This is a genomic window from Cryobacterium sp. Y29, assembly GCF_002929825.1.
Lineage (GTDB): Bacteria > Actinomycetota > Actinomycetes > Actinomycetales > Microbacteriaceae > Cryobacterium.
In genome coordinates, this window is record NZ_PJJN01000029.1 from 114,068 (window position 1) to 171,738 (window position 57,671).

The window sequence follows — 57,671 nt, forward strand, 5'->3', positions numbered from 1 at the left end:
ACTCGCCGATCAGCCGTAGTCCGTTGTACCAGCAGACGGCGCGCAGCCAGTCGTCGTCGAGTCGCGGCTCCCGGTCGCGCAGGCGTTCGAGCGACTCCAGCTGGTGCGCATACGGGTATGGGATGTTGGGAAAATCGCTGCCGAGCACCACGCGGTCGGGCAGGTCCGCCAGTCGCGACAGCAAGGCGGGGTCGAACGGTGCGAGCCGCTCGAAGAACTCGGTGAACGCCATTGTGGTGTCGAGGTGCACCCAGGGATACTGTTCGGCGAGATCGAGAAACTCCCCGTATTCCGGGGCGCCCAAATGGGCGACGACGGCCGTCAACAGCGGATGCCGCGCCAAGACCCCCGCAAGCTTGTCCGGACCGGTGATCCCCGGCCGCGACACCGGCCCGCTGCCGACATGGATCACGACCGGAATCCCGGCGTCTGCGAGCAACCCCCAGACCGGATCGAGCAGGGGTTCGCGCAGGTCGAACGCGCCGATCTGCGCGTGAATCTTAAACACCCGCGCGCCTCGGTCGAGGGCGGATTGAACCTGCTCGAGCACGCCCTCTTCCGGGTAAAAAGTGGCACTTGGCACGCAATCGGCGTTTTCGGCGGCCAGACCGAGCGAGAAATCGGTCAGGGAAGCCGCCATGCCCGGTCGATGCGCATAGGACAGCGCGGTGAATCGGCGCACGCCCAGCCGGCGCATCGTCACCAGCCGCGACTGTTGATCGTCTCGGTACTGGATCGGCCACTCGTGACCGATCAATGGTTCGATCTCGTCGAAGTGGGCCCACACGCGCCGCAGCATCCGTTCGGGTAAAAAGTGGGTGTGCAGGTCGATTAGTCCGGGCAGGCCGAGGCGACGCCACCAGGCTGGGACATCTTGGTCGGTGAGCATCATTTCATCCAGTCTGTCAGAACGCCTCATGACGAGCGGATGCCCGCGGCTATCTTCCCGCGCCACTCGATCTTTTTGGGCCTGGGGCAGAGGCATGCGACCGGCTCGATGCGGGACTCGCCCAACTCCTGGTGACCCGCTAGCTCAGGGCGGGCATGACCTCCCGCTCGAACAATTCAATCCCCGACCGGTCGTAGGCGGCCTCCGGAAAGTAGTGGATCGCGTAACCGAGGCCACGCTTCTTCATCGCGGTCAGGCGCTCTACGATCTGTTCCGGGGTGCCAACACCCTGTGCGTCACCGTCACGATACTCGGCCATGAACGCGGCGGCCCCCTCAGCCCCGAGATAAGGGGTCACCCGGGCCTCAATGGCGTCGAGCCGCTCGGCAACCTCGGCCTCGGTCGAACCGATCACCGTGTTGTAGTTCGCCGAGCGCACAATGCGACCGAAGTCGGTGCCCTGGGCCGAGCAGTGCTCGGCCAACAGCGCACTCTTGTGCGAGAAGCCCTCGGGTGAGCCGTCAAAGTTGGTGTAGTCGGCGTATTGCGCGGCAATGCGCAGGGTGACCTTTTCGCCGCCGCCGGCGATCCAGATGGGAATGCCACCCTCTTGCAATGGGAGCGGCTGAAAGATGGCGCCGTCCATCTGGTAGTGCGCACCGTCGAGGGTAGCTGTGCCCGTGGTCCAGGCCTGTTTCATGATTTGCACGCCCTCGTCGAGGCGGGCCAGGCGCTCGCCGGCACGGGGATAACCATAGCCATAGGCGCGCCACTCGTGCTCGTACCAACCGGCGCCGATGCCCATCTCGATGCGCCCGCCCGAGATGATGTCGGCGGTTGTGGCGACCTTCGCCAGATATCCCGGGTTGCGGTAGCTCATACAGGTGCACATCTGTCCGAGGCGCACCCGTTTCGTCGTCGCCGCGAAAGCGGACATGAGCGACCAGGCCTCGTGGGTGGCCTGCTCGCTCGGCACCGGAACGGTGTGAAAGTGGTCGTAGACCCAGATCGATTCCCACGCACCGGCATCAGCGTGGGCGGCCAGGCCACTCATTGTCGCCCACTGCGCGGCCGGTTCGATTCCGACCAGATCGTGTCGCCAGCCCTGAGGTACAAAAAGTCCAAATCGCATGGATTCAGCCTAGAGGCCCGCCGGTGCGAAGCTAAACGATACGCTTTAGCCATCGGGGTAAGCGCCGCGAGCAGACGATAGACAACGGACGGCGGTGGCAGTGCACGCTCTCGACTTCGCCGGTATTATGAGCGAGATTCTCACTTTCGTCGGCCTCATCATCGGAGCGCTCCTTTATATGGTCGGCCTGTCCGTGCGCGGCATCAGTGGCCGCTGGACTCGCTCGACCGCCGTGATTGCCGCGTCGAGAACGGCCGCATCGAGTACGGCCGCATCGAGTATGGCCGCATCGGGGCCCGCCACGGTCATCCGCTGGTTTGATAGCGACGGCGATGTGCACGAGTGCCCGGCCGACACCCACGAGACGCAGCATCTGGTGGCGGGCGATGACGTGCGCGTCTGGTTTCGCAATCGCCGGCCGGAGAAGTGCCGCACGCACGACCCCGACCTCGATGGCAAGGGACTGCGCCTGATCGGCCTGGTACTGCTGGGCATTGGCGTTCTCGCCGGTGTGGCCGGCATCGTGCTCATGTTTCTCTAGCCGCCCGTCGGCCCAGAAACGGATGCCACGCGCGGCTTGGCCCATCCGCTCGCCACCGCGGTCACCGCGATGGTCACGAGCGCTCCGAGGAGCAGGGCCGCTGCCTCCCCGGGGGCGAGCACCTGCAGCTTGGTGCCGATGGTCGCGGCCGCTATCGGAATGCCAAGCTGGGCGGCGGAGAGCATTCCCAACGACAGCGGGAGGCCCAGCACGCGCGTGGTCGCGTGGGTGAGCAGGGTGGCGACGCCGAGCACGAGGCCGAGGCTGATCATCTGCGGGTGGTCGGCGAGGTCGCCCAGGGCAAGGGAGGCGCCCAACCAGACGAAGAAAAGGGGTCCGAAGAATCCGTCGGCGAGGGCGAAGAGCTGCCGGGCGAGGCGGCGCGGTTCGCCGACGGCCGCGACGGCGAGGCCGAAAGCGAACCCGGCGAGCATGACCGAAACGCGGCTGAACACGGCGACCGCTGACAGGGCGAACAGAATGGCCAGCTGGATGCGCAGCTCGAGCGCGAATTTGCGGTTCGCCGACAACTTGTGCAGCCGCAGGCGGTAGCCGTTTCGTTCCAACCAGGCCAGCACAACGTAGAGCGCCACGGCCAGCAGCGCGACGAGCGCGGCCCCGAGCGCGGCGCGGCCGGCATTCGGCGGGTCAATGGCCAGCGGCAGCGCCACGATCGCAGCAATATCGGCGATCGCGACCTGCGCGGTGAGCTCGAGCATCGATCGGCCACGCAAGCCCAGCGAATGAATAAGAGGCAGCACGAGCGCGGCCGACGAGGAGGCGAGCAAGACCATATATAGGAGTGCATGATTTGTGCCAAAGATCAACGCGATGGCCACGCCGAGGGCGATCGCCGAGAGGGTCACCAGAATTGCCCGCACCAGGCCGGTCGCCAGTGCTGCGCGAATTGCGCCGGAGCGAACAGGCACGTGCGTGCCGGCCACGAACATGATCAACGCGAAGCCGATATCCGCTAGAAGGGTCAGTGTGGGGTCGCTTGCGTCGACAAAGCCGAAACCGGTGCGGCCGACGATCACGCCGGCGCCGAGCTGACCGATCACGACGGGAATGTTCCACCGGCGCGGTGTCGCCAGCAGCGGCCCGAGCAGTGCGATCACGGAGATGATCGCGAGGGTCTGAAAGTCCATAGGCACCTCACCGATTCTGCTGCTAGCCCGAGCGTAGTCCCGCAAGAGAAGGCGCAGGCGGCATGATGGAGGTATGAGTCGAACCGTAGCCGGAGCCCGCGTGCTGATTACCGGAGCCGCCAGGGGAATGGGCCGCTTGTATGCCGAACGCTGCGTCGCCGAGGGGGCGAAAACCGTCATCTTGTGGGACCGCGACGGTTCCGCGCTCGCCGCGACCGCCGCCATCCTGACTGAACGTTCCCACGGACGCACGCGGGTCGCCCCCTACGTCGTCGATATCGCCGACCTCGGCGCCATCGCGCAGACCGCGCAGCGGGTGCGTACGGAGATCGGCGATCCCGACGTGGTCATCAACAACGCCGGCATCGTGCGTGGCAAGTATTTCTGGGAGCACGACAACGGTGCAGACACCCGCCCGACCATGCAGATCAATGCGCTTGCGCCTATGTACATCGCGCGCGAGTTTCTGCCGGCGATGATTGCGAGCGGATGGCGCGAGTCACGTATCGTGAACATCGCGTCGGCCGCCGGCACCCTCAGCACCCCGCGTATGAGCGTCTATGCCGCCTCGAAAGCGGCCATGATCGGCTGGAGCGATTCGCTGCGGCTCGAACTGGTGCAGCAGGGACACGGCTATGTCAAGGTGACCACGGTGTGCCCGAGCTACATCGACACCGGCATGTTCACGGGGGCCAGCGGGCCGCTGCTCACCCCGCTGATGACGCCGGAATACGTCGTTGATCGGGTCTGGCGGGCGATGCTCGCCGGCAAGCCGCAACTGCTGTTGCCGTGGACGGTGAACCTGTCGAAGGTGCTTCGCGGCGTACTGCCGTTGGCCGCCTGGGACGCCGTGGCGGCCCGCGTTTTCGGTGTCTACCGGTCAATGGACCGCTGGGTCGGTCGCGGGTAGCTGCCGAGTTTCGGTGAGGGTGACAGGCTCCAGGTGGACCAGCACCGGTGCCGAACCGATTTGTTCGTCGCCGACGCATCGTCCGGCGTCGCTTCAGCGTTGACGCAAGCCGAAACAAATGGGGACTTTGAGTTGACCGCCGTCGGCCTGCGCCAGTCGGCCCGCTCGAGTCGGCCTGCTCGAGTCTGCGGTTGCCGCCGTCGGTCGAGTCTGTCGAGGCACCGTCAACGAAGGCGAAACGGTCTCAAAACGCGAATGATGTCCCGAATATAACTTCGCACTGAAATCTAAAGAATACTGAGACTTCCTCGACTTACAGCCTTGATTTTGGTAGAATTCAAGCATGAGCCAGAGCGGCGAGACCCCCCAAGCGGGCTCAGTCGATTCCGATTCCAACTTCGACGGCGTGTCCGAGGGAGAATTCGCCGAGTGGTCGTTCTCGGCTGAAGACCGCGCATTCTTCGACGCGTTTCGGCTGCAGTGCCGGTCCGAATGGCAGGCCGAAGACGAAGTCGAGGCACAAGCCGGCGCGACAGTTGCGGTAAAGATCCGGCAGGACTTGCAGCTCGCCGATGGTCCGACCATCCCAGCCGACCTCGACCTGGCTGAAGTGTTCGCCGCCGTCCCGCCCGAGCAGCTGTTCGACGAGAACCTCCGCGAGGAGTTTCTTTACGCCGAGTACACCGCTCACCAGCTTTGCGCTGACCCGCCCGCGCAGGACTTCTCCGCGCAGGACTTGCCCGCGCAGGACTTGCCAGAGCAGGACTTGCCAGAGCAGGACTTACCCACGCAGGACTTGCCCAGTGACGTGAACCCGTTCCAGCGCCGGCAGGCGAAGTTCGTCGACCGGGTGCTCTATCTCGAGAGGGTCATCGCCTGGGCGCAAGCAAGCAAGGCAGAGGTTCTTACCGAGGCGTGGGATTACACCACCAATAGCGCCGAGACCGGCCGACCGCAGCCTGGGCTGCAACACGAGCACGACTGGGACGCCACCTTCGCCGCCCAGCAGGGCTTGGTCGCGGAGATGGCGTGTGCGCTGCGCATCCCGGCCGGCACAGCGTCCGGTCTTTTGCACGAGAGCCGGGTGTTGGTCGAATCGCGTCCGCAGACCCTTGACGCGCTCCGCGCGGGGAAAATCTCCCTGCGCCATGCGCGGCGGGTGCTCGACCAACTCGACTCCGTGCCACAGCCCGCCCGGACCGAACTGGAGGCGGTGTTACTGCCGCACGCCTGCACGCTCACTCCGGCACAGTTCGACGGTAAGGCCCGAAAACTGCGTGAACGGTTTCACCCCGACAGCATCACCGTTCGCCGGACCAAGTGCCTGGCCGACCGCAAAGTCATGTTCTTTCCGGACAAAGACGGCATGGCCACGCTCTGGCTGCGCGCCGCCGGTGAAGACCTCCACGGCATCTACACCCGCGTCACCGACGCCGCCATCAGCTTGCAGGGCCCCGACGAGCCCCGCACGCTCAGCCAACTCCGCGCCGATGTCGCCGTCGACCTGCTCACCCAAGGGGTCACCAGCACCGGCCTCGGCGCCGGCCTGACGGCCAACGTCAACATCACCGTACCGGTCCTCACACTGATGGGAAAGAGCGAAGAGCCGGGCGAACTCGAAGGGTACGGGCCGATCGAACCGGAGACCGCCCGCCGGCTGGCGGGAACCGCGACAAGCTTTCTGCGCATCCTCACGCATCCGCACACCGGCATCGTGCTCGACGTCAGCGCAGAACCGTTCCGAGTGCCAGCCAGCCTGAAGAAATACCTGCGCCTGCGTGATGGAACGTGCCGGTTTCCCGGCTGCAACCGCTCCGCCGCGCATAGCGACCTCGACCACACCCGCGACAAACAATTCGGCGGCCCCACCACCGCCACCAACCTGCACTTCCTCTCTCCCGCCCACCACAACCTCAAGCACTACTCCGCGTGGACCGTCATCGCCGACCCCGACGGCACCCTGAATTGGACCAGTCCGGCTGGCAAGCACTACGCCACCGATCCCGCCACCCGCATCAGTCCACCGCGACAACAGACCGACACATCACCACCGCGACCCGGGCCCACCACACCCGGCCCGAACGCACACGGCCCGACCCCGCCCGAGTCGACCCCGCCCAATTCGACAGCCTCTGCTTGGGACATAGTCGACCCCGACCCGCAGCCGTTCTAGGCGCGGGGTTCGTGGCCCCCGCCCGTTTGGAAGACCGGTCCGATCGTGAACCACGTGCTGGGCGCAATCGCTCGGCACCATGCGGCATCACTCCGCACCGAAGGTGCACGGTCCGACAGGGCGCTGCGCAGCACAACAGCACAACAGCACAGCACGGCACTGCCCGGCACAGTACCGCCCGGCACAGCATTGCGCTGCGCATCCGCCCGGCTACCGCAGCGCACTGATGCGCAGGGCAACCGACTTGAGGTTCGCGATGCGCTGTTCGTAGCGTGCAGCGAGCACGATGAGCAGAATACCGCCACCACCGAGCCAGAGGAACCACGGAATCACACTGTAGGCGAGGGCGATCCACGGCCAGAGCTGGGCGACACCGTGGATGAGCAGCACGACAGTACCGATCACGAACGGCGCTTGCAGTTTTCGCGTGCTACCGATCACAAGCACAATGATCGCTGCAATTCCGAGGCTGACGATTCGCCACAGGTCGTTGTACGTGAGATCGAGCAGCAGCGACGGCACCAGTAGCAACGACAGTCCCGGACCAAACCAGGGCCAACTGCGCGCTCGTGGATCGCCGTGCAGGCGCAGCCAGCCCGACCCGATCAGCGCCAACGCTACCGGTACAGTGACGAGTTCAAACGGGTCGACCTTGCCAGAGCTGGCCACCGTGATAGCGGTCAAGCCGGCCAGCCCGAGTAAGCTCCAGGCGGTGATTGCCCCCAACGGCGCTCGCGGCTGCGCGAGGGCAATCACATGCACCGCAGAGAGAGCGAGCACGAGCAGAACGGCCCGGGGCGTTGACAGCCCGGCATCGGCGGGGGCGCTGACAACGGTGAGTTCGACCCAGGTCAGAACGGATGCCCACACCAGCACAAGCGCGATGCCCGTGCCGCGTCGAAGCGCCGTGGTGTCAGCATCCGTTTGGCGCACCAGTAAAACCGCGGTCATGCTCGCCGCCATGGTGGGAAGTACCAGCCAGAGCTCGAGTCGCCCATCGGGGGCGCCGGGCGCCCCGACCAGACGCTGCGTCTGTGCGAAGGCTGTGACGACGAGGGATATCGCGCCGGCCAGACCGGCCGCAGCCAGATAGGTTGACGACGGCGGAGCCCATCGCACCAGTGCGGCGCCGATCATGAGGGTCACAGACACGAGGGCCAGCACGATGGGGCGCACCAGCGACCCCGACTCGGACGACACGGCGAGCGGTACCAGGGCAATGAGCAGCCCGGCGAAAGTCAGCACGCCGGCTACCGGACTTGCTTCGCTCGAGCGATCGGTTGTGCCATAGCGGCGAATCAGTGCGGCCGTGGTGAGCACGATACCGGCGACCGGCAGCACATACGGTTCGAGTGCCACGATACCTGCATGATCGAGGCCGAGCCAGAGGCCAACCGTGCCAAGCAACAGGGCAAGCCAGCCAAAGTGGCGGCGATTCGACCGGGAGCCGAACAGCCCGTCGGCCGCGATCGCCATGATGAGCGCCACGATGCCGGCGAACACGATCACGAGCCAGCCGAGAGAGCGGAGCGTGCCTGCGGTGCCTAACGTGCCTGCCGTGCCTACCGCGGCGAACACGCCAGGCACGAGCACAATCGCAGCGCCGATTTCGAGGGCAATCCGGTCGCGGCGGGCCGTCGAATCCACATCCAGGGAGCCGGTTGCACCGCTGGCCGCGGCGCTGGCCGTGACGCGGCCAGCGCCGCCGTTACGGTTTGTACCGCGCAACAGCGCGAGTGAGCAGACTACGAGGGCGACAGCCGGTGCGGCGAGTGTGAAAACGGATGTGACGGCAGCCGTTATGAATAGAACCTCGCGTAGCAGTAAATACACCGCCGGGGCCAAGGCGATGGCAGCGATTGCACGTTCCAAGTGCAGCCCGCCATGGTTGGCGCGCAGAAAGACCCACGAAGCGCACGCGGCGACCAGAATACTGGCGCGCAGGATGGATCCGAGAGGTTCGGGCTGTAGCAGGGATTCGCCGGCGGCAAGCGACCACGTTCGCATCGGAAGGACGAAGACAACCACGCTCGGAACGAGGAGAGTGAAGAATGCCCAGCGCCGATCGAGAAGAGAGAGCACCGTTGGCCGAAGTGCTGCCGCAGCGACGAGCAGGTGCAGGAGGGCCGTTGCGAGGGCGATGGCTGCCGTGACGTTGGCCAGATTGATCGCGTCAAACCACTGCTGTTCCGGCGCGAGGGCCAGAGGAACGTGACCAACCCCGACCAAGGTGATCACGATCGCCGCGGCCAACAGTGCTTCGCGGGTGTGAGCGTGGGAGGCGCCCGCGAGTGCTGGGCTGGTGAGCGCGGGGCTTGCAGCCCTGTGCGTGACCAATAGGCGGGCAAACCAGAGCGCGAGTACGAGCGATACCGTGCCGAACCACCAAGTTGTGGGGTGTGCCCAACTGATGACATAGCCCAACGTCTCGCCGGCGATCAGGAACACGATGGTGGCCGGTGCCAGAAAGCCGAGCGAGAACCGACCGGCGTCATTCACTGTGGGCGGCACCGAAGTTGGCTCAGGCGATCGAGCGAGGAGCAGGCTGATGAGTGCGCCGGCGCCCAGCAGCAGGTAGAGCGCGACGATAACCCCGATGGAGGGGGAGAGCGGCACAGCGAGAATGACGACGGCCAGTGCGAGCGCAGTCACGATCTGGCGCCGGGCGCGCAGCAAACCGCCCAAGGCCCAGCCGATGAGCAGTATTGCGCCGACTCCGGCCAGCGCGAGTAATGCCCAGACGTTGTCGGCGTTGGCAAGGTCACGGACGACCTCATGGCCGCGTAGTCCGCTTGTTATGGCTTGGATGAGTGGCCAGGCCGCATACCCGGCAGTGAGGAGCAGCGGAATGGCCGCGACGGTGGTGGCCGAAAGGGCTGCCACCAACCCGGCCGTGCGTGCGGCTGAGGACGCAGCAAGGTGACGTGCGAACAGTTCGAGTGCCACGGCCAAAGCGGTGGCGACGAGCAGGGGCACGGTGAGTGAAAATGGCAGACTGTCGGAGCGACCGGCAACGACCGGCGCGATGCCAGCCGCCGCGAACGCGGCCAGAGACGCCGCCAGATAGGCGAAAGCTCGGTATTCCCCCATGAGTCGGGCCGGCTGCGCCACGTCGACGCTCTCAACGATCAGCGCGGACCGCGGCGCACGCAGTACGAGCACGGCGTGGGCCGTGGCAACAAGCGCGACCGCGCCGAGGCACCAGACCGGCGCGATCAGGCTGTCGGACTCTACGAAGACCGCGACGACGGCCGCCGTGACCAGGGCCAGCGCGCCCAGCGCGAGCAGCAGTATCCGCTCGGGGAATCGATCGAAGGCCGGCCACCGGCGTCCATCCGCGGGCCGGGACAACGTTGCACGATGCAGCAGGGCTGCGATGGCGGCACCGAGAAAGCCGACGAAAACGCGAGTGAGCGTGTTCTGGCCCTGCAAGAGACCGGCCGCGAAGAGCCCGACACCGGGAACCGCGACGACGAAACCGGCGATACTGCCCACGCGCAGGTTCGATCGGTTGTGCCAGCCGAGAAAGAGCGTCGCGCAGACTGTCAGGGCGACTCCCCAGTAGAGCGCCCCATCTCCGGCGGCGAGGCCGAAGAGGTTGTTCTGCCGCATGCCCCAGACGTCGAGAAGCACAAGCACCACTGCGAAGCTTCCGATTCCCTCGGCGGTGGACGTCAGCCGCGAACGACGCATCCGTGCGGCGACTACGAGAGCCGCCACGGTCAGCAGCGCGACGACAACAAAGCGGAACCCCAGCCCAGCGACGATCCACGCAACGGTGAGAAAGAAGATCGCAGCAACCGAGACCAACAGCACACCGATGGACAAAAGCACGACCTGCACGCTGGGACGCCGGGGCTTTGTGGGCAGGGCCGGCAGAACCGGTGACGCCAACGTCGTGGCGACCGTATTGATGGAGCTCGAATTTGCAGTGACCGAATCAGCAGTGACCGAATATGTACTGAAAGGACGGGGTACGGCGACCCGGCCGGTCTTCGTTTCGTAGCGGATGCGCCCGATCAGCTCGGCGCGACGCTGCAGCGCTGCTGCGGCATCCGCTGAACTGGCCAGTAACTCGGTTGCGGCCCCGTGCTGCAGGTCGAGTCGGCAACTGGAACAGACCGGCGACCTCAGCGGTGTGTGGCAGGCCGGGCACAGCGCCGAGTCGATAAGGTCCCTGGCATTGCGCGGCCAAATAATGCGACCGGCATGCCGGAGGTAGAATTCTCCGCTCTGGACTGGCTCGTGCTCTGACATCGATCTCCCCGCGGTCGGTCACTCTGCCCACAGGCTACCGGGCATAGAAAACCTGGGCAGACCCCACCGCAGGGTGTGGACAATTGTCGCAGGGGAAGGCGGGGGAGGAGACGGAAGGATCAGAGGCTGTTGGTCGCGAGCCAGCTGACCAGCACGCGCTGGAATTCCAGCGGATGCTCGACGCTCGGCAGGTGAGCGGTGTCGCGGAACGTGCAGCCGCTGGCCTGCGGCAGCATCTCCAACAAAAATTCGTAGTGGGCCAGCGACGACGTGACGTCGAGCTCGCCCACGGTCACCAGCGCCGGAACGTCGATGTCACTGACCCGGTCGAGCGCGGCTGGCTCGAGCGGAATCGGTATCGGCGCTTCCGTGGCGTGGATGACGTTGCGCAAATTGAGCTCCTGCGCGAGGGCCAGAAAAGCGGGGTCGACGTCGGCTGCCTTGCGGGTCGGCCCGACCGCCCACAGTGCAACCTCGAGCCGCGCCAGCCGCGGCCATTGGCGGCCGGTGAAGGCCGCATCCAGCTTGTCGAACAGTGCGTCTTCACGTTCGGTGAGCTCCACATCGGGAAATCCGCTGGGTCCTGACCCGATCGTGACCAGTCCCGCGACGCGCTCGGGGCTTTCCACGGCAAGATCGATCGCAATCGTGCCTCCGCGCGAGCACCCGATCAGGGTGGCCCGGGCTACGCCGAGATGGTCGAGCAATGCCGTGGCATCTGCTCGGTTGGAGAATTCAACATTCTTGGTCGTTGTCTGGCCAAAACCACGGGTATCGAAGCGGATGACGTAGTGGTGGGCCGAGAGGGCGGCGATCTGTGGGTCCCACATGCGCAGGGTCGCGATGCCCGAGTGGAACAGGAGCAGGGCTGGCGAGTCGGGGTCTCCGTGGGTCTCGTAGTAGAGGGAAGCGCCAGGAACGTCGAGTCGGGGCATGCGTTGAGCGTAGCAACGTCGATCGCGCGGCCGAAAGGGCCGCGCCGATTATCGGCTGCGCAAAAACACAGGCTCAACTACATGGACGATGTTTGGTCGGGCTTGCGATTACCGGAATTGTGATCTCGGTTGGGTGCTTCGTCGAGCGGTTCGGCTTCGAGGGTGTCTGGCGAGTCGACGACAGGATTTTGCAGAATGCCAATCCCGGGGATGCGGCATTCCGCAACATCTCCGGGTCGGATGTGAACCGCTCCGGGCGTTCCGGTAGAAATGATATCGCCGGGAAAGAGCGGCATGACCTTACTGTGAAAGCTGATGAGGAAAGCCGGGTCGTAGCGCATGTTGGAGACGGTGTTGCTGCGATGAACGTCTCCGTTGATGACTGTTGAGACCGTGACGTCGGCCAAAGAATCGTAGGACTCGTACACCTCCGACAACGGCACAATGCTCGGACCGAAAGCGAAGAATCCGGGAAAATTCTTCGACCTAGTCAGAAACCGCGGATTTCTCTGAAGGATATCTTCGGCGGTCTGGTCGAGGAGCGGAACAACGCCAGCCACATAGGACAATGCGTCTTCCGGTTCAACGTTGCGGCAGTATTGCCCAATCACAATTCCCAATTCGGCCTCAGCGGTCGTTCGGGTGCTCTGCCACGGGATCGGGATATTTTCGCCCGGGCCGATGATGGTGTGGTCGCCCTTGATGAACGATGCCGGCTCGTCAGGAACGCCCTCGGCGAGATCCGAAGCATGTTCCACATAGTTCAAGCCAATGCCCCACAGCATGCGTGGATGCCGATAGGGCGCACCGAACGTCACCGAATCTGCCGGGCGGAAGACCGCCGCTGGAGCAGCGAGGGCGACCGCCTCAATCGCATCGACTGTGCCCTCGGTGAGCACCTCGAGTACATCACCGGTGAAACCGGGAACGAGATCGCGAATGAGGGCGACGCCGCGATCACCGACGATGACAGCTGCGAATTCAAACGAGTCTTCGCGGACAGAACACAAACGCATGGGAAGCCTTTCAAGGGGCGTGACTGGGTTTATCCAGAGAGGGATGGACGGGACAGCCGGGGCGGCGGAGCGCGCGAATTGGCGCGAGTGTCGAATCATTCGTCGACCGATTCGGAAGGTGAGAGCTGCTGCGATGGCGACGACGCCGGCGGCGAGCCACGCGGTCTGGTAGGACGTCGCTTCGACCAGAATCCCAAACGAGAAAGGTCCTAGTGCTGAACCCAGCGACAGGCCGGTTTGAACAATTCCGGTAGCGGATGCCGCGTCTCGCCGGTTGTCGCGCACCACGGCGAAATGCAGCAGACCGGGCCAGGTCCACCCACCGGTATAGGCGAGCAGCGCCCCCACGACGAAAACGGCAGGGGCGCCGACAGCCAGCAAGGTGTAGCCTACGGTGCCGACCAGCAGCAGGTTGGAAATCAGGACGTACGGGCTCCGCGTGGGAAAGGCGTCCATCGCGGCACCGAGAGCCACCCGAATTACCAGCCCGATGAGAGCAGCCCCGGCAAAGAGGAGACCGGCAGCACCGGGACTCGTACCGGATTGAACCGCCGAATCGACGAGGAATACTCCGATTGACGTTGCCGCGGCGGAAGCGAGCCCGGCGCCGAGCGTGAGAACCCAGAGACCGCCACGCGGTGTACCGCGATCCGGTGCATTCCCGCTCGCGCGGGCCGGCGTCGTCTCCCGCGCGTTGCTGCGCAGAGCCCAAATGGCCAGGGCGACGGCGGCCAGTGCGCCGATCAGGAATGCCCAGCGCCAACCGTAGACCAGGGCGATGGCTGGCACGGCGAGACCACCGAACAGGCTCGCCGCCGGAATCGATGACTGTTTTATGCCGAAGGCCAACCCGAGCCTGTTCGTGCTGATACCGCGGGAGATACTCAGATTTGCTGAGGGCTGAGCCATAGCATTTGCAACGCCGCCGACTGCGAGCGAGAGCACGAGTGTCATAAATGATCCGGCGCTTCCGACACCGACGAGCGCAATCGCTGCGAGCAGAGCCGACAGAACCATGCCGCGCCGGGCACCGATTCGCTGAACCACTCGGCTCAACGGTCGCGCCAACACCCCGGCGACCGCAAACAGAGTTGCCGCCGCCATCCCGATTTCGGCGGGACCGAGTCCGAGGTCGGCGCGAATCTGCACGGCCAGCGCTCCGAGCAGGAACGTCGGCAGCACGCCGGTCGTGGTGACGGAGACGGCTTTCACCATCGTCGCTGCAACCTGCCCGGAGGGTGCCCGCATCATGCTGCCGGAACGCTCACCTTCGGCTGTTTTCTGTCTGCTCTACGTCGACGATCCACGAGGTGCACGGCGATTCCCAACAGAATCATCCCGATTCCAACTGCCATCGACACGGGAGAAAGCGTCACAAGTGGGAGTGCGCCGCACCCAATCAATATCCGTTCCGGCAATCGAGCCGGACCCCAGAGCCACCCTCCGGTTGCGACGGCAAGAGCGGCTACGGCGATAGCGGAAGCCACTAAGGCGAGCAGGATAGACCAGAAGCCGCCTTGGAGAAGTAGCCCGATCCCCGCTTCGGAGAGTACGAAAACGAACGGCACCAGGAATGCAGTCAGAGTGTACTTCCAGGTCAGCCACATCGTCGTGATGGGTTTTCCGCCGGTAATAGCGGATGCGGCGAATGGTGACAGCGCCGTCGGTGGGGACACCTCACTGAGCACGGAATAGTAGAAGATGAACATCGCCGCGGCGAACGCTGGAACACCGACGTCCTGAAGAGCCGGACCGATGATCACCCAGGAAATGATGAAGCTGGCCGTGACCGGAACCGCGAGCCCGAGCAGAGTCACGGCGATAGCCGAGAGGATGGCCGTCAGCAGCAGGTTGCCCCCGGCGGCGGACACGATGATAGTGGCCAGCTTGAGACCGAGACCGGTGAGGGTCAGAACCCCGACGATGAGGCCGGCTGCGGCCATCACGGGAATGATCGACATGGCGCCGGCCGCTCCCGCAGCCAGTGCATCCCAGATACGACGCGGCGTCATCCACGATTCACGGTCGAGGAAACTCAGCACGAGAGCGAGTACCGTCGCATAAACGACGGCACGAAACGGTGTCATTCCCAGCGACATGAAGACAACGATGGCCGCCAGGGAACTGAAATGGTAACCAAAACGCAGCAGTAGCTTGCCGATCGGCTTGACGTCCATTTTCACGTCCGTGGTTTTGAACCGGCGCGAATCCATTTCAATCGACAGGATGAGTCCGAAGTAGTACAGAATCGTCGGAATGATCGCCCATATGAGAACCTGCAGGTAGGAGACGCCGAGCAGGGCGGCGATGATGAAAGCCGCCGCTCCCATCATGGGCGGTGCCATGATGGCGCCGATACCGGCAGCCGCGAGCAGGGCGCCGCCGTGTTCCTTCGGGTAGCCGGCCCGGCGCAGGAGTGGCCAGGAGATTCCACCGAGGGTCACGGTCGTCGCCACGCCGGAGCCGGACACCGTGCCGAGCAGGAATCCCGCCAGCGTCACGGTACGCCCGGGGCCGGCAGCGGATCTGCCAAACGCGGCGAACGACAGATCGATGAAGAATTTGCTCGCACCAGAGCCGGTCAAGACGGCCCCGTAAAGTGTGAACAGAATGACGAAGGTGGCCGCGACATTCGTGGGAACGCCGAATAGACCCTGAGTGCCCATGATGTTGTGACCGACGAGGCGGGACCAATCGAACGAGGACGTTCCGAACACTCCCGGAATGTAGGAACCCCAGTGGGCGTAAGCAAAGAATACGACTACGGCGATGGGGATCATCAGGCCTACGGTGCGCCGCGCAGCTTCGAGCGTCACGAGAATGGCGAGCGTGCCCATGATGACGTCGAGGTCGGTGGGAATGATCGCCCGGCGAAAGTACGCGTCCCAATCCGAGATGATGTACGCGAACGGCACCACGGCGACGACGGCGAGCAGCCAGTCGGCGATACGAGGATTATCCTTCGCTCCGGCGATTTTGCCCTTCTTCTTGCTGCCCCAGCCGCGGTAGGCGAGGAACGTCGCCGAGAGCGCGAGCATCAGGAAGGCGGGAAGGTAGAACTGTGAGGCCATCGGGTTGAAGACCCAGTACACGCCAAAGAGGGAGAGGGCTACGCCCATGATCTTGACCACGAGCTGGGGAATACCGCTGAGCTTACGGGCGGGAATTTCGGCGTCGAACTCGGCGAGGAGGGCTTCCTCGTCAATCTTCGGGTCCAGGTCGAGCGATTCCGATCCGGCGTCGCTCGGGGGTGACTTCGTTCCGACGGCTGCGCTGCCGCCCGATTTCTGGGTCATGGTATCTCCTTGATCTCGAGTACTAGATAGGGGGTGGCATCGTCAACGAGCTGCCAGAGTGCGAAGGGGGCTGACCCGGGAATATGAATGGTTCGTTCGCCCAGGTCTGTTGCCGCGATCGACAGTGCATCGAACACGGCGGGATGGTTCGGGTCTGGCGGCACAACATAGGCGCGGCGATCCCCGGCCGGAGCGGGGGAGGGCGCGCCGGGCACGGCGTAATACTCTTCGATGACGGCCAGCTGGTCGGCCGCTATTTCGACCAATTGGTAGCTTTCGTCGGCGCCAACGAGATAGCGTTCCTCGGCCAGGGTCTGGTAAATCGAATTGCGGTAGCTCACCGAGAACGTGTCACCGTTCAGCGGCAGGCTGGCCAGCTCGTCGCCAGCGCGGTCTCTGACCACGATCATCCGTTCGGCACCGGCACCGGCACCGGTACCGGCCTCGCCCGGACCGAAGGCGGTGGCGGTGGCGAAGCCGAGAATTCCGGCGGTGAGCGTGATCAGCACCACCGCGATGGCAACGGCTGGCTTGCGCATGGCGGCTTAGTTGGCCTGATCGAAGTACGTCTGGGCGCCGGCGCAGGTCGTGATGTACGGCACGTTTCCGGCCGTTGCTGCATCGAGTTCCTCGGCGGCCGGGTGCACCTGGATCAGGGCGTCCTTGTTATCGAAGATTGCGGCCGTGATCTGCTCCTGCAGGGTCTCGTCCATGGAGTTGCTGGCGACGAGCAGGTTCGGCGAGACGATCACCGAAACGGCTTCGGACTGACCTTCATAGGTGTTGGCGGCAATTTCCTGCTCTACGTAGTACTCACCGAATTCGGTCGCGAGCGCTTCGGCGTACTCTCCGAAGTTCACCAGCACCATGTCGCCGGTGCTGGCGTAGTCGACCAGCGCGCCGGTCGGAAGCCCACCGGACCAGAAGCCAGCGTCAATGGTGCCATCGCGCAGGGCGTCGGCTGTCTCGGCGGCGCCGAGCTGACGGCGATCGATGTCAGTCTCGACATTGATGCCGGCACTCTCGAGAATACGAACTGCTCCCACTTCGGTCGCCGACGAGGGGGACCCGACCGAGACCCGCATGCCCTTCATGTCCTCAACACTTTCGATGCCGGAACCGGCCGAGGTGACCAGCTGCATATAGTTGTTGTAGAGGTTTCCAAGAGAGCAGATGTCGACCGGGTTGTCGGCGAAGGAGCCGGCCCCCTCCACCGCGTCGGACACGACGTCGCCGACCACGAGCGCGAGGTCGGCCGCCTTCGTCTGGATCAGCAAGAGATTATCTACCGATGCGTTCGTCTCCTGAACGGTGGCGCTGTAGCCCTCGATGTCGTTGCTGATCATGGTGGCGATACCGCCCCCGAGTGGATAGTAGACCCCGCCGGTGCCGCCCGTGGCAATGGACAGGGCTGTTGAGCCGCCAGCCGCAGCGCCTCCGCCACCCTCGCTGCAGGCAGTCAGGAACAGTGCGGGTACAGCGAGGGCAGCAATGGCGATGCGCACGGTGCGGCGTTGTGCGGTCGAACGAGAGCGGATGGTCATGGGCGGTTTCCCTTGCAGATTGCGGTGTGTCGTGCGTGAGTTGCAGGATTCGACGTGGCTGTAGCCGAGTTCATGCGCTTAGCCCCCGAGAATGGGGTGCATCCCAGTGGGTGCTAGCTGCCGGCCGATGAATTACCGGGGCTGCCCGAAAAACCGGGTCAGGGCGAAGAACGGCGCCGACAGCGGGGATGGTGAAACGTCACACTGTGCTCCAAACTTCATTGGTTCGAGCGTCAGAAGCCGGGTTCAAAAAACAAACCGTTGGCTTGGGGAAGGTGAGTGTCCTTCCCTACATTTATACATTCCTTGTACCATCCGCGTCAACCAACCCGAATTATTGGCACGAATTGGCGCATTCTTGACACGATTGTATAAATTTCGTACAGTCAGGTCGTGCGGTCAATTCGACTGATAGGAAACCAATGAAGCTTGCCATTATCGGTTGCGGCGAGGTGGGGCGGCTCTATGCGGCGGCCGCTGCGTCGGCCTTCGACGTGATTATGTGCGATACCTTTCCTTCGCAGCCGGCCCGCGATTGCGCCCGAAGCCTCACCGTTGAGCTGAAGGAAGACATCGGTGAGTGGCTCAGCGAGATGGACCGGATCTGGGCGTGTGTGCCCGGCGAGGCAGCAGACGCGGCCACTGAGGCGGCTCTGCCGTTTTTGCGCCGAGATGCGGTTTATGTGGACCTGAGCACCGCCACCGCCGCGGGCAAGAAGGTGATGGGGGAGCGGATGTCCGCGCGCGGTGTTGCCTATGTCGACGCAGCCATCATGGGTGCTGTCGCGCTCACGGGGTTGCAGACCCCGATTCTGTTGTCCGGCCGCGAAGCGGAGGCCGCCGTGGCTGACTTCGCGAACATCACGGCCCGGGCGCGCGCCCTCAGTGACGGAGAACCCGGTGATGCCATGACGCTCAAGTTGCTGCGCACACTTCTCACCAAGGGGATCGAGGCTCTCGGCGTGGAATGCCTGATTGCGGCGGAGAGCCAGGGGGTGCGGGACGAGTTGTATCTCGTGCTCGACGACATCAACCAGGCCGGATTTACGCAATTTCTCAATGCCGTCGTGCGCACACACGTGGTGCACGCCGAGCGACGCTCGCACGAGGTGCAGCGCGCCGTGGCCCAGCTGACTCAGATCGGACTGCCCGGAACGGTGCTGGCTGGCACGTCTGCCCGCTATGAGCAGACCGTGCAAGCCCTGCGGGAGAGCCCGCCAGCTCCAGGCGCGGCAGATCACATTGATTCTGCCGTCGATTGGCTGCTGAAGACAACGCTGCAGACTCCGCTCCCGGCACCGCTGTCAGCTTTGCCCGCCAACTGAGCAGGACCCGCGGGTCACCACGCTTCATCGAAAGGATCGCCATGGACTTGGGAATCGGAACGAAAACCGCACTCGTGTTGGGTGCGGGCGGTGGCCTGGGAGGAGCCATCGCCCGAGTGCTGGCAGCCGAGGGAGCCGCCGTCGCTGTCGTGAGCAGAACCCTGGTCGGGGCCACTCTGACGTCGACCGAAATCGTCGAGGCGGGAGGCCGATCCGAGGCATTCGCCTGGGATCTCGCTGATCTCGCTGAAATGAACCGGCAGGTCGACCTGATCGAGGCGCGCCTGGGTTCGATCGACATCCTGATCAATGTCACTGGCGGACCCAAACCCACGCTCGTGTCCGGGCTCCCGGCCACGGAGTGGACCAGGTATTTCCAATCGATGGTGCTCCCGGTCATCGCCCTCACCGATCGGGTGCTTCCCGGAATGCGCGAACGCCAATGGGGTCGGATCATCACGAGCACAAGCTCGGGGGTGATCGCTCCGATTCCCAATCTGGGACTGTCGAATGCCCTGCGGTCGACCCTGGTCGGCTGGTCGAAGACGCTGGCGCGCGAGGTCGGCGGCGACGGCATCACCTCGAATATCGTGCTGCCTGGTCGCATTGCCACCCCACGCATCGCCTTTCTGGACGAGGCGAAAGCCAAGCGTGAGAATCGCCCGCTGTCAGACGTGTCGGCCGAAAGCGCTGCAGCCATTCCGCTCGGCCGGTACGGCAATCCGAGTGAGTACGGCCAAGCAGTGGCCTTCCTTGCAAGCACGGCGGCGTCGTACATCACCGGTTCCATTCTCCGGGTCGACGGGGGGCTGATCGCCAATGTCTGAGCTGTTCTCGCGATCGACGGCCGGTGTCTACGCCATCGCTCCGACCCCCTTTCTGGCCGACGGGGCGGTGGACTACGTCTCGCTCGACCGACTCATCGAGTTCTACAACGAGTCGGGAGTTGACGGGCTGACCGTGCTGGGCCAGCTTGGGGAGGCGCCGAAATTGTCGTCCGAAGAAGCGGTGCGCATTGCCACGCGTTTCGTGAAGCGCACCACCTTTCCTATTATTGTCGGCGCTTCGTCATCCGGGTTTGCGGGGATGCGCGCCCTGACTGCAGCGGTGATGGATGCCGGAGCGGCCGGAGTGATGATTGCCCCGCCTGTGTCGCTGCGCACCGACGATCAGGTTGTCGGTTACTACGCGGGGGCCAGTGCCGCCATCGGCAGCAAAACACCCTTCGTCATTCAGGATTACCCTCTCACCTTCTCGGTCGTAATGACGCCGCAGGTGATTCGGCGCATTGCCCTCGAGAATGACAACGCCCTTATGCTCAAGCACGAGGATTGGCCAGGGCTGGACAAGATCACGACCCTGCGGGAATACGAGGCTGACGGCAGTATGCCGCGGCTGTCGATCCTGTGCGGCAATGGTGGCCTCTTTCTGGACTTCGAAATCGAACGCGGCGCCGACGGCGCCATGACGGGATACTGCTTTCCGGAAATGCTCGTCGACACGGTCGCCCTGGCCGCCGCTGGGTCACGGGACGCGGCCCACGACCTCTTCGATGCCCACCTGCCGCTGATTCGCTATGAGCAGCAGCCCGGAATCGGGCTGGGAGTGCGCAAGTACGTCTTGCAGCGACGCGGTGTCCTTGCTTCGGCCACCCAACGGTCGCCGGCCGGCCGGATGACCGAGGCTACCAGGGCCGAGGTCGACTATCTGCTGGAACGTTTATCGCACCACGACTCGCGAGCCGCAGTACTGCGCAAGCAGCAACGCTAGGCTACAGCTGCTGCACAGGCAGACGTTCAACTGAGAGCAGGAACAGCAATGGCAGGTGCAGACGATAGCGTGTACGCCGTCGTGCGCAGTCGCATCGTATCCGGGGCCTACCCGCCGGGCTACCACCTGTTGGAGTCGGTGCTCACCGCCGAACTCGGGGTGAGCCGTTCTCCTGTGCGGGCGGCATTGCGCAGACTGACCGAGGAAAGTCTGGTGATCACGGAGCCTCACCGCGGCGCCTTTGTGGCTGAGCTAACCCGCTCGGACATCGACGAAGTCTTCGATCTGCGTCAAACCCTGGAACCCAAGGCTGCGGGGCTCGCGGCGTTGACCCGGTCGGATGATGAAGCTGACGCGCTGTTCGAATCCGTGCGGCTGATGGAGGCGATCATCGAGTCGCGTTCATCGCTCTATCGTGCGGAACTCCTGCTCAACAATCAGGAGTTCCACGATCTTATTCTGGCGGCGGCCAGGGCGCCCCGCCTGCTCCAGATCGTGAAGACGCTCACGGCTTCGTCATTGACGCTGGGCACTTTCCACTACTACTCCGACGCGGATATCGCCCGCAGCGTGATTTTTCATCGAGATCTCGCCGTTGCCATCCTCAAACAGCAGCCCGAGGTGGCGGCGGCCCTCATGGCCGCCCACCTCGGTATCGCCCATCACGCCTTCGTGGACCGTAGGTTCGGCGACTCACGCGGGTGAGGCACAAAAAGAGGTTCGTGGGTGTCAACGGCGGTGTTCTCCGTCGATGCGGCCGGTGACGCCCGTTGCCACGATGGTTCGGGTCGCGTCGACGGATCCGTAGGTCCAGAGGATACGCATCGGGTCGACCGCCGATGCGTTGCGAAAATGATGCGGAATATCGGCGGGAACAAACGTGGTGTCGAAGGTCGACAACGGTGTTTCCACGCCGTCGATGTTGACGATGGCGTCGCCCTGCACGACGACGACGCTCTCGATGCAGTTATGGGTGTGGTGACCGATGGCCGCGCCCGGTTCGAAGGTCGTGATGCCGTTGAGAAAGCTAACAGCGCCGATGGCCTTGGTCACGAGGGCTACCGTGGAGGCCCCGTTGCCGCGGTCGAGCGCTGGCAGCGCGGCCGGAACCAGAACGCGCGGAAGCACGACGCCCGGCATTGTCAGGCCGGAGTTCGTGTAGGCGATTCGGGCCAAGCCTCCGGTTAGAAAGGTCAGCAATTGCTGCGCTTCCGGCTCGTTGTAGGCCGCGGTTCCAAGAGCGACCGAGAATTCGCTGTAGAGCTGCACGGGTTCGGGCAGGGTTCCGACAACGTCGACCCCCGCGACAAACCGGAGTTCACTCACCTGCTGCACGGCGAGATCGGCGCGTTTGTCGACCAGTGCCACGCCAGTGAAGCCCTTCTCGAGCACGGTAGCGGTGGTATTGATCTGGTCGGCAATGCCCAGTTCCTCGAGCAGGCGACTGAAGTGGATGCCGCTCTGCCCCGCCCGTGAATAAGCGACCGATCGAGCGTTGAGCAGGGTCGTGACCAGCGCCTCGACGGTGCTTACGTCGGGGTGCGGGGAGCCGTGAAGAACGCCAAGGCCGATGCCGGAGCGCACAAGGGGGGTGATGGATGCCGACACTACGTGTCCAGCGGCGGCCAGGGAATCGATGGCACTCGTTGTAGCGATCACAACATCGGGCTGATACCCGGCGTTGATCCGGGCGACGAAAACGGTCGTCGGCTCGAATTCTGCCTCTACGACAACCCCGAACGCCGCCTCGAAGGACCGGAGAATACCGGAATCAAGGGCGGTGCGCACGGCCAGGGTGCTGGCCAGAATGATGGGTCGGGTTTCGATGATCATCGCAGGGCCGCCAGTTCGTCGGCGACGGCGCGGCCGATTTCCAGCCCCGCCGTCGCAGCGGGAGACGGGGCATTCAACACATGGATCTGCCGCGGGGCCCGTTCGAAGTAGAAATCATCGACGAGGCTGCCATCCCGGCGCATGGCTTGGGCGCGGACACCGGCATGTGTGGGGATGAGGCAGTCGTCGGCCAGGGTGGGAACGAGTTCACGCAGGCTGGCCAGGAATCGCTTCTGCGAGAGCGACCGCGCGACCTCATCGAGTCCGTTTCGCCAGAACTTTTTTCCCAGCTTCCACAGGCCAGGCCAACGGGCGCTCTCCCACGTGTCGCGGGGGTTGATCTGTAGCCAGGTATACCCTTCACGGGCCAGGGCGAAAACAGCATTGGGTCCGGCGTGCACGCCTCCCTTCACCATGCGGGTCAGGTGCACGCCGAGAAAGGGGAATGCCGGGTCGGGAACCGGATAGATGAGGCCATTGACCAGGTGGTTCGACTCCGGTGTCAGCTCAAAATACTCGCCGCGAAAGGGAATGATCTGAACGTCCGGCCGCAGGCCGGCCAGACGGGCGACCCGATCGCTGTGAAGCCCGGCGCAGTTGACGAATTCGTCGGCGCGAAACTCGGCCACCCTGGTGGTGACCGTAACCGCGTCGGGATGTGTCGTGACGCCGACGATCTTCTGGTCGAAGCGCACTTCGCCGCCAGCCTGCTCGATCAGCCTGCGCAAGGCGGCGCAGACACCGCGATAGTCCACTATGCCGGTCGAATCTACCTTCAGTGCCGCCACGGCGTTGACGTGCGGTTCCACCTCCCGCGCCTCTGACGCACTCACGATGCGGCAACTCACCCCGTTGGCCTGACCGCGCTCGTGTAGCCGCTCCAGTGCCGGCACCTGCGCGGCCGTTGTGGCGACGACGAGCTTTCCACAGATATCCACGGCCACTCCGTGATCCTTCGCGAAGCGCTCCATCGAGATTGCCCCGGCCTGGCCGAGCTTCGCCTTTAGGCTTCCCGGCGTGTAATAGAGGCCCGAGTGGATGACACCGGAATTATTTCCCGTCTGGTGTTTCGCCACGTCACGTTCCTTTTCCAGCACTGTGACACGATGACCGCGACGAGTCAGCTCATAGGCTGTGGAGAGTCCGACGATACCCGCTCCGGCGACAATGACGTGAGTCTTCATTGATCCATTCCCATCTGGTCCTGCCGCGTGCGCGGCAGGACTAAACTATAGTTTTCCTACCGGAACCATACTATAGTGCCGACGCCTACTATAGTGAGGGGATGCACCGAACCGGCCCCCAGCTGCGACTGGCCGCGAACCTCAAGTGGCTCTTCACCGAGCTCCCCTTTCGCGAGCGATTCGATGCGGCCGCTGCGGCTGGCTTCACCGCGGTGGAGTATGCCTCGCCCTATAGCTACGCGCCCGAAACGGTGCGCGGCTGGCTCGACCAGGCGGGGCTGCAGCAGATTCTCATCAATACGCCGACCGATCCGTTCGGGCTTGAGCGATTCGGGTTGGCGTGCCGGCCGGATCGGGTGGTCGAGTATCGCGACGGCATTCATCGGGCACTGGAATACGCCCATGCCCTCGACGCTTCATTCGTGCACGTGCTCGGCGGGCTCCGGCCGGTTGACGGAACGGGGTATGACCGGGCCTTCGCAACGTACACGGCGAACATCCGCTGGGCCGCCGAGCAAGCAGCGACGCTCGGGGTCACCATTTTGCTTGAGGCCCTGAACCGGCGTGATGCGCCGGGATACATTCTGAATTCGGTAGAACAGGCAGCCGACGTTGCCGTAGCGGTCGGTGGTTGCCGCGTCGGTGTATTGTTCGACGTCTACCATTGCCAGGTGGACCAGGGGGACATTACCCGGCGGCTCGAGACCCTGTTTCCAGTCATCCGGCACGTGCAGATCGCGGACGCTCCTTCTCGCACTGAGCCCGGCACCGGCGAGCTGAACTGGGCGCACATCTTTGCCGTGCTGCGCAGACTTGAATACAGCGGCTGGATCGGCTGTGAGTACGCGCCAATCGCGGGAACCCTTTCAGGATTGGAGTGGCGGGACCGCTTCGCTCTCAACCCCTGATCGGCCAACCTTTGAAAGGAACGCAATGTCTACTGCCTCCACGCCGCTTGCCCCACCGGCGATGCCCACCCCGCCCAGCCTGCCAATCGCGAACTCGAGCGAGCGATACCACCTGCGCCGGGTGTACTGCGTGGGGCGCAATTACGCCGATCACGCCCGGGAGATGGGCAACGACCCCGACCGGGAGCCGCCCTTCTTTTTCGCCAAACCGGCCGACGCCGTGTTTGCCGTTGACGAGGGTGTTTCGGAGTTCGCCATCGCACCCCATCAGGTGCCGTACCCCCCACAAACCGAGAACCTGCACTTTGAGATGGAACTCATCGTGGCGATCGGCGTTGCGGGGGCCAACATCGCGGTAGCGGATGCCCTCGACCACGTCTGGGGCTACGGCGCCGGGGTCGACCTCACGCGGCGTGACCTCCAGGACCAGGCCAAGGCGCTGCGACGTCCGTGGGAGCTGTCCAAGGGCTTCGATTTTTCGGCACCGTGCACCCCGCTGGTCGCGGCTGCCACAATCGGGCATCCGTCCGCCGCGCCCGTATGGTTGAGTGTGAACGGCCACACCCGGCAGCAGGGCGACCTCTTCGACCAGATCTGGACCGTTCCCGAGGTGATCTCGTCACTGTCCCACTCCGTCACTCTCCGGCCGGGGGACCTCATCTTGACCGGGACGCCCGCCGGCGTCGGGGCAATCGTGCCCGGCGACGAGGTTCGCGGCGGCATCGAGGGGGTCGGTGAGCTCCGCTTTCGCGTCGGCTGACCGGTTCAACGGCCCCCGGGCGGCGATTCGTCGGCATGGATGGCCTGGCGATCGCTCCGCGCGCGCAGCCGGGCGCTATCGATATGGTGGCGCATCTGATCCGCGGCGGCCTCTGGGGCCCTGGCGACGAAGGCGTCGTAGATCTGCCGGTGTTCCGCGGCGGCGAATCGGGCATCCGCTGAACCAAGTTTCACGAACAAACGAAAGCGTTGCACCTGCCCGCCGAGCGAGCGATAGGCCCCATCCAAAAAAGGGTTCGCCGACTGCTCAGCGATGAGGCGGTGAAACTCCTCATCGGCCGACCAGTAATCCCGAAATGAGCGGATGACCTGAGACTCGGACATGCGCAGCAGGTTATCAATCGGTACCACGAGTCTGGCGAGGAACTCGGGGGTCACGCGTCGGCCGGCCTCCAGCGCCAGCGCAGGCTCAAGCACCAGCCGGGCCTCCATGAGCTTGTCCAGTTCCACTTCACTGAACAGCGGTGCCACGAAGTAGCCCCGCAGCGCCTCACGGCGAACGAGCCCCGTGTGCTCGAGACGCGCGAGTGCCTCGCGAATCGGTGTCTGGCTCACGTCGAACTCACGTGCCAACGTGGGGATGTTGAGGGCAGCCCCCGGGCTGAAGGTGCCGTTCATCAGCTGCCCGAGCAGTAGATCGTAGACCGTGTCGGCGTGCGTCTTGCGTGGGTCATCCTTCGCCATAGTAATTGCCTCCCAGCTATAGTATCCCACTGCCGGGTGGCGGATTCGATCAGGCAGGCGCGTCGAGGGTCACGGGAGCAGCGCCTTGAGGGCGTTCGTGGCATGCCGCCGGTGGTCGTCCAGCAACCCGATCAGGCGATCGGTCTCACCGGCGGCAAATGCCTCCACCATCTGGGCGTGCTCCTGCTCCACGCGCTGTCGGTTACTAGGGGTTTCGTAGTACAGCAGTCGGTACGCTTCGGTGGAATCCCAGAGCGCGCCGACGATACGCTCCAGCCGTGGCAGTCCGGCGGCAGCTACCAGCACGAAGTGAAACCGTCGGTTGGCCTCGGTCATGGCCAGCAGATCGCCGCCATTGCTGGCGCGCTCGACTGCGCGGGCAGCCTCGCGAAATTCGTTCAGCACTTCGCTCCGAGGATTGGCCATCGCCGTACGCACGGCTTCGGTCTCGAGCAGCTGCCGAATTCGGTAGACCTCCAATAGGTCGGCCAGGGACAACCGCGCTACCCGATAGCCGCGGTGCGGCTCGTGAACGACCCGACCCTCGGATTCCAGGGTGTTCAGCGCCTCCCGCACGGGTACCCGGCTCACTCCAAGCCGTTCGGCGAGCGTGTCCTGGCGCAATGGCTGGCCGGGAACCAGGTCGCCGACTACAATCAACCGGCGCAACTCCTTGAGCACAAATTCGGGTGCCGTCGATGGTCGGGTGCCGGTCGCCGAGGAGGAAGTTAGTCGCGTCACGATCATGACTCTAACTCACCCGGTTGTGCCGTCTCGTTCGTGATGTCTGCTCAGCGAAAAGCCGCGATACCGGTGATGTACTGCCCGAGGATGAGGGTGTGCACCTCGTCGGTGCCCTCATAGGTACGTACGCTTTCCAGGTTGTTCGCGTGGCGCATCGGTGAATAGTCCAGAGTGATGCCGTTCCCCCCGAGCATGGCCCGCGCTTCCCGGCAAATTTCGATGGCTTCCCGGCAGTTGTTCAACTTGCCCACCGATATTTGATGCGTTGACAGCGTGCCGAGGTCTTTGAGGCGGCCGATCTGCAGGGCGAGCAGGGTCCCCTTGTTGATTTCGAGAGCCATGTTGACGAGCTTCTGCTGGGTCAGTTGGTAGCCAGCAAGAGGCTTACCGAATTGCATCCGCTCCCGCGAAAAGTCGAGTGCGGTGAGATAGCTGTCCCGGGCAGCGCCCATAGCGCCCCAGATGATGCCGTAACGCGCTTCATTGAGGCACTCGAACGGCCCACGAAGGCCGCGGGCTTTCGGCAGCATCGCCGACTCCGGCAGCCGCAGGTCAGTGAGCGCGATTTCACACTGGATGGACGCCCGCATCGACAGCTTCGGCTCGATGGGGGTCGCAATGAAACCGGGAGTGTCGGTCGGCACGACAAAACCACGGATGCCGTCTCCGGTCATCGCCCAAATGATGGCTACCTGCGCGACCGAGGCCAGCCCGATCCATCGTTTCGTGCCGTTGAGTACCCAGTCGGAGCCATCGCGATGAGCGAAGGTTGTCATGCTGCCCGGGTCGGAGCCGGCCGTTGGCTCGGTCAAACCGAAGCAGCCGATCAGTTCGCCGGTTGCCATGCGCGGCAGCCACTCGGTCTTCTGTTCCTCTGAGCCGTGCTTGTGGATCGCACTCATCGCGAGGGAGCCCTGCACGCTGACGAAGGTGCGCAGCCCGGAATCGCCCGCCTCCAGCTCCATGGCCGCCAGGCCGTACTCGACTGAGGTGCGTCCCGGACAGCCGTATCCCGACAGGTGCATACCCAAAAGCCCCATCTTGGCCATTTCCGGCACGATCTCCAGCGGAAAAACCGCCTTCTCATACCAACCAGCGATATGGGGCTTGATCGACGAGTCGACGAAGGAACGAACCTCGTCGCGCAGGGCGATTTCGGTGTCGGTGAGGAGTGATTCGATGCCGATGAGATCTGAGGTGTCAAGCATGGGAATTCCTTCTGGTCGTGTGCAGTGCGGGGATGGTGGTGGCTTCGAGCGGGGGTGTCGGGGCCGCGAAGGTGGCGCCGGCGTGTTCACCAAGCAACGGTGGTGGGCGCAGATATCGCACAGGGGTGTGCGAGAGCCGGATTGGGTTCGCGATCTGTCGACTGGTCCTCGACCCGTCCGTCACATTCACGACCGGATCGAGGCCGAGCATGGTGGCCAGCTCGAGCGCCTCCGCGATGGAGTTCACTTTGCCGGCCGGCACCCCCTCGAGCAGTAGCGTGGCGGACCATTCGGCGGCAGATCGGTGCTGCAAGCTGGCTTCCAGCAGTTCCTTGAGCTGCACCCGGTTCGCCAGGCGATCGGCGTTGCAGCTGAACCGCTCGTCGTCGGCGAGCTCCGGCCGTCCGAGTACGCGAACCAGGTTGGCGAACTGCCGATCGGTGCCGACGGCCACGGCGATCGGGCCGTCCTCAGTGCGAAAGGTCTCATAGGGCGCAATGCTTGGGTGGGCATTTCCCATCCGGCGCGGAGCTGTGCCGGTGGCGAGCGTGCTCGAGGTCTGGTTGACCATGCCCGCGAGTAGGGACGAGAGCAGGTTTACCTCGACGCGTTGCCCAGCGCCGGTGCTGTCGCGTACCCGCAGGGCGGCCAGGATACCGACCACGGCATTCTGGCCGGTGATCACATCGACCAGGGCGACGCCTACCTTGCTGGGCTCGGAATCCGGGGATCCGGTAACACTCATGAGGCCGCCGACAGCCTGCACGAGCAGGTCGTAGCCGGGAAGGTGAGCGCCGGCATCCGTTCCAAAGCCGGTGATGGAACAATAGACGAGGTGCGGTCGCTCGGCTCGCAGGGCGGCATGATCGAGCCCGTAGCGCTCCATGACTCCCGGGCGAAAGTTCTCGATCACCACGTCGGCGGCGAGGGCAATGTTGCGGGCTTCGGCCAGCCCCAACGCGGTGCGCAGGTCGCAGACCACTGACCGTTTGTTGCGGTTGACACTCGAAAAGTAGGAGCCCATGCCGTTGTCATCGACGGGCGGAACCCAGGCCCTGGTGTCATCTCCCGCCGGGTGCTCGATCTTGATGACGTCGGCTCCGAAATCGGCGAGCATCATCGAGGCAAACGGTCCAGCCAGCACTCGAGAGAAATCGGCGACCTTGATGCCGGCCAGCGGCGAGGCCCCTTCACCGAGGCTCACGAGGTGGCTTCGCGCGCGCCAGACGGAGCGGGAATCTCGAAGGCGATCAGCAGGCCCGCCAATAGCTGGTAATACCCGACCAGCATCGTGATCTCGACGAGGCCCTCATGGCCGTGCTGCCGTTGCGCGCGTGCGTGGGTGGCCGAATCCACGGCCCGGTCACGTACCAGCGCCACGACGAAAGCGAGAGCGGATCTTTCTCCCTCGGTGGCCGTGTCGGGCGCTATCCCCCGGGCGAGCGCCTGCAGTTCGCTCGGTGTGATGCCGATTGTCGCCGCCACCCGGCTATGGGCGTACCACTCGTAGTCACAGCCGTACTCGGCGGCGATCAGACACACCACCAGTTCCCTCGTGCGGGGGTCGAGCGTGCCTGCGAAGCGCAGCGCGGTACCGAGGGCTGACACCGCCCGGCCGACGGTCGGGGAATATAGCAGCGCGTTGAACGGCCCCGCCAGCAGCCCAGCGCTGTCGACGACGAGAAAGGGGCCGTCGCCGCGCGGGGGAGCGATGATGTCGTTGTAGAGCAGGCGTTGGGCCGGGTTTTGCCCGGTCGGAGGGAGGAGGGGGAGCCGCCCGCCCTGCGCGTGTTCAGACAAGGGTTCGGCCGCCGTCGACGAGCAGCACGTGACCGGTGACGAAGGCCGCCCGGCGTGATGCCAGGAAGAGCACTGATCCGGTGAGGTCATCGACCGTACCCAGCCGGCCAGCTGGCACGAGCTCGGTGTAATAGTCCCGAATTCCCGGCAGGTCCAGGTGCGCGCGGGTCAGCTCGGTCTCGACGTAGCCCGGCGCTATGGCATTGACCGTGACACCTGAAGCGGCCCATTCACGCGCCATGACCCGCAAGAGCTGGTTAAGGCCGCCCTTGCTGGCCGCGTACGGCGCATGGTCGGCGTGGGCGAGGGTGCTCGAGACCGAGGAGCAATACACCTGACGCCCGTAGCCCGCGTCGATCATGATTCGGCCAGCCGCCTTACCGAGACGAAAAGCGGTCGAGAGATTGACGTCGAGGATGCGCTGCCAATCGTCGTCGTGCAGGTCGAGCAGGGGTACCCGATGGTTGATGCCGACGGCGTGTACGAGCACATCCAACCCGCCGAGTTTCTGCACCACCGCGGCGACCGCACCCTCGCACCCGGCCGTGGTTGTCAGATCTGCCTGCACGGTGATAATTCTCGGATCAAGCTCGGCGAGCCGCTCGGGGCTGAGATCGACAACGACAACCTGGGCGCCGACCTCCAGGAAGGCGAGAGCGCAGGCGGTGCCGATTCCGCCGGCACCAGCCACGAGAACGCGCTGGGCGTCCAGCCCGAGCCAATCATTCGTGGCGCCGGTCATCGGGTACGCCGGTAGTGGCGGACGGCCGGAGTGGGCGAATTGGTCGGCTGGATTGCATCGTTGCACAGACTCATTTGGATACTGTATCCAATTTGACGCCGGAGTCAAAGAGCTTGCCACACTACATTTTTGGCGTGCATTGTGCTCGATACACCGCCGGTAGCATTGCTACCCATGCACACCGTCGTCGCACATCCGCAATCTTTGGCCACCGCTCTGCGTTCCCGGGGGGTCAGGCATGTGCGCGATGACGACACCACGAGATTCGCCTATTCCTCGGACGCGTCGCTCTATCGCGTCGTTCCGTCGGCCGTCGTGCTGCCGCGGGATGCGGACGAGGTGGCCACGACCCTGGAACTCTGCCGAGACCGTGGCATTCCGATCACGTCGCGCGGCGCCGGCACGTCGGTGGCCGGAAACGCTATCGGTAGCGGGGTCATCCTTGATTTCAGTCGATATCTAAATCAGGTGGTGTCGATTGATGCCGAGGCCCGCAGTGCGGTGGTGCAACCTGGAACGGTGCACGCCACCCTGCAGAAGGCGGCCCTGGCACTCGGGTTGCGCTTTGGCCCTGACCCGTCGACGCACACCCGCTGCACCATTGGCGGCATGATCGGAAACAATGCCTGCGGTTCGCGTACCCTGGCCTACGGCCGAACCGCAGACAACGTTACCCATCTCGACGTGCTGACCGGAACCGGTGAACGACTCTTCCTCGGCCCGGGCGGCACCCCGGCCTCGCTTCAAACCGACGCGCTACGCCAGCTCGTGCGCGGTGAGCTCGGCACCATTCGCACTGAACTGGGTCGATTCGGTCGCCAAGTCTCTGGTTACGCCCTCGAACACTTGCTTCCCGAACGGGACTTCGACCTGCGGCGTGCGCTGGTCGGTAGTGAGGGCAGCCTCGCAATCGTGCTGGAGGCAGGCGTCAGCCTGGTCGCTGACGCGGCTTACAAGCAAATGGTCGTGCTCGGCTTCCCCGACATCGGTTCGGCCGGCGACGCGGTCATGGCCGTGCTTCCACTGCAGCCCACGGCCTGTGAAGGGCTCGACTCGCGCATCGTCGACGTCGTGCGCACCCGAAAAGGGCCCGGCGCCGTGCCCGAGCTGCCGGCCGGCACCGCCTGGCTGTTCATCGAGGTGTCGGGCGATGACCTGCAGGAGGTCACCGACCGCGTCCTGCGCGTGAGCCAGATCGGTGCGGCCATCGATTCGAAAGTGATCACCGACCCGCGCCAGGCCGCCCAACTGTGGAAGATCAGGGAAGACGGTGCCGGACTCGCCGGCCGGTCGCCGGTCGGGGCCCCGGCCCACTCCGGCTGGGAGGACGCTGCCGTGCCGCCGGAGCGGCTGGGCGCCTATCTGCGTGACTTCGACGACCTCCTCAGCGGGCACGACCTGGTCGGTTTTCCCTACGGGCACTTTGGCGACGGCTGCGTGCACGTGCGTCTTGACATTCCCTTCGGCCGCGCCGACGGACCGGCCCGATTCCGGGCGTTCATGACCGCTGCGGCCAGGCTGGTGACGAGCTACGGGGGGTCACTCTCCGGCGAGCACGGTGACGGCCGGGCCCGAAGCGAGTTACTGCCGATCATGTATTCCGCGAACGCGCTCGCCCTGTTCGGCTCGGTGAAAGCAATCATGGATCCGGACAATGTACTGAACCCGGGCATCATCGTTGATCCGCGCCCACTGGATGCGGACATCCGCTCGGCGCAGGTGTCGTCGTTACACGCCGGGCTGGCACTGTCCTATTCCGCAGACGGGGGCGACTTTAGCCAGGCCGTGCATCGGTGTACCGGGGTAGGCCTCTGCCGAGCCGAGAACACAGGCGACAGTGTGATGTGCCCCTCCTATCTGGCCACTCGGGAGGAGAAGGACTCCACCCGGGGCCGGGCGCGGGTGCTGCAGGAGATGATCAATCAGGGCGGTACGAACTGGCGTTCCCCGGAGGTGCACGACGCACTCGATCTGTGTTTGTCGTGTAAGGGCTGCGCTTCGGATTGTCCGACCGGTGTGGACATGGCGGCCTATAAAGCTGAGGTGCTGCACCAGAGCTATCGGGGTCGCCTGCGCCCGATCACCCACTATTCGCTCGGCTGGCTGCCTCGCTGGGCGCGGTTGGCCGCCGTCGCCCCGAAACTACTCAATCGGCTCGTGCGACTTCCCTTGCTGAGCAAGCTCGCGCTTCGGCTGGCAGGCATCGACCACCGTCGCTCGATTCCCGAATTCGCCGAACAGACCTTCACCGACTGGTTTCACGCCCGCGAGCCTCGCGGGAGCGTCGAAAATGAGCGTCCGGTGCTGCTCTGGGCTGACTCGTTCACGAACTATTTCACTCCCGAGGTGGGTCGTGCCGCGGTGCGGGTGCTCGAAGCCGCCGGGTGCACGGTGCAGATTCCCGAGGCGCCGCTGTGCTGCGGCCTCACCTGGATCTCAACCGGTCAGCTCGCTGCCGCCCGCACCATCCTGGGCAAAACGGTCGGCCAGCTTTCTGCTGCCGCTGCCAACAAAATCCCGATCGTCGGGCTGGAGCCCTCCTGCACCGGGGTTCTCCGCTCTGATGCCCTCGAACTGCTCGGGCATGAGGTGGCGCAGCCCGTGGCGGAGGCCACCCACACGCTCGCCGAATTTCTGACGACGCTTCCCGACTACCTACCGCCGGTCTTGGCGGGGACTACGGTCGTGGCCCAGCCGCACTGCCATCACCACGCCGTGATGGGGTGGAGCCCCGACGCCGCGCTGGTGCAGGGGGCCGGCGCCGAACTGTCCCAACTGGGCGGATGCTGCGGCCTGGCCGGCAATTTCGGCGTCGAACGCGGCCACTACGACGTGTCGATCGCCGTGGCCGAGCAGCAACTACTCCCGGCGGTGCGCGACGCCGCGGCCGACACGGTGATACTGGCCGATGGATTCTCCTGCCGCACCCAGCTGCAGGATCTCAGTGACCGCCGGGGCATCCACCTGGCACAGCTGCTCGACCCTGGAGTTGGGTAAGCCCGTCAGCGCAGAAAATCGAGATCCGCACCCGCCGGAGCCTGCATCACCGTCGACGCGTGCAGTCGGCTCCAGCCTCGAGCAGGCAGCGCCGGCAACTTCAGTTCGGCACGCCGGCGCATAAGTTCCTGGTCATCGACGAGCAGGTCAACGGTGCGCCCTGGCACGTCGAGCCGGATGCGGTCGCCGTCGCGAACGAGGGCGAGCGGCCCTCCGATCGCGGCTTCCGGAGCACAGTGCAGCACGATCGTTCCATAGGCGGTGCCACTCATCCGCCCATCCGAGATGCGCACCATGTCGCGAACGCCCTGCCGTGCCAGATAGCGGGGGATGGGGATGGACCCGGCCTCTGGCATGCCCGCTCCCACCGGGCCGATGTTGCGCATGACCAGAACGTGATCCGGGGTCAGCCCGAGACTCTCATCATTTAGCCGCGCGTCGACATCATCAAGGGAGTCGAAGACGGCGGCGATCCCCTCGTGTACGAGCAGATGAGGGGATGCGGCGGCCACCTTGATCACGGCGCCATCCGGCGCGAGCGACCCGGTCAACGTCACCAGTGCGCCCGTCGGTCCGAGCGGATCATCGAGCGCATGCACGGTGCTCTGCCAGGCTTGCGGGGCTTTGGCGCCATCGAGGACCTCTCCCAGAGTTTGGCCGGTGATGGTGAGCACGTCCAGGTCGAGCAGCGGGGAGAGGGTTTTGAGCAGGGCTGGTACTCCGCCGTCCCGATGCATGTCCGGCAGGTAATTTTGACCGGCGGGTTTGCAGTCGACCAGCAACGGCGTGCGTGCCGCGATCTCGTGAAAATCGTTGAGGTTCAGCTCAATTCCGAGGCGGCGGGCAATCGCGGTCAGGTGAATAATCGCGTTCGTTGAGCCGGAGACCGCCGCGAGCACCGTCACCGCATTGCGAAATGCCCCCTCGGTCATAATTTGAGACGGTCGGCGGTCGGCGGCAGCGATCTCGACGGCCCGGCGCCCGGTTTGCACCCCAAGGCGCAGCCGATGGGCCGACACTGCCGGCGCGGTGCCGGCGAAGGGAAGTGACATTCCCATCGCTTCAACGACGCAGGCCATGGTCGAGGCCGTCCCCATCACCATGCAGGTGCCGGCGGTCGGCGCGAGCTCCTGGTTGATCTCACCGATGGTGGCCTCGTCGATGGTGCCGGCGCGAAACTCCGACCACAGTCGTCGACAATCGGTACAGGCGCCGAGGCGCTCGCCCCGGTAACTTCCAACGGACATCGGGCCGACGACGAGCGAAATCGCCGGGATATCGGCCGATGCCGCGGCCATGAGTTCGGCCGGCACGGTTTTGTCGCATCCGCCCAGCAGAACGACCGAATCCATCGGCTGGCTGCCGAGCTGTTCTTCGAGTTCCATGGCCATGAGATTACGAAAAAGCATGCTCGTGGGCGTGGTCAGAATTTCACCGATCGACATGACCGGAAAGACGAAGGGAAGGCCACCCGCCTCCAGTACACCGCGTTTCACACTCTCGATGAGCTGTGGCATCTCGCGGTGGCAGGTCGTGAAATCGGAGGAAGTGTTGACGATCCCCACGACCGGTCGCTCGAGGTCGTCAGTGTCCAAACCCGCCGAAGAGAGAAAGGCGCGTCGAATGAATTTGCTGAACCCTGGATCGGCATAATTGGTCAATTTACGGTCAACACCGACCGCTCTGTCATTTGTGTGCATGGAAAATTATGCTCGCACAGTTTGGCCGTGCATCGCAGGTAAATGGAGATCGTCTGGCCAAAAATACCGGTATATCTGCAAGACTGGAGTTTTTACCTTGCCCGTACTCCGGGCATTCACGTCCTGTAAGTCGGGCATCCCAACAAAGGAATCCCATTGACGGATCAAACATTTCAGATAATCGCGATCGTTCTCTATCTCGCTGGCATGGTGGCCATCGGGTATTTCGCCTTTCGGCAGACCAAAGATCTTGACGACTATATGCTCGCTGGCCGAGGCCTCAAACCCGGTACCGCTGCGCTGAGTGCCGGCGCTTCCGATATGTCCGGCTGGCTGCTGCTCGGACTTCCCGGAGCCATCTACGTGTCCGGCCTCGTCGAGGCCTGGATCGCGATCGGCCTCACCATCGGTGCCTGGCTGAACTGGAAGTTCGTGGCCCCGCGGTTGCGTTCATACACCTTCGTGTCAAAGAACTCGATCACCATTCCGAGCTTCTTCGAGAACCGGCTGAAAGACACGTCGCGCCTGCTACGCGTTGTCTCCGGCGTGATCATCCTGGTGTTCTTCACGTTCTATGTCTCCTCCGGCATGGTTGCCGGCGGTGTTTTCTTCGAGGAGTCCTTCGGCTCCACGTTCGTCACCGGCATGCTGATCGTTGCCGGCGTCACCCTGCTCTACACGCTGTTCGGCGGCTTCCTCGGAGCGACGCTCACCGACGTCGCCCAGGGCGTCCTCATGCTCATCGCGCTGATCGCGGTTCCGCTGGTGGCGCTCAACGCCACTGGCGGCATCACCGCCACCCTCGACTCCATCCGCGAAGTTGACCCGAACCTGCTCTCCCTCACCGCTGGTGGGTCCGTGCTGGGCGTTATCTCGGCTGCCGCCTGGGGCCTCGGCTACGTCGGCCAGCCGCACATCATCGTGCGTTTCATGGCCATGCGCACCCCGCAGGACGCCAAGGCCGGTCGCCGCATCGGCATCGGCTGGATGATTCTCACCGCCCTCGGTGCTGTTGCGACCGCCCTGATCGGGAAAGCGTACTTCGTGCAGAACCCCGACCTGGATCTCGCAAACCCGGAGACTGTCTTCCTGCTGCTGTCGCAGACGCTGTTCCACCCGTTCATCGCCGGTCTCGTGCTGGCTGCGGTGCTGGCCGCCATCATGAGCACTATCTCCTCACAGCTCATCGTCTCGTCGTCGGCGCTCGTGGAAGACCTCTACAAGATTGTGGGAAAGGATGCCGCGCCCAAGCAGCTGGTCATGCTCGGACGCGTCGGCGTGCTGCTCGTCGCCGTCATTGCCGGACTGATCGCGCTGCAGCAGAACTCGACCATTCTCGCTTTGGTCGGCTTTGCTTGGGCTGGCTTCGGTGCCGCCTTCGGCCCCGTGGTCATCCTCTCGCTGTACTGGAAGAAGTTGTCCACTTGGGGCGCCCTGGCCTCCATGGTCACCGGTGCCGTCGTCGTCTTCGTCTGGAAAAGCGTTGGCTTGGGCAGCGTCATGTACGAGATCGTGCCCGGATTTGCGGCCAGTATGATCGTGGCCGTCGTGGTCTCTTTCGCAACATACAAGCCGAACGCCGAGATCGATGCCGAATTCGACCTTGCTGCTGGGCAGGCACACCCGAAGTACAAGGCTCCCGAGAAGGTCGCGGTCTAACCACCGGCACCTCGCACTGTACTTTTTACTGCGACGACAGCTGCCCCCGGCCGAAAAGCCGGGGGCAGCTGTCGTTAACGCATCTTTTTGCTAGAAGATCATCGGGCGATCGTCGTCATCGCCGCCCAGGTCGAGGTCGACGAGCACCGGCACGTGGTCGCTCGGGGCGTCGCCCTTGCGTTCGTTGCGGTGGATGCTGGCATCCGTCACGAGGTCGGCAAAGGCTGGCGAGCCGAGGATGAAGTCGATGCGCATGCCCTCGTTGCGCGGAAACCGTAGCTGCTTGTAGTCCCAGAAGGTGAAGCCCTCCGGCACGATCGGCCGCACGACATCGGCCAGGCCGGCCTGCTCGAAGGCGTCGAAAGCCTCGCGCTCAAGCGGCGAAACGTGAGTAGAAATGCCGGGTACGAAGCTCGGGTCGCCCATATCTTCGTCGCGCGGGGCGACGTTCCAGTCGCCCATCATGGCCAGCGCGAGCGCGGGATGGGCCTCGAGTTCCGCGGCCGCGTGGGCCTCGAGGGCCTTCAGCCAGGCCAGCTTGTAGTCGTAGTGCGGGTCGCCGAGCGCGCGCCCGTTCGGCACGTACAGGCTCCACAGGCGCAGGTCGTTCACGGTCACGCCGAGCGCGCGCGCCTCCAGCGGCTGATTTGGACCGACCGCACCTTTTTGGAAGCCGGGCATATTCGGAAAAGCGGTGACGACATCCGTCATCGGTTCGCGGCTGGCAAACGCCACGCCATTCCACTGGCTCAGACCGTGAATGGCGAGGTCGTAGCCGGCGTCTTCGAACACCTGGAACGGAAACTGTTCGGGCTTGCACTTGATCTCCTGCATGGCGAGAACGTCGATGTCCTCGCGTTCCAGCCAGTCGACGATACGCCCGGAACGAGCACGAACGGAGTTGACGTTCCAGGTGGCAATGCGCATGCTTCCAGCCTATAAGGCGCCGAGCGGATGCCGCCCCCGCGGTATCGAATGCACTTCTCCTCAGGGTGCGATTGAATAGGGTGCGATTGAATGGGTAGAAAATCTTGAGGCGCAGGAAGGGCACAATGACGCAGTTGCAGATTGGCTACGCGGCCATGTTGGAGCAGTTCGCACCGGCTGAGGCGGTCGCGCTCTCGGCGTACGCCGAGGAGCATGGTTTCACCGGTGTCATGGCGGCCGATCACTTTCAACCGTGGGTACCGGCCCAGGGCCAGTCGAGTTTCGTCTGGAGCGTACTCGCCGCCATCGCCGAGCGCACCAAGGGCGACTTCGGTCCCGGCGTGACCGCCCCGACTTTTCGCTGGCACCCGGCGATGGTTGCCCAGGCCTCCGCGACCCTCGCCTCGATGTATCCCGGCCGGCACTGGCTCGGTCTCGGCAGCGGCGAGGCCCTGAACGAGCACATCGTTGGTGGATACTGGCCGGAAGCGCCCGAGCGCATCAACCGCATGTTCGAGGCAATCGAAATCATCTCGAAGCTGTTCGCCGGGTCGATCGCGGGCAAGGATGTCAAGCACTCCGGCCAGTTCTTCAAGCTCGAGTCGACTCGGCTGTGGACCATGCCCGAGGTGGCCCCCGAGATTTTGGTCGCCACCGCCGGCCCGGTCACCGCCAAGCGTGCCGGTAGGCTCGCCGACGGCCTCATCACGGTCGGTGCCCCACTGGAGAAGATCTCGATGCTGTTCGGCAAGTTCGACGACGGTGCCCGCGAAGCCGGCAAGGACCCCTCGATCATGCCCAAGGTGCTGCAGCTCCACATGAGCTGGGCCGAGACCGACGAAGAGGCCATGGCCAGCGCCCTGCACGAGTGGCCGAACGGTGGCATGAAGTTTCCCAAGGGCGACATCCGTTCGCCGTTCGAGTTCGAGCAGATGGCCAAGCTGGTACGCCCGGAAGACTTCGAGGGTCGCATGATCATCTCGGCCGATCCCGACGAGCACCGCAAGTACATCCAAAAGTTCGTCGACCTCGGCTTTGATCGCATCTACCTGCACAACGTGGGCCGCAACCAGAAGCAGTGGATCGACGTCTTTGGGGCATCCGTTCTGCCGAAGCTCGTTCGATAGATGGCGCACGATTCGCAGCCCGACGCTGCCGTCGCCGAAGTGGGCGCTATGGAGCTGTTCGGCCTCAAGGTGTTCACGCTCGGTGGATTCGGCGAGATTCAGGCCGGCGACGACCTGGTCGGCCTGATCGCGGAGGCGGCGCAGTCGCGCCTGCTCGATGGCGACATTGTGGCAGTTACCAGTAAAATCGTCTCAAAAGCCGAGGGTCGCGTCGTCGCGGCGATGGACCGGGAGCAGGCGATCACCGACGAGACGGTGCGCGTCGTGGCGTCGCGGGCGTACCCCGGCGGGGTCACTCGCATCGTCGAAAACCGCCAGGGCCTGGTCATGGCCGCAGCGGGCGTCGACACCAGCAACGCGCCCGATGGCGTGGTGCTGCTACTGCCAGTTGATCCGGATTCATCTGCGCGCATCATCTGCGCGGCCCTCCGTGAGCGCACTGGGCTGCGGCTCGGCGTGCTGGTGACCGATACCGCCGGGCGCCCCTGGAGGGAAGGCCAGACCGACCTGGCCATTGGCGCAGCCGGGTTCGCGGTACTCGACGACCTGCGCGGCACAACGGATACCTCCGGCCGCCGCCTCGACGTCACCGTCGCGGCCGTCGCCGACGAGATCGCTGCCGCTGCCGATCTGGTCAAGGGCAAGACCAGCGGCAACCCGGTCGCCGTGGTACGCGGACTGGGCCGGCTCGTCGGTGACCTGGCGCTCCCCGGCGCTCGGGCGCTGCAGCGCCCGAGCGACAGCGACATGTTCCGTCTCGGCACGGCGGAGGCCTGTGCCGAGGGGTACGCCGAGGGGTACGCCGAGGGGTACGCCGAGGGACATGCCGAGGGGTATGCCGCCGGGCTCGCGGCTGGAAGGGCCTAGATCGAGATCGTGAGGGCCTCGATCAGGCCGCTTTCGGCGTGCAGCGTGAAACGGTAGTTCAGGTCGACGCTGCGGCCCGGGACGTTGCCCGCGACGCGGGTGACGGCGGTCGACGTAGGGTTGCAGTCGACCCTTGAGGCTACCGCGCGCCGAGTGTGCACGACGCTGCTAGCGTTTTGCTATGGACCAGACCCGCGGCGCAGTCGGCCGAACGCCGTCCCCGCTTTCGGGCACGGCGAGCTGGGTGGTCGTCGTTCCCATAAAAGGAAGCCCGGAGGCGAAGAGCCGACTCGGGGCTGGGCCCCAACGGGCAGCGCTCGCCGATGCGTTCGCGCTCGACACGGTGGCGGCACTGGTGGCAGCATCAGCTGTGGAGCGCGTGTTCGTGGTGACCCCGAGTGCGCGTGTGGGCGCGCTGCTCGCCGGGCTCGGCGCGGTCATCGTGCTCGAGGCGCCGGGAGCTGAAACGGGGCATGCCCGGTTGAATACTGCGATCATGCAGGGCATCACTGCCGCCCGACTCAGCCAGCCTGACGCGCACCTGGCTGTGCTGACCGGGGACCTGCCCGCCCTGCGCCCGGCCGACCTGGACGACGCTTTCGCGCTCGCCGCCCAGCACGTGCGGTCCGTCGTGCCCGACGCCGAAGGCGTGGGAACGACGAGTCTGTTCGCCCGTGCTGGCATTTCGTTCACGCCGCAGTTCGGTGTCGGCTCTCGCGCCGCGCATCAGGCCGCCGGGCACGTTGTGCTCGACCTGTCGCCCACATCGACGCTGCGCCACGATGTCGATACCGTTGTCGACCTCGACGTGGCCCGGGCGTTCGGGTTCGGCCCGCACACGAGAGCGCTGCTCGCCGGGCTCTAGTTCGCCGGGCTCTAGTTCGCAGGGCTCTAGTTCGCAGGGCTCTAGTTCACAGGGCGAGTACGGCGGCGGCCATCGCGGTCGTGGCGGCCAGGTCTCTCATCCACAGTGGCGCGGCAGTAGAGCGGATGCCGGCGGCCGCCAGCGCGGGCAGCGCCGCGGCATCCGTTTCATCGATGAGCCAGGCGTCGAGCAGCCCACCTCGATTGCGGGAGCCGTAGTGCAGTCCGACGGCGAGGGCGCTCGTTTCGACTCCGATCGTGCGCAGGCAGGCATCGGCCATACCGCGCACGGCTGCGCCGCCGATGATCGGGGAGACCCCGACCACCCGGGCGGTCGTGGAGCGCAGGGCGTCGCGAACGCCGGGCACGGCCAGAATTGTGCCGATCGACACGACCGGGTTTGAGGGCGGAAGCACGATGAGGTCGGCCGTTCGGATGGCTTCACGTACGCCGGGGGCTGCGATCGCGTCGGCCAGCCCGCGCTGTTCGAAACCGGTTACGGCCACCCGTGCCCGGTAACGCACCCACCATTCCTCAAAATGAATATAGTCACCGACCGCGTGCTCATCTACATTCTCAGCGAGGCATACGTAAGTCTCGACGGGTTGGTCGCTCATCGGCAGCAACTGCACTCCGGGCTGCCAGCGTCGGCAGAGGAACGCGGTCGCTTCGCTGAGGGTCGACCCGTTTCGCAGCAGATCGGTACGCACGATATGCGTGGCGAGGTCGAGATCGCCGAGCGTGAACCACGACCAGCCCCGGCCGTAGGCGGCAATCTCCGAGGAAGCCCGCCGGGTTTCCTCGGGACGGCCCCAACCCTGCTCCTCGTTGATGCCGCCGCCGAGGGTGTACATGACGGTATCGAGGTCGGGGCAGATGCGCAGCCCGTCGAGCCACATGTCGTCGCCGGTGTTCACGATCACCGTCACGGCTGCGTCGGGGGCCGTCACGGCTGCGTCGGGGGCCGCCGCGGCGAGGTGGGCCAGCAGCCCGCGGGTGAAGCGGGCACCGCCGACGCCGCCGGCCAGCACGGTCACGTTCCTCATGAGTTGCCCTTCGACGTGGCGGCGGAGTACACGATGACCGGATGCCCGCCGCGCGGGTGTTGCAAAATGAAGCAGTCCACGCCGTAGACCTCGCCGATGATCTCGGGGGTGAGTACCTCGTCGGGGGTGCCCGTGGCAACGAGCCGGCCGCCATCGAGCAGCAGAAGTTGGTCGCAGTACGCTGCCGCGAGGTTGAGGTCGTGTAGGGCCATGATCGCCGTCACTGTGAGCTCACGCACCTGCCCCAGCAGAGCGAGTTGGGCGCTGACGTCGAGGTGGTTGGTCGGTTCGTCGAGTAGCAGCAGGCTCGGCTGCTGCGCCATGGCCCGGGCAATCTGCACGCGCTGCTGCTGGCCGCCGCTCAGGGTCTGCCAATACCGGTCGGCCAACGTTGCAGCGCCGACGGCCTCGAGTGCGCTGAAGGCGACGGCGCGGTCGTCGATACCGCCGAACGACCCCATCAGCTTGGTACGGTGCGGGATGCGACCGAGAAGCACGACGTCGAGCACGGTCAGTTCCACGCTCGGCGCCGCATTCTGTTCGAGCAGCGCGATACGGCGGGCTGCTTCGCGGCGGGACAAGGACCCGACCAAGGCGCCGTCGAGGGAGACGGTGCCGGTATCCGCTTTGTCGATGCCGGCGATGAGCCGCAGCAGGGTGGATTTGCCGGCACCGTTCGGCCCGAGCAGACCGGTGACGCTGCCGGTGGGCAGTGACGCCGAAACATCCCGCAGAATTCTGGTGTCGTCGATGGCGAACGACAGCTGGTCGAGGTCTACGCCCACAGGTGCGACTTCTTTCTCTTGATCAGCAGAATAAAGACCGGCACGCCAATGAACGCGGTGATGATGCCCACCGGCAGTTCGCGCGGATCGAACACCGTGCGCGCGAGCGTGTCGGCGATGACCAGAAACAGCGCGCCACAGACCGCTACCAGTGGCAGGAGCCTGCGGTGCCCCGGGCCGCTGACGCCGCGCACGAGGTGCGGCAGAATAAGCCCGACGAATCCGATCGACCCGCTGACGGCCACCATCGCCCCGGTCAGCAGCGCGACCGATCCGAGCAGCGCCCAGCGGGTGCGGTTCACGTTGATGCCGAGGCTTGCCGCCGAGGTATCACCGAAGGCGAAGGCGTCCAGCCGGGTCGCCGACAGCAGGATGCCCGTGCCCACGACGGCCACGGCCGTCGCGGCGATCGCAACGCTCTGCCAGGTGGCGCCAGCCACCGAGCCGAGCAGCCAGTTGAGGATCTCGCGGTAAGAGTCGCCCTTGGCGGCCCAGAAGATGATGAATGACGTCAGGGCGCCAGCGAGCTGCGCGATGGCAAGCCCCGCCAATACGGCTCGCACCGGGGTGATAGTGCCACCGACCCTGGCGATGCTCAGCGTCGCGACGAGGGCGAGTAGAGCGCCGGCAAAAGCCGCCGCCGGTAGAAAAAAGCCGATTCCGAGAATCACAACGCAGACCGCGCCGACGGATGCCCCGCTCGAAAGCCCGAGCAGGTACGGGTCAGCGAGGGGGTTGCGCGTCACGCTCTGCATCACGGCGCCGCTCAGCGCAAGACCGGCGCCGACCAGCGCAGCCGTGAGCACGCGCGGCAGCCGCAGCTGCCAGACGATGGAGTCGATGAGGATCGGAACCGATTCCGTCGCAAAGCCGAGGTGGGCGCCGATGCTGCCCATTACCTGTGCAAGGGACACGGCGGCCGGTCCAGTGGTCACCGCGACCCCGCACCCCAGAATCAAAGTGATGGTGGCCGTGAGGAACCACCCGAGGTATCTGCTCCGGGTCACCGCAGTTCCCGACTGGACCAGATCACTCGTTCAGGTCGGCTAGCTGGGTGATCGCGGAGGACGCCGCTTCTACATTGCGGATGCCGGCCTCGGTCGAGGCGAACGGCAGGATGATGTAGCGCTGGTTCTTCACGGCGTCAAGCACCTGGGTGGCCGGGTCCGATTCGAGGTGGGCGATCTTCGAGGCGGCCGTGTTCCACGTGGCGTCGACCACCACAATGACACTCGGGTTGGCCTCGATGACCGATTCCCAGCCCACCGAGGTCCAGGTGTCGCTCACATCAGCGAAGATATTGCTCAGGCCGGCAGCCTGCATGATCATTTCCGGTGAGCCGATGCCGGCGCCGACGTAGGGCGTGGTGGTGCCGCTGGAGTACCAGAGGGCGGAGGTGTCCGTGGAGGTCGGTTCGAGCGCGGCCAATTCATCCTGCAGGGTGCTGACCAGATCGGCAGCGACGGGCGCTGCCCCAAAGATTGCGCCGGCCTCCTCAATTTCGGTGAACACGGTGTCGAAGGTGAGTGGGTTCGGCATCCGCTCGCCCTTGCAGGCCGCGGGGGAGACGTAGGTGCTCACGCCGAGCGCCGTGAGGGCGTCACGTTCCCCCGCGCCGTCCGCAGTGAAGTTGGATTCCCAGCCCCCGTAGATGAAGTCGGGGTTCAGCCCGAGCACGGCCTCCTGACCTGGCAGAAAGTCGCTGATCACGTTGAGGTCAGCGCCTGTCGTTTCGAGCGACTCGGGCAGCGGGCCATCGAGAAAGGCTGAACCCACGATGCGGTCACCGACGCCCAGGGCCAGCAGCAGTTCAGTCGTCGACGATTTGATCGACACGATGCGTTCGGGGGCGGCCGTGACGGTGACGCTCGTGCCGCAATTGTCGACGGTGATCGGGTACTTCGCGCTGGCTGCCGGCACCTCAGTGCTGGTGGCGGCGGGGGCGACCGTGGCGGCGCATCCGCTGAGCAACAGGGATGCAGCGGCCAGCGCGGCGAGGCGCGCAACAATTCGTGGCATGAGGTTTCTTTCGACTCTGTGCGGCCCCATGCTCCAGGCAAATCAGGCGCAAACTGGCACGCTGTTGGTAACACAGCAGTGGTGGACCTCAGCCCAAATCCAGGCCAGCAGAACCGGTCAAAGCAAACCGGTGGTCTGCCTCAACCCTAGGCCCCCACCAGGGCTACGACCAGCGCGCAGCGACCGGGTGCTCAGCGCCATCACGCGGATGCGCCGCGGCAAAGAGGGCCTCGGCAATAGGTCGTATGTCGTCGGGCAGGGCGCCGGCGGTCACTCGAATGAACTCGGGGCCACCGGTGTTCGCCAGGAATGGCGAGCCACCGGCCGCGCGAATGCCCGACGCGGCCAGACGCACCATGGCGTCACGTTCGCTGAGCACCGGCAGCCAGGTGTTGATACCGTCGGCCTGCACCACGTCGAGCCCGAACTCGACCAGGGCGTCGGCGAGGGCACGCTGGCGGGCGAAGTAGATGCGGCGGGCCTCGCTGACCTGCGCCATGCTCTCGCCGTTGGTGAGCAGGTCATGCAAAATAGTCTGCAGCATGCGGCTGGTCCAGCCGGGGCCGAGCATTCGCCGTGACACGATCGGGTCGATGAGCGCGGTCGGTCCGCCGAGGGCAGCAATGCGCAGGTCGGGGCCGTGCGATTTAGAAAAGCTGCGCACGTGCAGCGTGCGCTCCGGCAGCCAGACGCCGAGACTCACGTCGGGTGCGATGCTGATCTCGGCGGAATGGTCGTCTTCGATCACTATGGTGTCTGCGCTCGCCGCAGTCGTGCGCAGCAGCCGGGTCAGCTCTTCGGCCCGATGCGCCGTCATCGACGCTCCGGTGGGGTTGTGTGCGCGCGGCTGCAACAGCACAACCGTCGGGCCGAGCTTCAGTGCTGCAGCGAAGCCAGCCGGAACGATGCCGTGCTCGTCTACGGCGACCGGCAGCCGCTCGAGCCCGAGCTGGTCGAGCAGGTCGAAGAACGGCGGAAACGACGGGTTCTCCACGATGACCCGGTCACCGAAGTGGGTCACCGCGTCGAGGCTGCGCGAGATGGCGTCGAGGGCGCCGTCGACGATGGTGATGGTCTCGACCGGGTAGGGCCACGAAACCCGCAGCACGTCGAGCAGCTCGGGAATAATCGGCAGATCCTGATAGCTCGGCGTCACCGCCCGCTGGGAAACCCGGGAGAGCGCCGGCCCCAGTTTCGGCAACAACTGTGGGTCGGGTGTGCCGCGCGAGAGATCGAGGCGAATCGCACCAACCGCGCCAATCATGGACTGGCTGCGGGCCGGCAGCCACTTGGGTGCGGTGTCCGTCACGAAGGTGCCGCCGCGCCCGCGTGACGTGATCAGGCCGACCGCGGAAAGCGCCTGCCAGGCGTGGCTGACCGTGGCGGGGCTCACGCCGAGCTCGCCGGCCAGCACTCGAACGGTGGGCAAGCGGTCGCCCGGTGCGAGCCGACCGGAGGCAATCAGCCGGCCGATGGCCGCGGCAATCCCTGCGGGGGAGCGTTGCTCGATCTCGCCGATAAAGTTCTGCATTGCCCTTGCCTCCGGGTGCGCTGGCCGACAGGATAACTAATGCGTGCACTACACAGAAAAACACATTTGAAATGTTTACGTCAATGAATAACAACACGAACAGCGCGGTTCGTATTGCCCCTTGACTAACGAAAGCAAGTGGAAGGCACAGCATGAGTGTTGACAGTGGAAATATCGTTCGAACAGCGATCACCCAGGCCACCTGGACCGGCGACGAAGAATCCATGATCCAAAAGCACGAGGGTTTCGTGCGTACTGCGGCTGCCCAGGGCGTGCAGGTCATCTGCTTTCAGGAGCTCTTTCATGGCCCCTATTTCGGCATCGTGCAGGACGCTAAGTACTACGACTACGCTCAGGCCGTGCCGGGCCCTATCGTCGAGCGCTTTCAAAAGCTCGCCGCCGAATTCACGATGGTCATCGTCGTGCCGATATACGAAGAAGAACAGCCCGGCGTGCTCTATAACACCGCAGCGGTCATCGACGCCGACGGAACCTACCTCGGCAAATACCGCAAGCACCACATCCCCCACCTGCCGCAGTTCTGGGAAAAGTTCTACTTTCGCCCCGGCAACACCGACTACCCAGTCTTCGACACGAAGTACGGCAAGATCGGCGTTTACATCTGCTACGACCGCCACTTTCCCGAGGGCTGGCGCGCACTCGGCTTGAACGGCGCCGAGATCGTGTTCAACCCCTCGGCCACCAAGCCCGGCCTGTCCAACCGCCTGTGGGAGCTCGAGCAGCCGGCCGCCGCCGTGGCCAACCAGTACTTCATCGGCGCCAACAATCGCATCGGCACCGAAGAGGCCGAGTTCGGCGACGAGGCCGTGACCTTCTATGGCAGCTCCTACTTCGTCGATCCCACGGGCAACTACGTGGGCGCGATCGCGTCCACTGACACCGAGGAGATCGTCGTGCGCGACCTCGACCTCGGCGTGATCCGTGAGGTGCGCAACTCCTGGCAGTTCTACCGCGACCGCCGCCCCGACTCCTACGAGCCCCTCGTCGCGCCCTAGCTGCCACTGATTAGAGCGGATGCCATGAAGACTTTGATCAAGAACGGCATCGTGGTCAACGCCACGGGCCGAGGGCTCGCCGATGTGCTGATCGACGGTGAGAAAATCGTCGCGGTGCTCGCGCCCGGCGCGAACCTGCTCGGCTTCGATCTGGCGGGCAATGTCGACCTCGTCATCGACGCCGGCGGCAAGTACGTCATTCCCGGGGGCATCGACGCCCACACCCACATGGAGATGCCGTTCGGCGGCACCCAGGCCAGCGACACCTTTGAAACCGGCACACGCGCCGCCGCCTGGGGCGGTACCACGAGCATCGTCGACTTCGTCGTGCAGTACGCCGGCGAGAACGTACTCGATCAGTACCAGAAATGGCAGGAGAAGGCCTCCGGCCAGTGTGCCATCGACTATGGTTTTCACCAGATTCTCTCCGACGTGCAGGACAGCTCCCTCACCGCTATGGACGAACTCGTGAACGAGGGCGTCTCGAGCTTCAAACTGTTCATGGCCTACAAGGGAGTGTTCCTCAGCGACGATGGCCAGATCGTCAAGGCCATGCAGCGGGCCGCCCAGAACGGCAGCATGATCATGATGCACGCCGAGAACGGCAGCGTCATCGACCTGCTCGTGCAGCAGGCGGTCGCTGCCGGCAATACGAGTCCGCTCTACCACGGGCTCACCCGACCCTGGCAGGCCGAGGAAGAAGCCACGCACCGGGCGATCATGCTCGCCGACCTCACCGGAGCACCCCTGTATATAGTGCACGTCTCAGCCAAGCAGGCCGTGGCCCAAATCGCGTCGGCCAGGGACAACGGTCAGAACGTGTTCGGCGAGACCTGCCCGCAGTACCTCTACCTCTCGCTCGAGGACAACCTGGGTGCCGAGAGCGACGAGTGGGGCCGTTTCGAGGGCGCCAAGTGGGTCTGCTCCACACCGCTGCGCGCCAAGGCCGAGGGGCACCAGCACCACATGTGGCAGAGCCTGCGCACCAACGATATCCAGATGGTCTCCACCGACCACTGCCCGTTTTGTATGAAGGGTCAGAAAGACCTGGGACTGACCGACTTCTCCAAGATTCCCAACGGCATCGGCTCGGTCGAACACCGCATGGACCTCCTGTACCAGGGCGTCGTCGATGGCAAGATCTCGCTCGAACGCTGGGTCGAGGTGTGCTCAACCACCCCGGCGCGCATGTTCGGCATGTACGGCCAGAAGGGTGTCATCGCGCCCGGCGCCGACGGCGACGTGGTGATCTACGACCCGAACGGGCACACGTCCATCGGTGTGGAAAAGACACACCACATGAACATGGACTATTCGGCCTGGGAGGGCTACGAGATCGACGGCCACGTCGACACCGTGATCTCCCGAGGCAAGGTCATCATCAACGATTCCGCCTACCTCGGTACCAAGGGTGACGGTCGCTATATCAAGCGCGGCCTGAGCCAGTATTTGATCTAGTGACAGTCTGATCTGAGGCGATGACATGGATTTTGGAGCAGTGCTACAGACCAACCCGCCGTCGGCGCGCACCGTGCAACTGGCCAAACTGGCCGAGGCACACGGCTTCAGCCACGTCTGGACCTTCGACTCGCACCTGCTCTGGCAGGAACCCTATGTGATCTACAGCCGTATCCTGGCCGAGACCAGCAGGATCATCGTCGGTCCCATGGTCACCAACCCGGCCACGCGCGACTGGACGGTGACGGCGTCGACCTATGCAACCCTCAACGAGATGTACGGAAACCGCACCATCTGCGGCATCGGCCGCGGAGACTCGGCCGTGCGCACCACCAATGGCACCCCGACCACACTGAAGACCCTGCGCGAGTCGATCCACGTCATTCGGGAGCTCGCCAACTCCCGCCCGGTCGAATACAACGGCGCCACGGTGCAGTTTCCGTGGAGCCGCGGCTCCAGCCTCGACGTGTGGGTCGCCGCTTACGGTCCGCTCGCGCTCAAGCTCGCCGGAGAGGTCGGCGACGGCTTCATCCTGCAGATGGCCGACCTCGATGTCGCCGAGTGGATGATAGCGAGCGTGCGCACCGCCGCCTCCAATGCCGGCCGGGACCCCCTGTCGATCAAGTTCTGCGTCGCCGCCCCCGCCTACATCGGAGAGGACTGGGAGCACATGCGCAACCAGTGCCGCTGGTTCGGCGGCATGGTCGGCAACCATGTGGCCGACATCGTGGCCAAGTACGGCGCCGATTCGACCGTGCCGAAGGCGCTCACCGACTACATCAAGGACCGTGAGGGCTACGACTACAACGAGCATGGCAAGGCCGGCAATGAGCACGCCGCTTTCGTGCCGGACGAGATCGTCGACCGGTTCTGCCTACTCGGCACCGCAAAAAACCACATCGAGAAGCTCGAGGCGCTCAAAGAACTCGGTGTCGACCAGTTTGCCGGGTACCTGCAGCACGACAATAAAGAAGAAACGATGCGCGTCTACGGTGAAACCGTGATTCCGGGCCTGACCGACACCATTACGGCCAGAAAATAGCATTCTTCATCTCCACCACCAATACAGAAAGCCAGCGATATACGTGACTGACACCAGCACCAAAAGCCTCAATGCGCACACCAGCGAACTCGACCGCGCGCACGTTTTCCACTCCTGGTCGGCGCAGGCGGCGCTGAAGCCGCTCGTCATCGCCGGTGGGCTCGGCTGCCGAGTCTGGGATCACGACGGACGAACGTATCTCGATTTCTCCAGTCAGCTGGTGAACGTGAATATCGGCCACCAGCATCCGGCTGTCGTGAAAGCCATCACCGAGCAGGCCGCCCTGCTGACGACCATCGCGCCGTCCACCGCCAATCTCACCCGCGGCGAAGCGGCCCGGCGCATCACCGACCGCGCCCCGGCCGGGTTCAACAAAGTCTTCTTCACCAGCGGCGGAGCGGATGCCAATGAGAACGCCATACGCATGGCCCGCCTCCACACCGGCCGCGACAAGGTGCTCTCGCTCTACAGGTCTTACCACGGCAACACCGGAGCAGCCATCGTCGCCACCGGCGACTGGCGCCGCGTTCGCAACGAGTATTCGCGCGGCCACGTGCACTTCTTCGGCCCGTTCCTCTATCGCAGCGAATTCTGGGCGACCAGCGAGGCCGAGGAGTGCGCGCGCGCCCTGCACCACCTCGAACGCGTCATCCAGAGCGAGGGCGTCGCCTCGATCGCCGCCATTCTGCTCGAGTCCATTCCCGGCACCGCCGGCATCATGATGCCGCCGGCCGGCTACCTGCCCGGCGTACGCGCGCTCTGCGACAAATTCGGCATCATGCTCATCCTCGACGAGGTCATGTGCGGCTTCGGTCGCACCGGCCACTGGTTCGCCTTCCAGGCCTACGACGTCGTACCCGACCTGATCACCTTCGCGAAGGGCGTCAACTCCGGTTACGTACCCACCGGTGGTGTGATCATCTCCGATGCCATCGCGGCCACCTTCGACGAGACGGTCTTTCCCGGCGGACTCACCTACAGCGGGCATCCGCTCGCCATGGCGTCGATCGTCGGCGCGCTCGACGCGATGGAGGCCGAGGGCATCGTCGAGAACGCCGCCCGCATCGGCCGCGACGTGCTCGAGCCGGGCCTGAAGGCGCTGCAGGCAAAACACCCGATTATCGGCGAAGTGCGCGGTGTCGGCGTCTTCTGGGCGCTCGAACTCGTGGCCGACCCGGCGACCCGCGAGCCGGTGAGCGCCGCCGTCATGACCCGGGTGAAGGGCGAACTGCTCGGCCGCGGCCTGCTGCCGTTCCTCGTGGAGAACCGCATCCACGTTGTGCCGCCCTGCGTCGTCACTGACGCTGACGTTGCCGAGGCGCTCGCCATTTACGACGAGGTGCTCAGCCTCGACCTGCTTTCCTAACCGATCCACGGAAAGGCTCAACCATGACCGACGTCCCCACCATTTCGCACTACATCAACGGCGCAGCAGCCGTCGGTACCTCTTCGCGCACCGCGCCGGTGTTCAACCCGGCCACCGGCACAGTCGCCAAGAACGTGTTGCTTGCGAGCACTCGCGACCTCGACGCCGCCGTCGCGGTCGCCCAGGCGGCCTACCCGGCCTGGCGCGATATGAGCCAGGCCCGACGCCAGAGCATCATGTACAACTTTCGTGAGCTGCTCAATGCGCGCAAGGGTGACCTGGCCGACATCCTCACCGCCGAACACGGCAAGGTGACCTCCGACGCGCTCGGTGAGATCATTCGCGGGCTCGAGGTCGTCGAATTCGCGCTCGGCATGCCGCACCTGTCCAAGGGCGAGTATTCCGAGAACGTCTCGACCGGCGTCGACGTCTACACACTGCGCCAGCCGCTCGGCGTTGTGGGCATAATCAGCCCGTTCAACTTTCCGGCGATGGTGCCGCTCTGGTATTTTCCGATCGCCATCGCGGCCGGCAACACCGTCGTGCTCAAGCCGAGCGAAAAAGACCCATCCGCGTCGAACTGGCTCGCCGAGCTGTTCACCGAAGCCGGGTTGCCCAAGGGAGTGCTCAACGTCGTGCACGGTGACAAGGAAGCTGTCGACGCGCTGCTCGTGCACCCCGACGTGCAGGCGATCTCCTTCGTTGGCTCGACGCCCATTGCCCGCTATATCTACGAGACGGCGGCCAAGCACGGCAAGCGTGTGCAGTCCCTCGGCGGCGCGAAGAACCACATGCTCGTGCTGCCAGACGCAGACCTCGACCTCACTGCGGATGCCGCCGTCAACGCCGGTTTCGGATCCGCTGGTGAGCGCTGCATGGCCATCAGCGTGATCGTGGCGGTCGAGCCAGTCGCCGACGACCTCATCGCGAAGATCGCCGAACGGGTCAAGGACCTCACGGTCGGAGACGGCACCCGCGGCTGCGACATGGGCCCGCTGATCACGAAGGTGCACCGCGACAAAGTTGCCGGGTACATCGACATCGCCCAGAATGACGGAGCTGACGTCGTCATCGACGGTCGGGATATCACAGTTAACGGTGACCCCAACGGTTTCTGGCTTGGCCCGACCCTGTTCGACAAGGTCAGCGTCGACTCGGCCGTCTACCTCGACGAGATCTTCGGACCCGTGCTGTCGATCGTGCGCGTGGCGACCTACCAGGAGGGCCTCGACCTCATCAACGCCAGCCAGTACGGAAACGGCACCGCGATCTTCACCAACGACGGCGGCGCCGCTCGCCGGTTTCAGAACGAGGTGCAGGTGGGCATGATCGGCATCAACGTGCCCATTCCCGTGCCGGTCGCGTACCACTCCTTCGGAGGCTGGAAGAACTCGCTGTTCGGTGACGCCAAGGCTTACGGCCCCGCCGGGGTCAACTTCTTCACGCGCGAGAAGGCCGTGACGAGCCGTTGGCTCGACCCGAGCCACGGCGGTATCAACCTGGGCTTCCCTCAGAACCAGTAACGCCGAGGTAGCCGACCTATTTCACCGTGTGAGAATGTTGCACCTGCAACGCTTGGGCTCGAAGGGCGTCAAGTACGGTGCGCACCGCTAAGCGCTCCGCTCGGTCGGGGCGCATGAGCGCCACGATCTGGCGCTGGGATTCGATGCCCCGCAGGGGCTTCAACACGAGTCGACCGGGCTGGCCCCCGCTGGAGGTGTAGCGCGGCACGAGGGCGATGCCGAGCCCGGCAATCACAAACGACTCGATCAAGGCGAGGTCGGCGAAGCGTTGCGCCATCGACAAGTGAGCGCCGGCTTCCTGCTCGATCGCGTGCAGAATACGCTCGAACGGGTAACCGTCGCTTACCCCGATCCAGGTCTCCCCGATCAGGTCGCTCGGGCGTACCCAGGCGCGATCAGCAAGCGGATGCCCCACCGGCAGTCCCACATCCAGCGGCTCGGTCATCAGTGGAACGACCGTGAGGCCCCGGCCGGCCCAGGACAGCTGCCCGCTCATCGAGTGGGCCAGCACAATGTCATATTCGGCGGTGAGGGCGGGAAAGTCGCTCAGTTCGGGGTCTTCGTCGGCGCAGTTGAGTACGAGCCCGGGCCCCAGGTTTTTAATGACACCGGGCAACAGCATCTGACCGGCCGTTGGAAAGGTGACGAGGCTCACTTCGCCGGTGGCGTTGTTGCGAAATTCGTCCCAGAGCGCGGTTGCTTTCGCGAGCGACACCGCGACATCCGTTGCACTGCGCGCCAGGGCGCGGCCAGCATCGGTGAGTACGAGGCCACGCCCGTGCCGCTGGGTGAGCGGCAGGCCAGCTTCGCGCTCGAGCACCTTGAGTTGCTGGGAGACGGCCGAGGGTGTGCGGTGCGTGGCGAGGGCGACGGCCGTGATGCTGCCGCGGTCGGCGAGTTCACGGAGCAGTTCGAGTCGCTGCACGTCCATGTAGCTAGTCTAAATAATTCATGCAGAAAAAAGCGATTGTGCTGCACGGTCAGGGGTGGTCGAATAAGAGAGTCTTACACGAGCAGTGTCGCCTCCGTGCCGGGCCAGTCCACTTCTTGTGAAAGGCACCTCGTGTTCATTCTTACCGCCATCGTGCTCGTTGCCGTTGTTTCAATCATTGCCCTCGTCGTCGAGGTACACCGCGATGGCTACCGCCAGGTCGAGCGTCGCAACCTCGTTCGCATCTTCTAGCAGAAGCCTCCGGCATCGAGGCCTGGCCCCTCGGCTGTACCCCGTCACGGGGCGGGAGTTCTACCCGCGCACGGCCGAGTCGTAGCCCAAGCGACGACTCGCCTCGATCGACGCCCGGGCCACAAGCGGGCCGAGTCGGTCGACGTCGTCGGGCGTGACCCTCTGGGTGGGAAAGCCCAGGCCGATAGCCCCGGCTAGCTCGCCCATGTGTGTAAAGACGGGTGCGCTGATGGAGCCCACGCCGGGGTTGCGCTCGCCGAAGGCGGCGTAGTAGCCCTGTGCGCGCGCGCTCGTGACCTGGGCATCGAGGAGTGCCAAATCGGTTGGCGTGGAACCCGTGAATGCCTCGAGATCAGACCTCTCGATGGCGGCGCGGGCGTCCGGATCGAAGGCGAGAAATATTTTTCCAGGAGCGCCGGCGTGCAGCGGCATGACCATGCCGACCATGAACGGCCGGATCACCACATGCCGCGTCTCGGCTACGGCCACGATGGTGCGGAAGGCACCGTCGCGAACGTAGAAGCATGCCGTCTCGCCGGTCTCGTCGCGCAGGTCCTGCAGCACCGGCTTCACGAGCTGCACTGCGTCGAGGCCGAGCGTGCCGGGCGCAGCCCAGCGCACCACTGCGATTCCAATGCGGTACCGATCCTGATCGCGATCAAGTAGTCCCTCATGCACCATGTCCTGCACGAGGCGCTGGCAGGTGCTCGATGGCAGGCCGGTTTTCTTGATCACCTGCTGCAGGGTGAGTTCGGGGGCATCCACCCGGAAACAGTTGAGAATCTCGGTGATTTTGTGCAGCACCAGCGTGGGTGACCGACGATTCACCTGCTCCGTTGACACGATTGTTGCTCCTACTTAGCTGCTCTAGGCATCGACTCCAGAATAGGGCCGTGCCGGCTCCGACGGTTTGCAGCGCCTTGACAGAATCAAACGTAACCCACATGATGGGACTGCGACCTATCTGATGGGTTGCAACTTCAGCTCAGCTCAGCCCAGCACACAACGACGTGGAGACAGCAATGACACAGTCCAACCTCACAACGGACCCCATGATGACTGCGAGCCGGCTCGGCTCCTCGCGAATCGGCCTGATCGTCCCGAGTTCCAACACGACCATGGAGACTGAGCTGCCGGAGCTCTTTCGCCGTCAGACCGCGGCAACCGGCCACACCTACACCTTTCACTCCGCCCGTGCCGCACTGAAAAACGTGACGACGGAGGAATTGCTCGCTATGGCCGCGAAGGCTGCTGACTGCGCCACGGCCGTCTCCGACGCCGACGTGGACGCGATCGCGTATGCCTGCCTCGTGGCCGTCATGGCGCAGGGCCCCGGCGCGCACGAGCCGGCCGAGAACGTTATCCGCCAGGCGGCCCTGGACAACGGTCACCCGGCCGAGGTGACGAGTAGTGCCGGCGCTCTCGTGCGCACCCTGCAGCAGCTCGGCGCCCGCCGCGTGGTGATGGTCGCCCCGTACATGGAACCGCTCACCCAAATGGTGAGCGACTACATCGAGGGAGCGGGTATCGAGGTGCTCGACACTGTGAGCCTGGGCGTGGACGACAACCTGGCCGTGGGTTGTCTCAATCCGCTCAATCTGCCCGAGTTCGCGCGCAACTTGAAGCATGAGGGAGCCGACGTTATCGTGCTCTCAGCCTGCGTACAGATGCCCTCGCTTCCCGCCGTGCAGGCCGTCGAAGACGAGCTGGGTCTACCCGTGATCACCGCGGCGACCGCGACCACCTGGGAAATCCTCCAACTGCTCGGCCACACCCCGGCGATCCCGAACGCCGGCGGGCTGCTGGCTGGCACCCTCGCATCCCTGGTTCGTCGCGTTCGCACCGACGCGTAGGGCAGGGCCATGTCCATCGCACTTATCGCTTTCCTCGTGTTGATCGCGGCCTTCGCCATCGGCTCGTTCACCAAGATCAACGCCGGGCTCATCGCGCTCGTGGCGGCCTTCGGCGTCGGCACGCTCGTGGCTGGCCTGCCCATCACCGAGGTGATTAGCGAGTTCCCATCTGGCTTGTTCTTCGTTCTCGTGGGAGCGACGCTGCTCTTTGCCATCGTGCGTATCAACGGCACGATCGACCTGCTCGCCTACTGGGCCGAACGCCTCGCGGGTGACCGCAAGCTACTGGTACCCGTGCTCATGTTCCTGCTCACGGCCGTGCTCGCCACGGCGGGTGCCTTCACCCCGGCCGCGATCGCTATCGTGGCCCCGGTAGCGCTTGCGCTCGGTAGCCGCTTTGGAATCAGCACGCTGGCCATGGGCCTCGTTGTGGTGCAGGGCGCAAATGCCGGCGCGTTCTCGCCGGTCAACCCGTTCGGCGTGCTCGCGAACGTGATGCTGGACGATGCCGGCGCCAGCGCCGACTCACTCAAGCTCTTCATATATTGCTTCGTGTTCAATGCGCTTCTCGCCCTCGTCGCTTACGCGGCAGCGCAGAAGATCATGGGCGGGCGTCTTCGCCGTGCGGCCGCGCTGTCGGGCGAAGGTGCCCGCGAGATCGTGACGGGCGCCGGCGTCAGCGGCTCCGCCCCCGCGAAACGGGCGGGGGCATCCGTTCTCACCCGACCGGTGACGGTGACACCCCGAAAGACAGCAGCGGTGAAGGTCGCCGCAACGCCGATTCGGGTGCTCACGCTCATCGGCCTCGGGGCGTTGCTCCTACTCACTACCGTGCTCGGCATCGATGTGGGGGTGGCCTCGTTCGTGATCGCCCTCGCGCTCATCGTGGTGAACTCGAGCGTGCAGAAAACGGCCGTGGAGAGCATGCCGTGGTCGGCCATTCTGCTGGTCACCGGGATCGTCACCTATGTCGGCATGCTCGAAGCCATCGGCGCGCTCGAGGAACTGCAGAACGGTATCGCCGGGCTCGGTAACAGCTCGCTCGCGGCCCTCGTGACGAGCTATGTCGTAGCGATTGTTTCGGCGTTCGCGTCGACCACCGGCACCCTGAGCGTGATCAGTCCGCTCGTCACGCCTATCGCCGTTGACCCGCTGCTCAGCCCCATCGGCGTCATTACGGCAATCGCTATCAGCGCATCCGTGGTGGATGTCAGCCCCATGTCCACGAGTGGGGCACTGCTCATGGCCAGCGCCCCGCCCAAGGACGAGCGGCTGTTCTTCCGCGCCCTGCTGGTCTGGGCTGTCGTCATGATCGCCGTCGTGCCCGTGCTCGTGTGGCTCTGCTTCGTGCAGCTCGGCATCGGCTAATCAGCACTCCTCTCTCGAAAGGTTTTCTCATCACTCACTCCACCGTTCTCGCACCCACCACCCTCGCGTGGATCGCCCGCTTGATCTCTTTCGACACCACCAGCCGCAATTCCAACCGGGAACTGATCGACGTGATCGACGCGGAATTGCGGGTGCATGGGCTGGAGCCGGTGCTCGTACCCAACTCCGATGGTACGAAGGCCAACCTCGTGGTCACGATCCCGGCTCACGATGGGTCCACGACGGGTGGCGTGATGCTCGCTGGCCACACCGATGTGGTTCCCGTGGACGGGCAGGCGTGGAGCAGCGACCCGTTCACCGCCGAGGTGCGCGAGAACCGGCTGTATGGCCGGGGCGCCGCCGACATGAAGGCGTTCAGCGGTGTCATTCTGGCGTTGTTGCCCGAGCTTCTGTCACGGCCGCTTGCGACACCGCTGCACCTCGCGTGGACCTATGACGAAGAGGTGGGATGCCACGGGGCCATCACCCTGCTGGCCGACCTGGCCGCGCGGGGCATCCGA

49 protein-coding genes (2 of these 49 running past the window's edge) are annotated in these 57,671 nt (G+C 64.7%); 22 read left to right on the forward strand and 27 right to left on the reverse strand.

Features of this window, described 5'->3' with window-relative positions; all coding sequences use genetic code 11:
* Nucleotides 1-892, reverse strand: partial view of an amidohydrolase family protein gene (locus CXY74_RS05595; protein ID WP_370446128.1) — the 5' portion only. 2 nt of this gene lie to the left of the window's left edge; 892 of the gene's 894 nt are visible here — the first part of the coding sequence; it begins with the start codon at nt 890-892; the stop codon is cut by the window's left edge — 1 of its three bases falls inside, at nt 1.
* A 136-nt stretch (nt 893-1,028) separates the two neighbouring features.
* Nucleotides 1,029-2,021: an LLM class F420-dependent oxidoreductase gene (locus tag CXY74_RS05600; RefSeq protein ID WP_104199514.1), complete on the reverse strand. Its 993-nt coding sequence runs from the start codon at nt 2,019-2,021 to the stop codon at nt 1,029-1,031.
* A 94-nt stretch (nt 2,022-2,115) separates the two neighbouring features.
* On the opposite strand from CXY74_RS05600, the gene CXY74_RS05605 reads away from it, so the two are divergent.
* A complete protein-coding gene (locus CXY74_RS05605) occupies nt 2,116-2,562 on the forward strand; it encodes a DUF3592 domain-containing protein (RefSeq protein ID WP_233193227.1) in 447 nt (148 codons plus the stop codon).
* Here the strand turns inward: CXY74_RS05605 and CXY74_RS05610 are convergent.
* Nucleotides 2,559-3,710, reverse strand: coding sequence for a cation:proton antiporter (locus CXY74_RS05610; RefSeq protein ID WP_104199515.1), 1,152 nt, complete (start codon nt 3,708-3,710; stop codon nt 2,559-2,561). The two genes, CXY74_RS05605 and CXY74_RS05610, sit on opposite strands and share 4 nt — an antisense overlap.
* A 73-nt stretch (nt 3,711-3,783) precedes the next feature.
* Here CXY74_RS05610 and CXY74_RS05615 point away from each other — a divergent pair, with 73 nt between their 5' ends.
* Complete coding sequence (locus CXY74_RS05615) at nt 3,784-4,620, forward strand: SDR family NAD(P)-dependent oxidoreductase (protein WP_104199516.1); 837 nt, start codon at nt 3,784-3,786, stop codon at nt 4,618-4,620.
* A gap of 343 nt (nt 4,621-4,963) precedes the next feature.
* A complete protein-coding gene (locus tag CXY74_RS05620; protein ID WP_104199517.1) occupies nt 4,964-6,793 on the forward strand; it encodes an HNH endonuclease signature motif containing protein in 1,830 nt (609 codons plus the stop codon).
* A gap of 210 nt (nt 6,794-7,003) precedes the next feature.
* Here CXY74_RS05620 and CXY74_RS05625 read toward each other — a convergent pair whose 3' ends face one another.
* The 6 genes from CXY74_RS05625 to CXY74_RS05655 form a co-directional block, all read right to left on the reverse strand.
* Nucleotides 7,004-11,050: an SCO7613 C-terminal domain-containing membrane protein gene (locus tag CXY74_RS05625; RefSeq protein WP_104199518.1), complete on the reverse strand. Its 4,047-nt coding sequence runs from the start codon at nt 11,048-11,050 to the stop codon at nt 7,004-7,006.
* A 119-nt stretch (nt 11,051-11,169) separates the two neighbouring features.
* Entirely contained in the window at nt 11,170-11,985 is an 816-nt protein-coding gene (locus tag CXY74_RS05630) for an alpha/beta fold hydrolase (protein ID WP_104199519.1), read from the reverse strand.
* Between the two features lie 77 nt (nt 11,986-12,062).
* Nucleotides 12,063-14,252 carry an MFS transporter gene (locus CXY74_RS17890; RefSeq protein ID WP_233193228.1) on the reverse strand — a complete coding sequence of 730 codons (2,190 nt, stop codon included), beginning with the start codon at nt 14,250-14,252 and terminating at the stop codon, nt 12,063-12,065.
* Nucleotides 14,249-16,297, reverse strand: a complete 2,049-nt coding sequence (locus CXY74_RS05645) for a TRAP transporter fused permease subunit (protein WP_104199520.1) — start codon at nt 16,295-16,297, stop codon at nt 14,249-14,251. The genes CXY74_RS17890 and CXY74_RS05645 overlap by 4 nt, the downstream gene beginning before the upstream one ends.
* Nucleotides 16,294-16,836, reverse strand: coding sequence for a hypothetical protein (locus CXY74_RS05650; protein WP_104199521.1), 543 nt, complete (start codon nt 16,834-16,836; stop codon nt 16,294-16,296). Before CXY74_RS05650 ends, CXY74_RS05645 begins: the two co-directional genes overlap by 4 nt.
* 6 nt (nt 16,837-16,842) lie before the next feature.
* Nucleotides 16,843-17,841: a TAXI family TRAP transporter solute-binding subunit gene (locus CXY74_RS05655; protein WP_104199522.1), complete on the reverse strand. Its 999-nt coding sequence runs from the start codon at nt 17,839-17,841 to the stop codon at nt 16,843-16,845.
* Nucleotides 17,842-18,263: 422 nt separating this feature from the next.
* Between CXY74_RS05655 and CXY74_RS05660 the strand changes: the two genes are divergently transcribed.
* The 4 genes from CXY74_RS05660 (at nt 18,264) to CXY74_RS05675 (ending at nt 21,641) form a co-directional block, all read left to right on the forward strand.
* Entirely contained in the window at nt 18,264-19,166 is a 903-nt protein-coding gene (locus tag CXY74_RS05660; protein ID WP_104199523.1) for an NAD(P)-dependent oxidoreductase, read from the forward strand.
* A gap of 41 nt (nt 19,167-19,207) precedes the next feature.
* Nucleotides 19,208-19,993 (forward strand): SDR family oxidoreductase, encoded by a 786-nt coding sequence (locus CXY74_RS05665; protein ID WP_104199524.1) that lies wholly within the window; start codon nt 19,208-19,210, stop codon nt 19,991-19,993.
* A complete protein-coding gene (locus CXY74_RS05670; RefSeq protein WP_104199525.1) occupies nt 19,986-20,936 on the forward strand; it encodes a dihydrodipicolinate synthase family protein in 951 nt (316 codons plus the stop codon). The genes CXY74_RS05665 and CXY74_RS05670 overlap by 8 nt, the downstream gene beginning before the upstream one ends.
* A gap of 69 nt (nt 20,937-21,005) precedes the next feature.
* Nucleotides 21,006-21,641 carry a GntR family transcriptional regulator gene (locus CXY74_RS05675; RefSeq protein ID WP_199183153.1) on the forward strand — a complete coding sequence of 212 codons (636 nt, stop codon included), beginning with the start codon at nt 21,006-21,008 and terminating at the stop codon, nt 21,639-21,641.
* A 24-nt stretch (nt 21,642-21,665) separates the two neighbouring features.
* Here CXY74_RS05675 and CXY74_RS17675 read toward each other — a convergent pair whose 3' ends face one another.
* Together CXY74_RS17675 and lhgO are read right to left on the reverse strand one after the other, a co-directional pair.
* Nucleotides 21,666-22,769 (reverse strand): substrate-binding domain-containing protein, encoded by a 1,104-nt coding sequence (locus tag CXY74_RS17675; protein WP_199183154.1) that lies wholly within the window; start codon nt 22,767-22,769, stop codon nt 21,666-21,668.
* Nucleotides 22,766-23,953 (reverse strand): L-2-hydroxyglutarate oxidase, encoded by a 1,188-nt coding sequence (lhgO, locus tag CXY74_RS05690; RefSeq protein WP_104199527.1) that lies wholly within the window; start codon nt 23,951-23,953, stop codon nt 22,766-22,768. The genes CXY74_RS17675 and lhgO overlap by 4 nt, the downstream gene beginning before the upstream one ends.
* 101 nt (nt 23,954-24,054) lie before the next feature.
* On the opposite strand from lhgO, the gene CXY74_RS05695 reads away from it, so the two are divergent.
* Nucleotides 24,055-24,861 carry a hydroxypyruvate isomerase family protein gene (locus CXY74_RS05695; protein WP_104199528.1) on the forward strand — a complete coding sequence of 269 codons (807 nt, stop codon included), beginning with the start codon at nt 24,055-24,057 and terminating at the stop codon, nt 24,859-24,861.
* A gap of 25 nt (nt 24,862-24,886) precedes the next feature.
* Nucleotides 24,887-25,621 carry a fumarylacetoacetate hydrolase family protein gene (locus CXY74_RS05700; protein WP_104199529.1) on the forward strand — a complete coding sequence of 245 codons (735 nt, stop codon included), beginning with the start codon at nt 24,887-24,889 and terminating at the stop codon, nt 25,619-25,621.
* Nucleotides 25,622-25,626: 5 nt separating this feature from the next.
* On the opposite strand, the gene CXY74_RS05705 is transcribed toward CXY74_RS05700, so the two are convergent.
* From CXY74_RS05705 to CXY74_RS05730, 6 genes are all read right to left on the reverse strand, one after another.
* Nucleotides 25,627-26,325: a GntR family transcriptional regulator gene (locus CXY74_RS05705; protein ID WP_104199530.1), complete on the reverse strand. Its 699-nt coding sequence runs from the start codon at nt 26,323-26,325 to the stop codon at nt 25,627-25,629.
* Between the two features lie 69 nt (nt 26,326-26,394).
* Nucleotides 26,395-27,066, reverse strand: a complete 672-nt coding sequence (locus CXY74_RS05710; RefSeq protein WP_233193229.1) for a GntR family transcriptional regulator — start codon at nt 27,064-27,066, stop codon at nt 26,395-26,397.
* Between the two features lie 50 nt (nt 27,067-27,116).
* Entirely contained in the window at nt 27,117-28,277 is a 1,161-nt protein-coding gene (locus CXY74_RS05715) for an acyl-CoA dehydrogenase family protein (protein WP_104199532.1), read from the reverse strand.
* A complete protein-coding gene (locus CXY74_RS05720) occupies nt 28,270-29,481 on the reverse strand; it encodes a CaiB/BaiF CoA-transferase family protein (RefSeq protein ID WP_104199533.1) in 1,212 nt (403 codons plus the stop codon). Before CXY74_RS05720 ends, CXY74_RS05715 begins: the two co-directional genes overlap by 8 nt.
* A complete protein-coding gene (locus CXY74_RS05725) occupies nt 29,478-30,077 on the reverse strand; it encodes a carboxymuconolactone decarboxylase family protein (RefSeq protein ID WP_158252301.1) in 600 nt (199 codons plus the stop codon). Before CXY74_RS05725 ends, CXY74_RS05720 begins: the two co-directional genes overlap by 4 nt.
* Nucleotides 30,070-30,819: an SDR family NAD(P)-dependent oxidoreductase gene (locus CXY74_RS05730; RefSeq protein WP_199183155.1), complete on the reverse strand. Its 750-nt coding sequence runs from the start codon at nt 30,817-30,819 to the stop codon at nt 30,070-30,072. Before CXY74_RS05730 ends, CXY74_RS05725 begins: the two co-directional genes overlap by 8 nt.
* 174 nt (nt 30,820-30,993) lie before the next feature.
* Here CXY74_RS05730 and CXY74_RS05735 point away from each other — a divergent pair, with 174 nt between their 5' ends.
* Nucleotides 30,994-33,816 carry an FAD-binding and (Fe-S)-binding domain-containing protein gene (locus tag CXY74_RS05735; protein WP_104199535.1) on the forward strand — a complete coding sequence of 941 codons (2,823 nt, stop codon included), beginning with the start codon at nt 30,994-30,996 and terminating at the stop codon, nt 33,814-33,816.
* Nucleotides 33,817-33,821: 5 nt separating this feature from the next.
* On the opposite strand, the gene CXY74_RS05740 is transcribed toward CXY74_RS05735, so the two are convergent.
* Nucleotides 33,822-35,516, reverse strand: a complete 1,695-nt coding sequence (locus tag CXY74_RS05740) for a dihydroxy-acid dehydratase (RefSeq protein ID WP_104199536.1) — start codon at nt 35,514-35,516, stop codon at nt 33,822-33,824.
* 156 nt (nt 35,517-35,672) lie between these two features.
* On the opposite strand from CXY74_RS05740, the gene putP reads away from it, so the two are divergent.
* Nucleotides 35,673-37,175 (forward strand): sodium/proline symporter PutP, encoded by a 1,503-nt coding sequence (gene putP / locus CXY74_RS05745; RefSeq protein WP_104199537.1) that lies wholly within the window; start codon nt 35,673-35,675, stop codon nt 37,173-37,175.
* Nucleotides 37,176-37,265: 90 nt separating this feature from the next.
* Here putP and CXY74_RS05750 read toward each other — a convergent pair whose 3' ends face one another.
* The gene (locus CXY74_RS05750) at nt 37,266-38,102 is read right to left on the reverse strand and encodes an exodeoxyribonuclease III (protein WP_104199538.1); all 837 of its coding nucleotides are present in this window, start codon (nt 38,100-38,102) and stop codon (nt 37,266-37,268) included.
* A gap of 125 nt (nt 38,103-38,227) precedes the next feature.
* Here CXY74_RS05750 and CXY74_RS05755 point away from each other — a divergent pair, with 125 nt between their 5' ends.
* Entirely contained in the window at nt 38,228-39,229 is a 1,002-nt protein-coding gene (locus CXY74_RS05755; RefSeq protein WP_104199539.1) for a TIGR03557 family F420-dependent LLM class oxidoreductase, read from the forward strand.
* Between the two features lie 48 nt (nt 39,230-39,277).
* The gene (locus tag CXY74_RS05760; RefSeq protein WP_104199583.1) at nt 39,278-40,096 is read left to right on the forward strand and encodes a coenzyme F420-0:L-glutamate ligase; all 819 of its coding nucleotides are present in this window, start codon (nt 39,278-39,280) and stop codon (nt 40,094-40,096) included.
* On the opposite strand, the gene CXY74_RS17500 is transcribed toward CXY74_RS05760, so the two are convergent.
* Nucleotides 40,093-40,257 carry a hypothetical protein gene (locus tag CXY74_RS17500; protein WP_158252302.1) on the reverse strand — a complete coding sequence of 55 codons (165 nt, stop codon included), beginning with the start codon at nt 40,255-40,257 and terminating at the stop codon, nt 40,093-40,095. The genes CXY74_RS05760 and CXY74_RS17500 overlap by 4 nt on opposite strands.
* Before the next feature lie 20 nt (nt 40,258-40,277).
* Here CXY74_RS17500 and cofC point away from each other — a divergent pair, with 20 nt between their 5' ends.
* On the forward strand, nt 40,278-40,961 hold the full coding sequence (cofC, locus tag CXY74_RS05765) for a 2-phospho-L-lactate guanylyltransferase (protein WP_104199540.1): 684 nt from the start codon (nt 40,278-40,280) through the stop codon (nt 40,959-40,961).
* A gap of 46 nt (nt 40,962-41,007) precedes the next feature.
* On the opposite strand, the gene cofD is transcribed toward cofC, so the two are convergent.
* The 5 genes from cofD to CXY74_RS05790 all read right to left on the reverse strand — a co-directional run bounded on the left by cofD (nt 41,008) and on the right by CXY74_RS05790 (nt 46,341).
* Nucleotides 41,008-42,006 (reverse strand): 2-phospho-L-lactate transferase, encoded by a 999-nt coding sequence (gene cofD, locus CXY74_RS05770; protein ID WP_104199541.1) that lies wholly within the window; start codon nt 42,004-42,006, stop codon nt 41,008-41,010.
* Nucleotides 42,003-42,791 (reverse strand): ABC transporter ATP-binding protein, encoded by a 789-nt coding sequence (locus CXY74_RS05775; protein WP_104199542.1) that lies wholly within the window; start codon nt 42,789-42,791, stop codon nt 42,003-42,005. The genes cofD and CXY74_RS05775 overlap by 4 nt, the downstream gene beginning before the upstream one ends.
* Complete coding sequence (locus tag CXY74_RS05780) at nt 42,782-43,798, reverse strand: putative F420-0 ABC transporter permease subunit (RefSeq protein WP_104199543.1); 1,017 nt, start codon at nt 43,796-43,798, stop codon at nt 42,782-42,784. The genes CXY74_RS05775 and CXY74_RS05780 overlap by 10 nt, the downstream gene beginning before the upstream one ends.
* A 22-nt stretch (nt 43,799-43,820) precedes the next feature.
* Nucleotides 43,821-44,810 carry a putative F420-0 ABC transporter substrate-binding protein gene (locus tag CXY74_RS05785; RefSeq protein WP_104199544.1) on the reverse strand — a complete coding sequence of 330 codons (990 nt, stop codon included), beginning with the start codon at nt 44,808-44,810 and terminating at the stop codon, nt 43,821-43,823.
* 163 nt (nt 44,811-44,973) lie between these two features.
* Entirely contained in the window at nt 44,974-46,341 is a 1,368-nt protein-coding gene (locus tag CXY74_RS05790) for a PLP-dependent aminotransferase family protein (protein WP_104199545.1), read from the reverse strand.
* A 152-nt stretch (nt 46,342-46,493) separates the two neighbouring features.
* Between CXY74_RS05790 and CXY74_RS05795 the strand changes: the two genes are divergently transcribed.
* The 5 genes from CXY74_RS05795 to CXY74_RS05815 are packed head-to-tail and all read left to right on the forward strand — an operon-like array spanning nt 46,494 to nt 52,746.
* Complete coding sequence (locus CXY74_RS05795) at nt 46,494-47,357, forward strand: nitrilase-related carbon-nitrogen hydrolase (protein ID WP_104199546.1); 864 nt, start codon at nt 46,494-46,496, stop codon at nt 47,355-47,357.
* A 24-nt stretch (nt 47,358-47,381) separates the two neighbouring features.
* Nucleotides 47,382-48,815: a dihydropyrimidinase gene (gene hydA, locus CXY74_RS05800; RefSeq protein WP_104199547.1), complete on the forward strand. Its 1,434-nt coding sequence runs from the start codon at nt 47,382-47,384 to the stop codon at nt 48,813-48,815.
* 25 nt (nt 48,816-48,840) lie between these two features.
* On the forward strand, nt 48,841-49,857 hold the full coding sequence (locus CXY74_RS05805) for a TIGR03842 family LLM class F420-dependent oxidoreductase (protein ID WP_104199548.1): 1,017 nt from the start codon (nt 48,841-48,843) through the stop codon (nt 49,855-49,857).
* A 37-nt stretch (nt 49,858-49,894) separates the two neighbouring features.
* Nucleotides 49,895-51,223, forward strand: a complete 1,329-nt coding sequence (locus CXY74_RS05810) for an aspartate aminotransferase family protein (RefSeq protein WP_370446129.1) — start codon at nt 49,895-49,897, stop codon at nt 51,221-51,223.
* A gap of 23 nt (nt 51,224-51,246) precedes the next feature.
* Nucleotides 51,247-52,746, forward strand: a complete 1,500-nt coding sequence (locus CXY74_RS05815; protein ID WP_104199550.1) for a CoA-acylating methylmalonate-semialdehyde dehydrogenase — start codon at nt 51,247-51,249, stop codon at nt 52,744-52,746.
* A gap of 16 nt (nt 52,747-52,762) precedes the next feature.
* On the opposite strand, the gene CXY74_RS05820 is transcribed toward CXY74_RS05815, so the two are convergent.
* Nucleotides 52,763-53,677, reverse strand: coding sequence for a LysR family transcriptional regulator (locus CXY74_RS05820; RefSeq protein WP_104199551.1), 915 nt, complete (start codon nt 53,675-53,677; stop codon nt 52,763-52,765).
* 312 nt (nt 53,678-53,989) lie between these two features.
* A complete protein-coding gene (locus CXY74_RS05825; protein ID WP_104128653.1) occupies nt 53,990-54,772 on the reverse strand; it encodes an IclR family transcriptional regulator in 783 nt (260 codons plus the stop codon).
* A 179-nt stretch (nt 54,773-54,951) separates the two neighbouring features.
* On the opposite strand from CXY74_RS05825, the gene CXY74_RS05830 reads away from it, so the two are divergent.
* The 3 genes in view from CXY74_RS05830 to argE are tightly spaced (at most 29 nt apart) and all read left to right on the forward strand, a layout consistent with a single transcriptional unit that may run on beyond the window.
* On the forward strand, nt 54,952-55,782 hold the full coding sequence (locus tag CXY74_RS05830; RefSeq protein WP_199183156.1) for an aspartate/glutamate racemase family protein: 831 nt from the start codon (nt 54,952-54,954) through the stop codon (nt 55,780-55,782).
* Nucleotides 55,783-55,791: 9 nt separating this feature from the next.
* Nucleotides 55,792-57,150 (forward strand): SLC13 family permease, encoded by a 1,359-nt coding sequence (locus tag CXY74_RS05835; RefSeq protein ID WP_104199552.1) that lies wholly within the window; start codon nt 55,792-55,794, stop codon nt 57,148-57,150.
* 29 nt (nt 57,151-57,179) lie between these two features.
* A protein-coding gene (gene argE, locus CXY74_RS05840) for an acetylornithine deacetylase (protein ID WP_104199585.1) crosses the window boundary here: on the forward strand, nt 57,180-57,671 show its 5' end (the start). It continues 696 nt past the right edge of the window; 492 of the gene's 1,188 nt are visible here — the first part of the coding sequence; its start codon is at nt 57,180-57,182; the stop codon falls past the right edge of the window.

What these genes read in the sequence shown, in the direction of transcription:
- CXY74_RS05750 (WP_104199538.1), bottom strand. Translation starts at nt 38,102, where the DNA reads ATGCGCATTGCCACCTGGAACGTCAACTCCGTTCGTGCTCGTTCCGGG.
- CXY74_RS05790 (WP_104199545.1), bottom strand. Translation starts at nt 46,341, where the DNA reads ATGCAGAACTTTATCGGCGAGATCGAGCAACGCTCCCCCGCAGGGATT.
- CXY74_RS05795 (WP_104199546.1), top strand. Translation starts at nt 46,494, where the DNA reads ATGAGTGTTGACAGTGGAAATATCGTTCGAACAGCGATCACCCAGGCC.
- CXY74_RS05695 (WP_104199528.1), top strand. Translation starts at nt 24,055, where the DNA reads ATGCACCGAACCGGCCCCCAGCTGCGACTGGCCGCGAACCTCAAGTGG.
- CXY74_RS05755 (WP_104199539.1), top strand. Translation starts at nt 38,228, where the DNA reads ATGACGCAGTTGCAGATTGGCTACGCGGCCATGTTGGAGCAGTTCGCA.
- CXY74_RS05730 (WP_199183155.1), bottom strand. Translation starts at nt 30,819, where the DNA reads ATGACCGGCGCCACGAATGATTGGCTCGGGCTGGACGCCCAGCGCGTT.
- CXY74_RS05610 (WP_104199515.1), bottom strand. Translation starts at nt 3,710, where the DNA reads ATGGACTTTCAGACCCTCGCGATCATCTCCGTGATCGCACTGCTCGGG.
- CXY74_RS05620 (WP_104199517.1), top strand. Translation starts at nt 4,964, where the DNA reads ATGAGCCAGAGCGGCGAGACCCCCCAAGCGGGCTCAGTCGATTCCGAT.
- CXY74_RS05830 (WP_199183156.1), top strand. Translation starts at nt 54,952, where the DNA reads ATGACACAGTCCAACCTCACAACGGACCCCATGATGACTGCGAGCCGG.
- CXY74_RS05715 (WP_104199532.1), bottom strand. Translation starts at nt 28,277, where the DNA reads ATGCTTGACACCTCAGATCTCATCGGCATCGAATCACTCCTCACCGAC.
- cofC (WP_104199540.1), top strand. Translation starts at nt 40,278, where the DNA reads ATGGACCAGACCCGCGGCGCAGTCGGCCGAACGCCGTCCCCGCTTTCG.
- CXY74_RS05670 (WP_104199525.1), top strand. Translation starts at nt 19,986, where the DNA reads ATGTCTGAGCTGTTCTCGCGATCGACGGCCGGTGTCTACGCCATCGCT.
- CXY74_RS05600 (WP_104199514.1), bottom strand. Translation starts at nt 2,021, where the DNA reads ATGCGATTTGGACTTTTTGTACCTCAGGGCTGGCGACACGATCTGGTC.
- CXY74_RS05835 (WP_104199552.1), top strand. Translation starts at nt 55,792, where the DNA reads ATGTCCATCGCACTTATCGCTTTCCTCGTGTTGATCGCGGCCTTCGCC.
- CXY74_RS05760 (WP_104199583.1), top strand. Translation starts at nt 39,278, where the DNA reads ATGGAGCTGTTCGGCCTCAAGGTGTTCACGCTCGGTGGATTCGGCGAG.
- hydA (WP_104199547.1), top strand. Translation starts at nt 47,382, where the DNA reads ATGAAGACTTTGATCAAGAACGGCATCGTGGTCAACGCCACGGGCCGA.
- CXY74_RS05630 (WP_104199519.1), bottom strand. Translation starts at nt 11,985, where the DNA reads ATGCCCCGACTCGACGTTCCTGGCGCTTCCCTCTACTACGAGACCCAC.
- CXY74_RS05785 (WP_104199544.1), bottom strand. Translation starts at nt 44,810, where the DNA reads ATGCCACGAATTGTTGCGCGCCTCGCCGCGCTGGCCGCTGCATCCCTG.
- CXY74_RS05805 (WP_104199548.1), top strand. Translation starts at nt 48,841, where the DNA reads ATGGATTTTGGAGCAGTGCTACAGACCAACCCGCCGTCGGCGCGCACC.
- CXY74_RS17675 (WP_199183154.1), bottom strand. Translation starts at nt 22,769, where the DNA reads ATGATCATCGAAACCCGACCCATCATTCTGGCCAGCACCCTGGCCGTG.
- CXY74_RS05665 (WP_104199524.1), top strand. Translation starts at nt 19,208, where the DNA reads ATGGACTTGGGAATCGGAACGAAAACCGCACTCGTGTTGGGTGCGGGC.
- CXY74_RS05650 (WP_104199521.1), bottom strand. Translation starts at nt 16,836, where the DNA reads ATGCGCAAGCCAGCCGTTGCCATCGCGGTGGTGCTGATCACGCTCACC.
- CXY74_RS17890 (WP_233193228.1), bottom strand. Translation starts at nt 14,252, where the DNA reads ATGATGCGGGCACCCTCCGGGCAGGTTGCAGCGACGATGGTGAAAGCC.
- CXY74_RS05735 (WP_104199535.1), top strand. Translation starts at nt 30,994, where the DNA reads ATGCACACCGTCGTCGCACATCCGCAATCTTTGGCCACCGCTCTGCGT.
- lhgO (WP_104199527.1), bottom strand. Translation starts at nt 23,953, where the DNA reads ATGAAGACTCACGTCATTGTCGCCGGAGCGGGTATCGTCGGACTCTCC.
- CXY74_RS05660 (WP_104199523.1), top strand. Translation starts at nt 18,264, where the DNA reads ATGAAGCTTGCCATTATCGGTTGCGGCGAGGTGGGGCGGCTCTATGCG.
- CXY74_RS05655 (WP_104199522.1), bottom strand. Translation starts at nt 17,841, where the DNA reads ATGACCATCCGCTCTCGTTCGACCGCACAACGCCGCACCGTGCGCATC.
- CXY74_RS05740 (WP_104199536.1), bottom strand. Translation starts at nt 35,516, where the DNA reads ATGCACACAAATGACAGAGCGGTCGGTGTTGACCGTAAATTGACCAAT.
- CXY74_RS05625 (WP_104199518.1), bottom strand. Translation starts at nt 11,050, where the DNA reads ATGTCAGAGCACGAGCCAGTCCAGAGCGGAGAATTCTACCTCCGGCAT.
- CXY74_RS05615 (WP_104199516.1), top strand. Translation starts at nt 3,784, where the DNA reads ATGAGTCGAACCGTAGCCGGAGCCCGCGTGCTGATTACCGGAGCCGCC.
- CXY74_RS05705 (WP_104199530.1), bottom strand. Translation starts at nt 26,325, where the DNA reads ATGGCGAAGGATGACCCACGCAAGACGCACGCCGACACGGTCTACGAT.
- CXY74_RS05645 (WP_104199520.1), bottom strand. Translation starts at nt 16,297, where the DNA reads ATGACCCAGAAATCGGGCGGCAGCGCAGCCGTCGGAACGAAGTCACCC.
- CXY74_RS05815 (WP_104199550.1), top strand. Translation starts at nt 51,247, where the DNA reads ATGACCGACGTCCCCACCATTTCGCACTACATCAACGGCGCAGCAGCC.
- CXY74_RS05820 (WP_104199551.1), bottom strand. Translation starts at nt 53,677, where the DNA reads ATGGACGTGCAGCGACTCGAACTGCTCCGTGAACTCGCCGACCGCGGC.
- CXY74_RS05700 (WP_104199529.1), top strand. Translation starts at nt 24,887, where the DNA reads ATGTCTACTGCCTCCACGCCGCTTGCCCCACCGGCGATGCCCACCCCG.
- cofD (WP_104199541.1), bottom strand. Translation starts at nt 42,006, where the DNA reads ATGAGGAACGTGACCGTGCTGGCCGGCGGCGTCGGCGGTGCCCGCTTC.